We start from the raw sequence: 56,650 nt of genomic DNA, 5'->3' as shown, positions 1-56,650 counted from the left end.
CGCAGACGTGGCAGGGCGCGCCGGGGCGGCGGTAGACGTACACCTCGCCGCCGTGCCGGTCGACGCGGGCCGGGCGGCCCATCGCCTCCGGCAGGTGGGTGTCGCGGACCGTGTCGATCCGTCCGTGGGCGACGGCCCGCGTCATAAGCGCGACCAGGTCGGCCCAGAGTGCGTCCCAGCCGGCCCGGGTCAACGCGCGGCCGGGCAGCGTCGGCGGCAGTCCGGCCCGGAACAGCGCCTCGGTGACGAAGATCAGTCCGGTGCCGGCCACCACCGACTGGTCCAGCAGCAGCGCGGCGAGCGGGGTGCCGCTGCGGCGGATCCGCGCGTACGCCCGCTCCGGGTCGGCGTCGGCGCGCAGCGGGTCCGGGCCGAGCCGATCGCGCAGCGCCGCCACCTCGGGCGGGGTGAGCAGCTCGCAGGCGGACGGGCCGCGCAGGTCCAGCCAGTGCCGGTCGCTGGTCAGCCGCAGCCGCACCTGCCCGACCGGCTCCGGCGGCTCGCCGTCGCCGTCGGTGAACCGGCCGTAGAGGCCGAGGTGCACGTGCAGGGTCGCCTCGTCGGCGTAGTGGTGCAGCAGGTGCTTGCCGTACGCCTCGCAGCCGTCGAGGACGGTGCCGGAGAGCCGGGCGGCGCCGTCGGCGAACCGGCCCTGCGGGCTGGCGGCGATGACCTTGTCGCCGGCGAACAGCTCGGCGTGCCGGGCCGCCAGGCGGTGGATGGTGTGTCCCTCTGGCACCGGTCCACGGTAGCCGCACCGACGGCCGGCCCCACGACGAGTGTGGTCGATCACCGCACCGGGTACATCCCCACCGTTACCGCGTGGCTGCCACCGACCCTTCCGAGGGCTCCACGCATCGACAAGGAGGTGTTGTGGTGAACATTCCCTCGCTCTCGCGTCGGCGCACCGAGCCGACGCAGGACACCGACGGCGACGGGCGGATCGACGGACGCGACGGGCAGCCGGTGGTGACCGGCCGGGAGGCCGACGCGGCGACGTACCGCAGCAGCACGTCGGCCACCGCCGGCGAGCGCGACGCCGACGCGGCGCGCCGGGCCGCGGTCCGTGGCGCACCGGCGACCGCGCGCGCCACGGACGACCCGACCCTGCGGGGACCGTCCGGCCGGGTGGCGCCGGTCGACGACGAGCCCCGGCGTACGCGGCCCGGCCGGCCGGCCGACGACGAGGCCCGACGGACCCCGCTGGCCGACCCCACCGTGGAGCGGACGGTCGACCTGGACCGGGACGGGGTGCCGGACCGGGACGAGACCCGGGTGGTCGCCGGCCCGAAGCCCCGGGCCAGCCTGCTGGCCACCCTCGGCCTGATCGTCTCGGTGGCCGGGGCGCTCTTCGTGCTCACCGGCACCCTCGCCGGGTACGGCATCGCGCTCGGCGCGCTCGGCGCGGTCCTGGCCGTCCTCGGTCTGATGGCCACCCGGCGGCGGCACGTGGCCGGCAAGACCGACGCGCTGATCGGCATGCTGGTCGGCCTCGCCGCCGTGGTGCTCGGTGTCGTCGCGATGACCGGGCAGTTCGACTGGCCGACCACCGACGGCGACTGGGTGGCCCGGTTCCGCGAGTGGCTCGACTCACAGTTTGTGGACCGCCTCTGACGGGCACTTTCCCGATCGCCGGTGGGATGCCGGCGACGCCCGAGGGATCTGGTGGTTCACCAGCGGGCACATCCTCTTCCGGGGGCGGCGTTCGCGCCGCCCCCGAAGCATGTCCGGGCCCCGGCGCCGTCGCCGGCGTCGATCATCCACCGGGCCACGAGGGCTAACGTCACCCGGAACGGAGCCCGCGCAACGATTCGTCGGCCATGACCGATCAGACGCAACGATTCCATGCATTACGCAAGCCTCGACGGTGGATGTCGTCGGCCGGTGCCGCATACCGTTGACCAACGGCGCCAGCCCGTGGGCCACGGTGGCCGGGCGCGCCCGACCCCAGGAGCAGGACATGACGATGGACGCCACCAGCCAGCGCTACCTGATGTGCCGGCCGACGTACTTCGCCGTCGACTACGCGATCAACCCGTGGATGGACCCGAGCGCGCCGGTCGACGCCGACCTCGCCATCCGGCAGTGGGAGCAGCTGCGCCAGACCTACCTCGACCTGGGCCACTCGGTCGAGCTGATCGACCCGGTCGCCGGCCTGCCGGACATGGTCTTCGCCGCCAACGGCGGCACGGTGATCGACGGCAAGGCGATGGCCGTGCAGTTCCGCGACCCGCAGCGCGCCGACGAGGCCCCCGCGTACCGCGCCTGGTTCGAGGCCGCCGGCTTCGAGCTGTACGACCCGAAGCACGTCAACGAGGGCGAGGGCGACGTCCTGCTGGCCGGCGACCACCTGCTCGCCGGCACCGGGTTCCGCACCGCGCACGCCTCGCACGCCCAGTTGCAGGAGGTCTTCGGCTACCCGGTGATCACCATGCAGCTGGTGGACCCGCGCTTCTACCACCTGGACACCGCGCTGACCGTGCTCGACGAGCGGACCGTGGCGTACCTGCCGGAGGCGTTCTCCCCCGGCAGCCGGGCGGTGCTGCGCCGGCTCTTCCCCGACGCCGTGCACGCCACCATGGCCGATGCGCAGGTGCTGGGCCTGAACGCGGTCAGCGACGGCCGGCACGTGGTGCTGCCCGCGCAGGCCACCGACCTGGCCGCGAAGCTGCGCGACCGGGGTTACGAGACCATCGGGATCGACCTGTCCGAGCTGCGCAAGGCCGGCGGCGGACCGAAGTGCTGCACGTTGCGACTCCGTCAGGGAAAGGCGAGCAAGTGATCGAGGACATGCTGCGGACTCCGGCCGCGGTACGGGACGCGGAGCGCCACACCGCGCACAACTACCACCCGCTGCCGGTGGTGATCTCCTCGGCGGAGGGCGCCTGGCTGACCGATGTGGACGGCCGCCGCTACCTGGACTGTCTCGCCGGCTACTCGGCGCTGAACTTCGGCCACCGGCACCCGACGCTGATCCGGGCCGCGCACGAGCAGCTCGACAAGCTGACCCTCACCAGCCGGGCGTTCATCCACGACCAGTTCGCCGACTTCTGCAAGGAACTGGCCGAGCTGTGCGGCAAGGACCTGGTCCTGCCGATGAACACCGGCGCCGAGGCGGTGGAGACCGGCATCAAGGTCGCCCGCAAGTGGGGCTACCAGGTCAAGGGCGTCGCCCCGGGCCAGGCCAACATCGTGGTGGCCGAGGGCAACTTCCACGGCCGTACGACCACCATCGTCAGCTTCTCCACCGACGAGGACGCCCGCGCCGACTTCGGGCCGTACACCCCGGGCTTCACGGTCGTCCCCTACGGCGACCTGGACGCGCTGGCCGCCGCGATCGACGAGAACACCGTGGCCGTGCTGCTGGAACCGATCCAGGGCGAGCAGGGCGTCGTGCTGCCGCCGGAGGGCTACCTGCCGGGCGTACGCCGGGTCTGCACCGAGCGGAACGTCCTCTTCATCGCCGACGAGATCCAGTCCGGCCTGGGCCGCACCGGCCACACGTTCGCCTGTGACCACGAGGGTGTCGTGCCGGACATGTACCTGCTGGGCAAGGCGCTCGGCGGCGGCATCGTGCCGGTCTCGGCGGTCGCCGCGAACACCGACGTGCTCGGGGTGCTGAAGCCGGGCCAGCACGGCTCGACCTTCGGCGGCAACCCGCTGTCCTGCGCGGTCGCCACCGAGGTGGTCCGGCTGCTGGCCACCGGCGAGTTCCAGCGCCGCTCGGCCGAGCTGGGCGCACGCCTGCGGGCCGGCCTGGAAGGGCTGATCGGCAAGGGCGTCGTCGCCGTCCGGGTTCGGGGTCTCTGGGCCGGTGTGGACATCGACCCGGCGCTGATGACCGGTCGTCAGGCCTGCGAGCGGCTCATGGAGCGGGGCGTCCTCGCCAAGGACACCCACGGCTCCACCATCCGGCTCGCCCCGCCGCTGGTGATCACCGCCGACGAGATCGACCACGCCGTGGCCCAGCTCGCCGCCGTGCTGGCCGGCTGAGCCTCCGTGCGCGGAACGGGCGCCGGGACCGAGGGTCCCGGCGCCCGTCGCGTTCTGCGCCACGCCCGCAAGAGGCGGCGACGGCACCGTCCGCCGACGGTCGGCACGGTGCCTGCGGCGGGGTGGGTCAGGGGCGGGGCAGCCGCATCGCCATGGTGGGGGCCTCGGCCATCACCGAGGTGGGGGTGAACGGGGCACCGGTGGGCAGCTCGTCGGCCCGGCCGACCTGGACGCCCGGGTAGAGCTCCACCATGTCGGCCCCGGCGAGCACCCGGGACTGCTTGGGCGCGAGCGCGATGCGCTCCGACTCGGTCATCGACCCGTTGGGTCGGATGCCCGAGCCGTTGGTGCTCACGTCGGTCACGATCACCTCACCGACGCGCAGTTCGAGCCGGATGTGGTTGCGGCTGATCCAGCGGCGCGCCTCGTCGTTGAGCCACTGACCGAGCATGATCGCGCCGCTGCCCTCGGGCGCCCGCCCGACCAGCACCGGCTGCTCCTCGGTCAGCACGAACCGGCGGCGGATCAGCCCGCCGATGCGTACCGCGAGCACCTCGCTGCGCGGGCGCGGGCCGGCGTCGGAGAGCCGGGTGCCGTGCCGGGGGCAGGTCGGCGCACCGTTGCGCAGCGAGGGTGGCGGCTGACCGGCCGGAGCCCGTTCCACCCGGGCCAGGTCGGCGAAGGCGCCGCCGCCTCCACCGCCACCGAACAACGCGCAGCCCGGCTCCGGGCAGCGCCACTGCCGGGCGAGCAGCTTCTCCCCGACCGGCGAACGGTCCCCGGCGACCGGCGTCTGCCCGCCGCCGACGTGGGCGACGAAGACCGGCCCGCCCGCGCCGGGCGCCGGGGCGAGCACCCGGCCCGGCTGCTCCACCAGCCAGGGGAAGCGACCGCGCAGGCCGTCGAAGCGGACCCGGGTGAGCACCGGCAGGCCGAGCAGGTCGGCGACCTCCAGCATCCGGTCGCCCGGATTGTCCAGCACCTCGACCAGCCCGTCGTCGGCCCAGCGCCGGACGACCATGCGCTCGTTGGAGGTGAGGTCGGCGTCGGAGAGCAGGGCCCGGTGCACCACGGCGTAGACCGGGACGCTGTCCTCCTCCAACTGCCGGGACAGGGCGTCGATGACCATGCCCAGCCGCAGCAGGCTGGCCGGCCGGCCGCCGTCGAGGTCCTGGTAGCGGATCACCTCGGCGAGGTCCAGGACGGCCCGGGCCAGGGAGGGATCGGTGCAGACCCGCCCCTCGATGGCGTCCAGGACCTTGCTGATCTCGAATCTCATCGGACGCTCCGGACGATGTCGTCGATGTGGCGCGCCAACTCCACGTCACGGTGGGTGACCCCACCGGCGGAGTGGGTGACGCACCGGAAGGTCAGGGTCCGCCACCGGATGTCGATGTCGGGATGGTGGTCGAGCCGCTCGGCGACCACCGCGACCCGGTCGACCACGGCGATGGCGTCGGGGAAGCTGCCCAGCTGCACGGTACGGCCGATTCCGGTCGGATCGCCCGACCAGTCCGTCAGCCCGCCCAACTCTTCTCGCACCGCCTCCGCGGTGAGCAGGTCTGCCATGCCCCGACCCTACCGGGAGCCCCGTCGGCCGGTCGGACGCGTCGGTCCCCACCACCACCCGCGTACGCAGCGTGAGTATCGAGGCCACGATCGGCGACGCGCGGACGGCGACGGTACGGCCGCTGTCGCGCCCCACCGATACGCTGACCGACGGCCCGGCCGGGGCGGGCGCACCGCGTCCCCCGGCCCACCCTTCACGAGGAGACACTCCACGATGAACACTCGACGGCTGGCGACCACGGGGGTCGCGCTCGTCGCCGCGCTGGGTCTGCTGACCGGCTGCGGCAACCAGACCGGAGCGGACACTCCAGCCGCCGGCGCGAGCGCCACCGGCGTCGCCCCGAGCAGCAGCGCCCCGGCGGACCCGCTCGACGAACTGACCGCCGCCGCGCTCAAGCTCAACCAGGACAGCGTCCGGGCCACCATCACCTCGTCCGTGCTCAAGGGCGGCGGCCTGATGGACCCGCGGACCAAGTCCATGGACATGACGATGGACATGGGTGCCCAGGGCAAGGTCCGGATGATCACCATCGGTGACGACGCCTGGATGAAGATCAGCGGCATGTCGGGCGCGCCGAAGCAGTGGCTGCACATGGACGCCACCCGGCTCGGCGCAGGCGGTCAGATGAACCTGATGCCGGACGGCGACCCGGGCGGCGCCAAGCAGATGATCAAGGGGGTGACCAAGGTGGAGAAGACCGGCGAGCGCAGCTTCGCCGGCACGCTGGACTACTCCAGGGCCAAGCCGGACGACAAGGCGATCAAGGCGCTCGGCGCCAAGGCCAAGGCGGTCCCCTTCACCGCGAAGACCGACGACCAGGGCCGGCTGGTCGAGCTGGTGGTCGACACCACCGTCCTGCACCCGGCGGCGGGCAAGCTGACCACCACCTACACCGACTTCGGCGCCCCGGTGCAGCCGGAGAAGCCGGCCGCGGGCCAGACCATCGAGGCTCCCGAGGAGCTGATCAAGGCGTTCGGCGGCTGACCCCGGCACGACGCACGGACGGGGCGGCACCGGTTGGTGCCGCCCCGTCGCGCATGCCGCTCCTCGCATGCCGCCGTGCCGGTCGTGCTCCGCCGGCGGGTCAGCTCATCCGCCCGACCGCCGCCCGCAGTCGGGCCAGGTCACGGCGACGCCGCTCGTAGGTGGCGGCCAGGGCGATCAGCGCCAGCCCGCCGACGGCCAGGAAGATCCATCGGGGCAGCAGGTCCCACCCGCGGACCAACTCGTGCAGGGCGAGCAGGGTCAGGGTGGATCCGCCGAGCACCACCGGGGCCTGCCAGCGGCGGTTCGCCCCGGCGAGGACCACGCCCAGCGCGGCCGCCCCGAGCAGCAGCCGCCGCCACGGTTGGGGATCCGGTGCGACCAGCACCGACACCAGGCCGGGCAGCAGCCCGGCGACCAGCCCCGGGCCGAGCGCGAGCCAACTGTTCAGCCCCGGCCGGGTACGCAGCGCCACCAGGCCCGCGACGAGCGCCAATCCGGCCGCCGGCAGGGTGTACGCCTCCAGCAGCACCACCCCGCCGGCCGCGAGCAACAGCCAGGCGCCGAGCAGCTCGCTGACCCCGGCGATACCCGCGAACGCCCACCGCCCGGCGGTGGACTCGCCCCGGCGCAGCACCCGCAGCGCCACCGCCACGCCCCACAGCACGCAGAGCGCGGCGGCGTGCCGTAGCGCCGGCACGCTGAACAGCAGCGCCACCAGCGCCACCGCCTGGGCCGCCGCCTCCATCGCCCGACCGGCCAGGGCCACCCGCCGGGCCAGCGGCGGGGTGAGGAACAGCACCACCACCGCCACCGCCAGCACGGCGAACCCGGCGGTACGCAGCGGCAGCCCGGCGGCGAGCGACGCGGTCACCGCGAAACCGGTGGCGGCGGCGACCGCCACGAGACTGCCCAGCACCCGCGCCCCGGCCCGCCGCCCGACGGCACCGACCACCACCGCCGCGACCACGAGCAGGGCCAGCCCGGCGAGGGTGCCGGCCCGGGTGGCGAGCAGCCCGGCCAGCCCGGCGAGGGTCCAGAGCACCCCGACCGGCAGCAGGACCAGACCGCGCAGCGGACCCGCACCCGGCCGGGCCGGGGAGGCCGCCGGACCCGCCGGTGCCGCCGAAGCCGGAGCGTCGGCGGCAGCCGCCGAGGTGACGGAGCCGGCCGGACCTGCTGGGGCTGGCGAGCCGATCACAGCCACCGGTGCCGCCGGGGCCAGCGCGACGACCAGCAGCGCGGCGAGTCCGGTGAGGAACACCGCTGCCGGCACGACCGGCCAGGGCGCACCGAGCGCCACCAGCGCCAGCGGGAGCGTGACCGCCCCGAATGCGGCGCCGGTCAGCAGCCGGGTGCCCCGTCCGACAGCGGCCCGTCCGGCGAGGACCTGGGCGGCGACGGCCAGCACCAGCAAGGCCGCCAGCGCGGTCCACGCGCCGGGCAGCGGTTCGGTCGAGGGTACGCCGGACCAGGGCCGCGCCGGCCCGTCGTACGGGGTGAAGACCGCCTCCGCCGTCGCGGGCAGGACGGCGAGCCCGGCGACCACGGTCAGCGCGGCGGCGACCACCCGACCCGGCATCGACACGTCGGTGCCCCGGTCGACGGCGACCAGCAGCAGCGCCGCCGACGCCGCGTAGAGCGCCAGCGACTCGGCCGGTACGACCAGCGGCGCCAGGGCGAGCACGCCGAGCGTCGCGGTGGTGGCGGTCGAGGCGTACCCGTCGAGGTCCGGCCGGTGACGGCGGACCGCGACGAGCACGAGGAGCGTCAGCGCGGCGGCGGCGAACCCGCCCCGGGCCGACCATTCGGGGGCGGCTCCGGCAGCGACGAGCGCGACGACCGCCTGGGCCGGTACGGCGAGCAGCGCCGCGACCAGCGCGAGACCGCCGACGGCGTGCTGTGCCGGGGTGCCCCGGCGGGACAGGGCCGCCGCGGCGAACCCGGCGAGCAGCACGACACCGAGCGCGGCGAGCGTCCCGGACCGGGCGGCCAGGGCGACGAGCAGCCCGTGCCCGGCCAGGGAGGCGGCGGCCAGCGCGCCGACCAGCACGGTCGGGGTCCGGCGGCCCGGCCGCAGGACGGTGGCCAGGAGCACCACCGCGAGGACCAGGTCCACGGCGACGGTCGCCGGCCATGGCGTGGCGGTGACGGCGGGCAGCGCGAACCCGGTCGCCGTCACACCGAGCAGCACGGTCACCGGGCGGGCCGCCCGGGGCAGCAGCAGCACGAACACGGCGGCGGCGGCCAGCACGGCGAGCGGGAGCTGCCAGCCCCAGTCCGGCGCCGAGCCGGGCCGCGCGCCCCGCCACGGAGGTTGCGAACGGGCCACCGCGCCGCCGGCCACCAGGAGGGTGGCGAGCACGCCCACCTGGGCGAGGCCCCCGGCGACGACCAGCGTGCCGACCCGGGGGCCGGAGCGCGCGCCGGCCGGGAGCACCCGGACCGCGCCGGCCAGCGCGGTCGTCACCAGGGCCGCCGCCACCAGCAGCAGGCCCGGGCGCAGTTCGGCGACCGGACGCAGCAGCGCGGCGGCCAGCACCGGCACCAGCAGTCCCGCCGCGATCCGGCGGAGCGTCCGCTCCCCGGCGGCCCACGCCCCGCCGAGCACGACCAGCGCCACCAGCAGCAGCGGCGCCCCGGCGAGCAGCGGCTGCCCGGCGGCCCGTCCCCAGGCGAGCGGCACGAGGGCGCAGCCGGCGGCGAGCAGGGTGGCGGTCCCGAAGCCGAGCCAGGCGAGCACCCGTCCGGCCAGTACCGGACCCGGCACGCGCGGTGCGGCGACCGGCCCCCCGCCGGCCGCCGACCCCCCGCTCCGCGTCCCCGCAGCGGTGGCCGGCGCGCCCACGCCGGCCACCGCCGTCCCCCCGGACGCCTCGACCGCCGCCGTCGTGGCGACGGGTACGGCCGGGTACCGGCGGCGCAGCGCGACCACCACCACGAGGTCGAGCAGCGCCACCCCGAGCAGGACCAGGGTCCACCCGCCGGCGTCCGGCCGGGCCTCGGCCGCGGCCAGCGGCAGCACCGGCTGCACGACGAGCAGCGCCGCGAACCAGGGCACCGTCAGCCGGCTGACCTGAGCGTACCCGGCGGCGACCGCCGCGCTGGCCCCCCCGACCAGCGCGGCGTACCGGGTGCCCGGCCAGGCGGCCGCGCCGAACAGGTCGACCGCCCAGGCGGCGTACCCGTCGAGGACCACCAGCAGCAGTCCCACCGCGGCGAAGGTCTCCGCGGTGCCGCGCAGCCCCCGCCGGGCCGCGACCAGCGGCACGGCCAGCGCGAGGACGGTGAACGCGGCCAGGATCAGCGCCCGGCCGGCGACCCCCACCGCCGCCCAGGCGACGGCGGTGAAGACCACGGCGGCGGTGCCGAGCAGCACTCCACCGAGGACGAACAGCACCCCCTGCACCGTCCGGGTCGACGTCTCCGGCCGCCCGGGCACCACCGGCACCGGCCGCACCGGGACCGGGACGGCCGGCCCCCCGCCGACCGCCGCCGGCACCGGCCGGAGAGCGGGCGCCTGCCGGGGCACCTCCGCCCGGACCCGGGCCGCCAGCTCCGCCCGCCGGCTGCGCGCCGCGTCGAACCGGCCGGAGACCTCCCGGTACGCCTCGCGCGCCCGCTCCACCTCCCGGGCCAGCACGACGATCTCCCGGTCCAGTCGGATCACCTCCGCCGCGGGCGGGTACGGCGGCCGGCCGCAACCGGAACACCCGCGACCGAGGTCGGCGGGCGCCCCGCAGGCGGGGCAGGGGTAGGCGCTGTTCTCCACCCGGCCATCCTCACGGCCAGATGGGATTCCCGACAGAGTGCGCGTACCTAGACGCGGGTGTTCTCGCGCACCCAGGCCGCGTACGCCGGGTCTCCGCACTCCACCCGGCTCACCAGGATCTCCGGCACGTCGTACGGGTGGTCGGCGCGGATCCGGTCGACCAGCGCGGCCACCCGGTCCGGGGCGGTCTTGAACTGCACCGGCCATTCGGTGGCGGTCTCGACCTCGCCGCGCCACCGGTAGGTGCTGTCGACCGGGCCGCCGACCTGGGCGCAGGCGGCCAGCCGGTCGGCGACCGACGCGGCCGCCAGCCGGTCCGCCACCGGACGCGCGTCCACCACCGTCGTCACCACGCAGATCTGCTCCACCAGCGCACCCTACGCAACGCCGGGACCGTCGACGTCGGCCTCGTCGCGGTTGGTGGCGATCCACGCGTCGATCCGGCCCCACCAGTCGAAGAGCCAGTCGATGCGCTCCTGCCGCCCGGCCGGGATCTCCTCCGGCGGCACCGACCAGAACCGCATCACGATCCGCTTGTCCATCGGCAGCTCACGCCAGACGTCGGCGACGGTGAGCATCTGGTCGAGCCCGGTGTGCGCCACGAAGATCACCCCGGCGTCCGGGGACGCCTCCAGGGCGGCGAGCAGGCCGCCGGGCTGCGGGGCGAGCACGTGCTGCATCCGTTCGGCGCGCAGGGCCATCCGTTCCAGGCCCAGCGTGCGCAGCCGGGCGATGGCCCGCAACCGGCGGTGCGGGGTGAAGTTGCCGCCCTCCGGGAAGATCACGAACGCGTCGTCGTCGTCCAGGTCGGTGGCGAGATGGCCGATCTGCCGTACCGCCGAGTCACGGCCGTCCGCGCCGGGTGCGATGAACCGGTTGGGCAGCCGGTTGAGCAGCACGTCGATCGCCGGGTCCCACTGCAGGCTCTCCTTGAGCACGATCCGCGGCTCGCGCCGGAACCAGTTGACCAGGGCGTGGATCAGGATGAACGAGTCCCCCGGCCCGGCGTGCCGGCAGAGCACCAGCTCGGGGCGGCCGGGCAGGGCGGTGTCCGGGTCGGTGCCGACCACGTCGATACGCAGCCGCAGCGTCCACCGGGCCTGCCAGAAGAGCACCTGGAGGAACCGGCCGGCGAGCAGGTAGTGGGCGCGCTGGAAGGCCGGCGAACGCTTGCGCGCCCCGAAGCCGGAGGCCAGCCAGAGCCCGAAGAGCGCGATCAGCGCCGCCGCGTCCCAGACCAGGTAGACGCAGCCGATCCAGAGCAGACGCAGCGGCCGCAGCCGGCCCGGGACGAACGGCGAGACGGCCAGGCCGAGCAGCGCCCAGACCGGCACCGTGGTGACCATCAGCACGGCGAGCAGCACCACGCCGGGGGCGAGCAGCAGCCGACGGACCCACCGCGGTGGCAGCGGCATCAGCGGTCCAGCGTGGCCAGGTAGTGCCGGGAGGCGGTGTAGGCGCGGCTGATCCGCCGCCCCACCGCCGCCATGTCCCGGTACGCCCACGGGCTGTCGTCCCGGGGCTCCAGCCCGCCGGTCGGCAGCACGTGCACCTCCACCCCGTCCGGCAACACCGCCATCTCCCGGGCGAACCGGTGCCGGCGGGCGATCTCGAACGCGACCTGGGCGATCTCCCAGGGCCGCCGGGGCGGGGTCAGTTCCCGCTCGATCCGGCCCACCTGGAGTACGAAGATCCGCTCCGCGCCGACCGCGACCGCCTCGCCGATCGGGATGGAGTTGACGATCCCCCCGTCGATGTAGTGCTGCCCGTCGATCTGGGCCGGCGGCAGCAGCCCCGGCACCGAGGCGGAGGCGAGCACGGCCGGCACCAACGGTCCCTCGTGGAACCAGTGCTCGGCGGCCCGCTCGATGTTGGCGGCGCAGCAGCGGAACGGCACCTTCAGGTCGGCGAAGGTGGTCTCCGGACCCAGCTCCCCCTCCAGCAGCTTGCGCAGCGGCCGGGGCGAGTGCAGGTGGGTGCGGGCGGCGAAGCGGCGCAGCTGGCGGGCGACCGAGTCGCCGTACACCTCGCTCGCCTCGGGCGAGGCCCAGAGCCGGACCAGCCGGTCGGTCACCGCCTCGGTCGGATCGGCGGCGACCAGCGCGCCGTTGACCGCCCCGATCGAGGTGCCGAGCACGACGTCGGGACGGATCCGGGCGCGGAACAGGGCACGCAGCATGCCCACCTCGACCGCGCCGAGCACTCCCCCGCCACCGAGCACGAACGCCACCGGACCGCCACCCATGTCGCCCATCCTGGCACGTGCGCGCCGCTCACCCCGCCGGAGACGCTGGCCGTCGCACCGGGCACACCGCTCGGCGCGGAGGGTCACCGGAAAAGGGGACGCCCGTTGACACGGCGGACACCTTCCCGCAACCTGATACCGCCCCCACCCCGAGGCAGGTGCGATCACTGATGGCAGCGCTGCAACCCGGCCGGTTGCTGGCCCGCCGGTACCGGCTCATCGACCAGATCGGGGCCGGTGGGATGTCGGTCATCTGGCGTGCCCGCGACGAGGTCCTCGACCGGGTCGTCGCGGTCAAGGTCCTGGCCCCCTCGCTGGCCGCCGACGCCCGCTTCCGCGACATGGTGCGCGAGGAGGCCCGCTCGGCCGCCCAGCTCGTGCACCCGCACGTGACCGCCGTGCACGACTACGGCGAGACGCTGGCCCCGGACGGCGAGATCACCTCCTTCGTGGTGATGGAGCTGCTCAGCGGGGAGGAGCTGGAGAACCGGCTCAGCGAGGGGCCGCTGCCCTGGCCGGAGGCGGTGGAGGTGGGCGCGCAGGTGGCCGAGGCGCTCGCCGCCGCGCACCGGCTCGGCATCGTGCACCGGGACATCACCCCCGCCAACGTGATGATGACCCGGGTCGGCGCCAAGGTGCTGGACTTCGGCATCGCCACCCAGGTCGGCGCCCCCGACGAGGACGAGGACGGCGGCACCTTCGGCACCCCCGCGTACGTCGCTCCGGAGCGGCTGGACGGGGCGCCGGCCCAGCCGGCCACCGACGTCTACTCCCTGGGCGTGCTGCTCTACGAGACGCTGACCGGGCAGGTGCCGTACCCGGCGGACACCTGGGAGGATCTGGGCACGGCGTTGCAGTCCGAGGAGTCGCCCTCGCTGGACGGCGTACCGGGGCTGCCGCCGACGGTGGCGCGTACCTGTCTGCGCTGCCTGGCCCGCGACCCGCGGGACCGGCCCACCGCGCACCAGGTGGCCGCGGCGCTGCGCGACCAGATGCTGCCCGGCGACCCGCAGGCGGCCACGATGCTCTCGCCGACGGTGACCCTGCCCGCGCTCGCCACCGGGCCGCAGGACGCCGCACCGGCTCCGGCCGCCCGGCCGACGGCCCGACGGCCGCTCGTGGTGGTCGGCGGGCTGGCGCTGGTCGTCACGGCGGCGGCGCTGATCGCACCCACCCTGACGCCCCGCTCGCCGGCGCCACCGGCGGGCGCGTTGCCGACCACCGCGCCGACCGCCGGTCCGCCGGTCGTCCCGGAGGACGAGATCACCGTGCCTCCGGCCGCTCCGACCGCCACGGCGACCAGCACGTCCCCGCCGTCCCGGCCGCAGCCCGCGCCCGACGGCGGGCAGGGCGCAGGCGGGCTCACCGAGGCCGCCGAGCGGCTGCGCACCCTGATCGACGACGGGGTACGTAGCGGTGACATCCGGTCCGACGTCGGCGTCGACCTGCGCAACGTGCTGGCCAACCTGACCCGGGAGGCGGCCGACGGGCGCGCCGACCTCGCCGAACCGGTGGCCCGGCTGCGGGAGAAGGTCACCCGGCGGGTGCAGGAGGGCGCCATCACCCCGGCGTTCGCCCGGCACCTCGACACCGCCATCCTGGGTCTCGGCACCGGCCAGGTCTGAGCGGGGTCAGCGGGCGGCGAGCGGCGCCGGCTCCCGGGCCGCCGCCACGCCCAGGGCGAACCGCCGGTAGACGTCCTCGTAGCCGGCGGCCATCCGCTCGGTCGAGAAGTTCTCCACCGCGTGCGCGACGCAGGCCGCCGGGTCGAGCCGGTCCACCTCGCGCAGCGCCGCCGGCAGCTCCTCCGCGCGGTCGCGCACCAGCCCGGTCACCCGCTCCACCACCAGCTCCGGTACGGCCCCGCGACGCAGCGCCACCACCGGGGTGCCGGTCGCCATGGCCTCCACGATGACCATGCCGAACGGCTCCTCCCACTGGATCGGCATGATCAGGCAACGGGCGTCGACGAGCAGCCGCAGGGTCGCCGCCCGGTCGGCGTTCATCACCACGGTGACGTCGGAACCCAGCATCGGCTCGACGACCTCGGCGTAGTAGCGCCGCTCGGCGGGTTCGTTGCACTTGCCGGCCAGGGTCAGCGGCAGTCCGGCCGCCCGGCACGCGCGGATGGCGAGGTCCGGGCCCTTGTCCGGGCTGAACCGGGCGAGCCAGAGCACCGGTCCACGGCCGGGGACACGCTTGCGCGGCAGGTCCGTGGCGTCCATCGCGTTGTGCACCGTCCCCACCCAGGGCAGGCTCGGGTTCGCCCGTCGCTGCGCGTGGGAGATGGCCACCAGCCCGACGCCGTGGTCGGTGTCGCTGAGCACCGTGCCGTACTCCCCCACCGGGTTGCCGTGCACGGTGGCGACCGTGGGCACCGCCCGCCGACCGGCGACCAGCGGGCCGATCGTGGTGTGGTCGTGCACGACGTCGAAGTCCGCCGGAGTCACGAGGTGGTTCACCCGGGCCAGGTGGGCCAGCTCGGGCAGCGACTCGCCGAGCCGGTCGTACTGCAGCTCGGGAACGGTGGAGACGAAGTCGGCCGCGGTGCCGTGCTGCCGTCCCGCGCCGAACAGGGTCACCGCGTGCCCGCGCCCGACCAGGGTGTCCACCAGCCCGTGCACCACCTGCTCCAGCCCCCCGTAGCCGGGGGGCGGCACCGACAGCCACGGCGGCACCACCATCGCGATGCGCAGCGGCCGGGCGGACGGGTGTTCCGACGGACGGTGGGTCACGGCCACAGGTCCTCCCCGTTGGTCCCCGGTGAGCGCGATCGGCGGCGTCTTCCCATTGCCGGCGGGGTCAAACGGCCGGCGGGACGGCTCATCCGGTGACGACGAGCCGGTCGTCCACGGCCCGTACCCCCGGGGCGGACCAGGCGACCCGCTCCGCCTCGTCCCGCTCCCACCAGGAGCGCACCTCGCCGTGCAGCACCACGGTGTCACCGGCGAGCTCCACGGTGACCGCCTCGGTGCCGGTGCGGCGGCGCAGGGCCCGACGCAGGTCGGCGACGGTCTGCTCGGCGCTCGGCGGGGCCGGTGGCACCACCTCGACCAGGTTGGTCACCCCGCGTACGCCGCGCAGGCGGCGCAGCTCCTGCTCGGCGGTACGCCGCTGGTAGCCGAACTCGACCTCACCGCGCAGCATCAGCCAGCCGTCGGCCACCGTCACGTCGAGGCGCTCGGAGGGCACGAAGCTGTCCCACTCCAGTGCCCGGACGGCGGCGAGGGCCAGTTCGGCGTCGTCCTGCCCGTCCAGCCCGGGCAGGCGTACCTCGACGTCGTCGGCGACCGCCCGCACGCCCCGTACCCGGTGCGCGCAGCGCTGAGCCGCCCACTTGCGGGCGTAGCTGTCCACCCGGCCGGTCAGCGTGACCACGCCGTCGGCGACGGCGACCCCGATCTCGTGCGGCTGTGCCTGGGGGTCCCAGGCCAGCTCGTCGAGGACGTCGCGCTGGATGTGCTGGTCGGTGCGGACGGCCGCTGCCGTGCCCATGGCGTCCCCCTCCGTACGGTCGGCTCCCGGTCAGGATGCCGACGCGGCGGGTGAGCCCGGGTCACCCGCACCGGGTGACCCACACGAAGAGGGCGGCGGGCGGTGGAGCCGACCCCCTCGGCTCCGCCGCCCGCCGCCCGTGGAGGAGGCAGGTCTGTTCTCTATGACGTCTCGGCGAGCGTGACGGTTGCCGTCGCCTCGGATCCGTTTCGCTGGTACGTCACCTCGACCCGGTCGCCGACCTTGCCGGCCTGCACCGCGCCCACCAGGTCGTTGGAGTCGTTGACCACCGTGTCGCCGAACTTGGTGATCACGTCGCCGCGCTGGAGGCCGGCCTTCTCGGCGGCGCTGCCGGGCACGACCGCCGAGACCAGCGCGCCGCCGTTCTCGGCCGGGGTGACGCTGACACCAAGGGACGGGTGGCTGACCTTCTCGCCGCGTTGGAGCTTGCCGGCGACGTCCTTGGCCTTGTTGCTCGGGATGGCGAAGCCGACGCCGATGTTGCCGCTGCTGCCCTGCCCGGCGGTGGCGATGGCGGTGTTGATGCCGATCACCTCGCCGCGGGTGTTGACCAGCGCGCCGCCGGAGTTGCCGGGGTTGATCGGGGCGTCGGTCTGGAGCAGCCCGGAGATCGAGCTGGCGCCCTGCTGCGGGTCCTGCTGCTGGCCGTTGCCGCCGGCCCGGATGGTGCGGTCCCGGGCGCTGAGGATGCCGGCGGTGACCGAACCCTGCAGGCCGAGCGGGCTGCCCAGGGCGAGCACCTGGTCGCCGACCTGCATGCCGTCGCTGTCGCCGAACTTCGCGGCCTTCAGGTCGCTGACGCCGCTGGCCTTGATCACCGCGAGGTCGGTCTTCGGGTCGGTGCCGACGATCTTCGCCTGCGCGGTCTTCCCGTTCGCGAAGATCACCCGGACGGCGTCGCCCGAGGCGGAGGCGACCACGTGGTTGTTGGTGAGCACGAAGCCGTCCGCGCTGAGGATCACGCCGGAGCCCTCACCGTTGTCGGTGGCGATCGAGACCACACTGTCCTGGACGGCGGCGGCGATCTTGGGCAGGTCGGCGCTGTTGATCACCGGGGCGGCCGAGTAGGTGCGGTTGACACCGCCCGAGTCGCCGTCCACGGCGAGCGCGAGCGCGCCGCCCGCCACGCCCGAGCCGAGCATCAGGGCGAAGACCGCGACCCCGGCGCCGACGAACTTGGCCACCTTCGAGGGGCGGGGCGGGGCGGCCCACGGCGGCACCGGCTGCCCGGCGTGCTGCGGCGGGACCGGACCGCCCGGGTGCCCGCCCGGCCAGCCGGACGGGGCGTAGCCGGACTGGTGGCCGGCGGCCGGGTACGAACCGGGCCGGTACGACGAGCCGGGCTGGTAGCCGCCCTGCGCCCCCGCCGGGTACGGCGCCGCCGACGGCTGCCCGTACGGCGCGGCGGAGGACTGCCCGTACGGCGCGGCCGACGGCTGCGCGTACGGCGCGGCCGACGACTGCCCGTACGGCGCGGCCGGTGCCTGCCCGTACGGCGCGGCCGAGGTCTGCGCGTCGCCGGGCGACGGGTACGGCGAGGCCGGCGCGGACGGGGTGCCCGCCGGCTCCCCCGCGGCGCCGGCGGGGCGGTCGGCCGGGAGGCTCCCGGTCGAGTCCGACTGCCCGGGCTCGACGCGGGACAGCTCGGCGGTGGGGTGCGACGGCTCGGCGTCGGGGGCGGCCGGCCGCCGCTGCGGGTCGGTCTCGAACTCGTTCATGGGTCCACCTTCTCCCGTCGCACTGTCATCAGCCTGGAATCAGCCTGGATGTTTTCTGAAAGTCACTCCGCTTCGCTGTCCGCGTTCGGCAGCAACGGCAGCCTGACCCGGAAGGTCGCCCCGCCGCCCGGTGTCGTGCCCACCTCGACCGTGCCGTGGTGCGCGGCGACCAGCGCGGCGACGATGGCCAGCCCCAGGCCGGTGCTGGTGATTCCGCTCGCCCGGCGGGTCCGGGCGGCGTCGGCCCGGTAGAAGCGCTCGAAGACCCGCTCGGCCTGCTCGGGGGCGAGACCGGGGCCGGTGTCGGCCACCTCCACCACGGCCAGGTTCCCCGGTTCGCCGCGCAGCCGCAGCGTCACCGCGGCCTCCGGCGGGGTGTGGGTGAGCGCGTTGGTCATCAGGTTGCCGATCACCTGCCGCAGCCGGGCGTCGTCCCCGTGCACCACCAGCGGACCCGAGCCCGGCTCGATGTCCAGTTCGATCCGGCGGTCCGGGGCGACCACCCGGGCGGCCTGCACGGCGTCCGAGGCGAGCACCGGCAGCTCCACCGGGGCCAGCGACAGCGGGCGCTCCCGGTCCAGCCGGGCGAGCAGCAGCAGGTCCTCCACGAGCAGCCCCATCCGGGCCGCCTCGTCCTCGATACGGCGCAGCAGGTCGGCGGTCTGCTCGGGAGCCCGGGCGGCGCCCTGCCGGTACAGCTCGGCGAAACCGCGAATGGTGGTCAGCGGGGTACGCAGCTCGTGCGAGGCGTCCGCGACGAACTGCCGCATCCGTTCCTCCGAGCGTCGGGCCCGCGCCTCGGACGCCTGCGCGGCGTGCGCGGCGTCGCGGGCACCGGCCTCGGCCGCCCGGGCGGCCGCCTCGGACGCCGCTCGGGCGGTGAAGGCGGCCTCGATCTGGGTCAGCATCGCGTTCAAGGCGCGCGACAGCCGCCCCAGCTCGGACGTGGCGCAGGGTTGTCCCTCCTCCGGGTCGGGCACCCGTCGGGTCAGATCACCCCCGGCGATCGCGGCGGCGGTGCGCTCGATCTCCACCAGTGGCTTGAGGCTGGTCCGGACGATGGCCGCGCCGATCGAGGCGAGCAGGACCAGCACCGCGCCGCCGACCAGGAGGTCTATCCAGACCAACCGCTTGACGGCGAGGTCGACGTCGTTGAGGTGCTGCCCCAGCGCCAGGATCCGGCCGTTGCCGAGATCGGTGTAGAGCATCCGCCACCGGGTCCGGCCGTCCTCGGAACGGACGGTGAAGGGATCACCGACCTGGTCGGCGAAGCCCTGCACGTCGGTGGGGAACGGCGGCAGTTCCTCCGGCCGCAGACCGGAGTACCGGGAGGTGGGCTGCACCCCGGCGGTCGGCGACGCCTGCGCGGCGACGTAGTCGGTGGGGATGCCGACCAGGATCTGGCCGCCGCGGGCCTGGTCCAGCGCCCGGGCCACCCCCATGCTGTCTCCGCGCAGCTGGTCGTCCACCTGCGCGATCAGATACTCGCGGAGGAAGTACGTGGTCAGCGAGCTGATCACCAGCAGCGCGGCGGCGACCAGCGCCAGCACCGAGGCGACCAGCTTGACCCGGAGCGGGACGCTGCGGAGCCGGCCCTTCGCGTCGTCGAGGACGCTCACGCCGCCGGCTTGCGCAGCACGTAGCCCACGCCGCGCAGGGTGTGGATCAGCCGGGGCTGGGTGTTGTCCACCTTGCGGCGCAGGTAGGAGATGTAGGACTCGACGATGTTGTCGTCGCCGCGGAAGTCGTAGTTCCAGACGTGGTCGAGGATCTGCGCCTTGGAGAGCACCCGGTTGGCGTTGAGCATCAGGTAGCGCAGCAACTTGAACTCGGTCGGCGAGAGCTGGACCCGCTGGCCGGCGCGGTGCACCTCGTGGGTCTCCTCGTCCAGCTCCAGGTCGGCGAAGGTGAGCCGGGAGGGGGCCTGCTCGCCGGTGGCCGTACGCCGCAGCACCGCCCGGATCCGTGCGGTGAGCTCCTCCAGGCTGAACGGCTTGGTGACGTAGTCGTCGCCGCCCAGCGTGAGGCCGCGGATCTTGTCGTCGGTGGCGTCCCGCGCGGTCAGGAAGACCACCGGGGTACGCGTGCCGCCCTCGCGGAGCATCCGGATGACCTCGAAGCCGTCGAGGTCGGGCAGCATCACGTCGAGGACCACCAGGTCGGGGCGGTGCTCCTTCGCGGTGCTCAGCGCCGCGCTGCCGCTGGTGGCCGTCGCGACGTCGAAACCGGCGAAGCGCAGGCTGGCGGAGAGCAGTTCGAGGATGTTGGGGTCGTCCTCGACGACGAGCAGTCGCGCCTCGGTCTGGGTAGCGGCCATGTCCGCCATCATCCGTGACGTCGCTGCGGCGGCGCTGGACGCTTGCTGAAAAGACCCTGTGAGCTGCGTCGTCAGCGCAGCAGCCGGCGGAGCCCGTCGAGCGCGCCGTCGAGGACCCGGATCGCGGTGCGCAGTTGGTTGTCGGAGAGCCGCCCGGCCCGGACCAGCCCACCCACCTCCACCGTGAAGGCGGCCAGCCGCTGGTCGAACTCGGCCAGCAGGGGCGACCCGGCGGCCGGGGCGGGACCGGGCGGCGGGGGACGCTCCCAGCGGGCCTGGCGGGCGGCCTCGCGCAGCTCGCGCTTGAGGTCGCGCACCGAACCGCGTACCTCGGTCCGGATCTCCCCGGCGAGGGCGGAGAGGTCCTGCACCGAGGCGGTGATGTCGGATTCCAGCGTGGCCAGTTCGTCGGCGCGCCGACGCAGCTCGGCACGGCCGGCCTCGGTGATCTCGTAGACCTTGCGGCCGCCGGCCGCGGTGTGGGTGACCAGCCCCTCCACCTCCAGGCGCTGCAGCCGCGGGTAGATGGTGCCGGCGCTCGGGGCGTACAGGCCGAGGAAACGGTCCTCCAGCAGCCGGATCAGCTCGTAGCCGTGCCGCGGCCCGTCGTCGAGGAGCTTGAGCAGGTAGAGCCGGAGCCGCCCGTGACTGAACACGGCGGTCACGGCAGCTCCTCCAGGTCGTCGCCCACTCCGCGGGCGAGCAGCGCGATGCTGCCCGACGTCGCGGACGCCCAGAGCTTACCCTCGCCCGCGCCGAGCACCCCCTCGCCGTCGTGCACCGCCCCGAACCCGCCGTCCGCCCGTATTTGGGGAAAGCCGCTGGTGATCCGACCGGACACGGTGTGCAGTCGGACGGCGAGGTCGCTGTCCTCCCGGACCCGCACCGTGATTCCGCCGGAGATGGTGCTGAGCCGGATCTCGCTGCGGCGGGGGTTGTCGAAGTCGCAGGTGATCGCGCCGGAGACGGTGTGCGCGCGGACCGACGCGGGCGCGCTGTCGGCGAGGATCACCTCGCCGGAGACGGTCTCCAGGCTCAGGTCACCGGCCACGCCGAGCGCCTCCACGGGACCGGAGGTGATCTTCGCGACGGTACGGCCGCGCAGCCCCATCAGGGTGATCCGGCCCGACGTCACGTCGGCCCGGGTCTCGCCGCGCAGGCCGGAGGCGACCAGCGAGCCGTCGACGAGCCGGAGGGTGGCCAGCACCTCCGCGGGGACCGCCACCGAGACGTCGACCCGGGGCCACCGGGCGAACGGGCCGACCCAGCGCAGCACCTGCGACCAGCGGAACTTCCGCTCCTGCCGGATGCTGAGCGTGCCGTCGTGGTGCGCGACGTGCAGCGGTCGGCGCGCGCCGGCGGCGCGGGCCACGTCGACCCGGGCGGGGCCGTCGGTGGCGACCACGTTGAGCCGGCCGCTGATCAGCCGGACGTCGAGCGCGGTGACCGGCTCGTCCAGGGTGAACCGCTGCGGTTCGTGGATGGTCCGACTGGTCATGGCGGCCTCCCTCGCAGGCGGGCGCGGCCGGGTGGCGCGCCGCTCAGGAGGAGAGCGTAACGCGATACATCGCGATATCAATGGACCGTCGGCTGTCCGGTGGACGTCAGGCCGCCAGGTCGAGCCGCTCCCCCGCGCCGTCCACCGGTCCGACCCCGGCCGAGCGGTACACCATGGACGTCAACGGGTCCGGTTCACAGCCATGGTGTTCCACCGAGCACTCCCCACCCGCCCCGGCCACAGCGACGACGGGCGCGGCGGCGCGGGCCGGGACCAGGTGCACCACCGACTCGGCGGCGCGGGCCAGGGCGCGCCGGTCCGCGTCCCGGGCCGGGTGCAGCGCCGCCCCGATCCGCACGGTCAGCACCAACTCCCGCACGGCGAGCACCCGGCGCACCGAGGCCCAGAGGGTCTCGTCGCCGAGGAAGGCGGCGGCCGTGGTGGCCTCGCCGGTGGCGGCGCAGCGGTAGGTCAGCCGGAGCGGCACGACCGGCGCACCGGCGTCGATCGCCGCCTGGAAGGCCGCCGGCCGGAAGCCCCGCCCCGGCCGGCAGGCACCCGACGGAGCCGTCCCGCACCAGGTCGTGCCCTCCGGGAAGACCGCCACCGGGTCGCCGCCGCGCAGCGCCACGGCGAGCCGGCCGACGGTCGCCGGCAACTCGCGGGGACGGGCCCGGTCGACGAAGATCACGCCGGCCGCGCGGGCCAGCGCCCCGACCAGCGGCCACTCCCGGACCTCGTACTTCGCCAGCAGCCGGGCCGGCGCCACCGCCAGCACCGCCAGCACGTCCAGCCAGGAGACGTGGTTGGCGACCAGCAGCGCGGGCCGCCGAGGTGGCCGGCCACGCACCTCCAGCCGTAACCCGAGGACGCGGGCCGTCGCCCGCGCCCACCGGCGTACCGCCGTCGCCCGCCCCGCCGCCGGCAGCACCGGCAGCAGGCCGACCAGGCCCGCCCCGGCCAGCAGCATCCCGAGTACGCCCAGCAGCCGGACCACCCGCCACGGCACCGGTACGGCCGGCACCTCCCCGACCCCGGGCAGGCACGCCGGACCGCAGCCGGAGACCGGCCGCCACAGCGCGGCGCTCACCGCTGCTCCCCGCCCAGGAAATGGCGCAGGTACCGCGGGTTCATCCGGTCCAGGGAGAACAGGACGTAGAAGTCGGCGACCCCGAAATCCGGGTCGTACGCCGGCTCCCCGGCGATCCACGCCCCGAGCCGGAGGTACCCGCGCAGCAGCGGCGGGATCGACGCCTGCCCGGCCGGACCACCGGCCGCGGTGTCCGGGTGCGCCGCCGCCGGCTCGGCGAACCACGGACGGCGGGGCCGGACCCGCAGCAGCGGCGGCGCGAGGTGCTTCGCCCGGGCCAGCGCCCACGCCTCGGCGGCGGCCCGGCCCCCGTCGGCCACCGGCACCGAGGCACAGCCACCGAGCCAGCGGGAACCGCGCAGGTGCAGGTACCGGGTGATGCCCGCCCACATCAGGTTGATCACCGCGCCGGACCGGTGGTCGGGGTGGACGCAGGAGCGCCCGGCCTCGACCAGCACGTCGCGCAGCGGGTCGAGGGCGGTCAGTTCGAACTCGCCCTCGGCGTACCGGCGGTCGACGCGGCCCGGCGGCAGCAGCCGGTACGTCCCGACCACCGCGCCGGTGCGCTCCTCGCGGACGATCAGGTGGTCGCAGTGGGCGTCCAGGTCGTCGACGTCGAGCCCGCCCCCGGCCGGGTGCAGGGTCGCGCCGAGTTCGGTGGCGAAGACCTCGTGACGCAGGCGTTGCGCGGCCGCGACCTGGGTCGGGTCGTCGGCGATCAGCAGGGTGTATCCGCTGGTCGTCAGGGGTGCGCCAGCGGCGTGCAGAACGGCCATGGGTCCTGTGTAGGGGTCCGGGGTTGCCGCCTGCCCGGTGATCGGTGTCGATCCGGTGAACGCCATCGGGCCGTCCCCTGCCGGCCGCCGCCCGCCGACGTGCGAGGCTGCCCGGGACCCGGCGACGAGGCCGGACGCAGGGAGGTACCCGATGATCATCGAGTCCCGGTTCAACGGACCGCCCGGTTCGGGCAACGGCGGGTGGAGCGCCGGGGTGTTCGCGACCGCGTACGGCGGCAACCGGCCGGTCGAGGTGACGCTGCGCCGCCCGCCGCCGCTGGACACCCCGCTGGCCCTGGCCGACGGCGACGTCCTGGACCCGGACGGACGGCTCGTCGCCCGGGTCGACCCGACCGACGACCTGCCCCCGGCGGTGCCGGGCGTGGACGCGGCGACGGCGCGGGCCGCCTCGGCCCGGTACCCCGGTCTGGTCGACCATCCCTTCCCCGGCTGCTACGTCTGCGGCCCGGACCGGGCGGACGGACTGCGGATCTTCCCCGGCCGGCTGCCCGACGGCCGGACCGCCGCGCCGTTCCGGGCCCCGGAGCGGGTCGTCCCGGCGACGGTCTGGGCCGCGCTGGACTGCCCCGGCGGCTGGGCGGTCATCGCCCCGGGCCGGCCGTACGTCCTGGGCCGGATCGCCGCGGTCCTCGACGCGCTGCCCGAGCCGGGCGACGAGTGCGTGGTGACCGGCGCGGCGGTCGGCGGCGAGGGGCGCAAGGCGTACGTGCGCACCAGCCTGTACGGGCCGACCGGCGCGCTGCTCGGGCGGGCCCGGGCCACCTGGATCGCGCTGCCGCCGGAGCCCGCGTCTCGTCCCTGAGGATGACCCCCTCCTGCCCGGGAGGGAGACCGGAATGGCGAGCGGGTCCGATGGCGAAGGTTGACCACTCTTGACAGGCTGGGCCCGGCGCCTCCGCAACGGCGCCGTACGCCGCGGCGCACCACGCGCCGCCGCACGGGAGGAGAACGATGTCCGACGGGCAGTGGAGCCCCAGCACCGGCCAGATCGTCGTGTCCGGACTGACCAAGGAATACAAGAACGTCCGGGCGGTCGACAACCTGTCCTTCACGGTGGAACCGGGGCGGGTGACCGGCTTCCTCGGCCCGAACGGCGCCGGCAAGACCACCACTCTGCGCATGCTGCTGAACCTGGTGACCCCGACCAGCGGCACCGCGACCATCGGCGGCCGCCGGTACGCCGACCTGACCGACCCGCTGCGGAACGTCGGCGCGGTGCTGGAGGCGTCCAGCGCGCACAAGGGCCGCACCGGGATCAACCACCTGCGGGTGATCTGCGCGGCGGCCGGGCTGCCGAAGCAGCGGGCCGACGAGGCGCTGGCCCTGGTCGGGCTGACCCCGGCCGCCAAGCGCAAGTTCAAGGGGTACTCCCTGGGCATGAAGCAGCGCCTCGGCATCGCCGCCGCGATGCTGGGTGACCCCCGGGTGCTGATCCTCGACGAGCCGGCCAACGGCCTGGACCCGGAGGGCATCCGGTGGATGCGCGGCTTCCTCAAGGGCCTCGCCCACGAGGGCCGCACGATCCTGGTCTCCAGCCACCTGCTCTCCGAGATGCAGCTGCTCGCCGACGACGTGGTGATCATCGCCGCCGGCCAGCTCGTCCGGCAGGGTCCGGTGGAGCAGGTGATCGGCTCGATGGCCCAGGGCCAGCGGGTCCGGGTCCGCACCCCGAACGCCGAGGAGCTGACCACCGCCCTGAAGGCGCAGTCGGCCACCGTCGCCGCCGACGAGCACGGCGTCCTGCTGGTCGACGGGGTGGACGCCCCGACGATCGGCCGGACCGCGCTGGCCGCCGGCGTGGAACTGCACGAACTCACCACCGAACGACCCGACCTGGAACGGGTCTTCCTGGAGCTGACGGCCGGGAAGGCGGGCATCCGATGAACCTGGTTCGATCCGAACTGCTGAAGATCCGTACCACCAACACCTGGTGGATCTTCGCGCTGATCATGCTGCCGCTCTGGGCGCTCACCCTCGGGATCAACTGGCTGCAGACCGACGCGCTGGCCAGTGGGGCCCTGGAGGACGTGCCGCCGGAGCAGGTCGACCAGGTCCGGGCGTTGATGGACCAGGACGCCCTGGCGGCCAACCTCTACACCAACGGGCAGCTCTTCGGCCTGCTCATCGTGATGCTGCTCGGCGTCGTCGTGGTCACCAGCGAGTTCTTCCACCAGACGGTGACCACCACCTTCCTCACCGCGCCGCACCGCACCGCGGTGATGGCGGCGAAGCTGGTCGCCGCCGCCGCCCTGGGGCTGCTCTTCTGGCTGCTCTTCACGCTGCTCAACATCCCCACCGGGGCGGCGATCCTGGGCAGCGTGGACGTCGGGTCGCAACTGGGCAGCGGCGCGGTGTGGCGGGCGATCGCGCTCAACGGCCTGGCCTACCTGCTCTGGGCGATCCTCGGCGTCGGCCTCGGCGTGCTGATCCGCAGCCAGATCGGCGCCACGGTCACCGGCATCCTGCTCTACCTGGGTGGGACCATCGGCGCCATCACGGTGCTGAGCCTGCTGGCCAACCGGTTCGGCGAGTGGATCAACAAGCTCCAGCTCCTGGTGCCCTCGCTGGCGTCGAGCCTGATGGTCAGCGGGGTGGAGATCCCCGGCAACCCGCCCCGGTGGGCGGGCGCCGCCGTGCTGATCGGGTACGCCGCGGTGGCGGGCGCGATCGGCGTGCTGACCATCCGGCGGCGCGACATCTCCTGACGACCGCCCTCGACGCGACGGCCCCGGACGGTGATCTGCACGTCACCGTCCGGGGCCGTCGCGGTCTAGCAGGAATCAACGGGACACGCAGCGTTTGCCGAACTTCTGGCATCTTCTGTGAAACGGACCACCCGTCGGAGGCGGAAATGCCTGCGGCATTCGTACGGCGTAGCCTGGGACCCGTCTTCCGTGTGCCCGCAGCCGGGCGCGGAGGCCAACGCGAGCCATTCGAACCGGGTGAAAGAGGCGATCAGCGGCCGTGTCGACCCAGCAGACTTCGCAGGAGAACCCACTGGCGGGTTTCGGCCCGAACGAGTGGATCGTCGAGGAGATGTACCAGCGCTACCTCGCCGACCCCTCGAGCGTCGACTCGGCCTGGCACGATTTCTTCGCCGACTATCGGCCGGCGCCGGGAGCCGCCACACCGCGTCCGGCCGAGGAGAAGGCCCCGGCGAAGCCGGCCGCCGCCGAGCCGGCCGCGCAGCAGGAGCCCGCCGCGACCGTGGCCCAGCCGGCGACGAAGCCCGCGCCCGCCGCGCCGAAGCCGGCCGCCAAGCCCGCCGCCGCGCCCGCCAAGCCCGCGCCGGCCGCGAAGGCCGCCCCGGCCAAGCCGGCCGCGAAGGCCCCGGCCGTGAGCGCCGCCGGCACCACCCCGCTGCGCGGCATCGCCGCCAAGATCGTGCAGAACATGGACGCCTCGCTGGCCGTCCCGACCGCGACCAGCGTCCGCTCGGTCCCGGCCAAGCTGCTGGTCGACAACCGCATCGTGATCAACAACCACCTCGCCCGGGGGCGCGGTGGCAAGGTCAGCTTCACCCACCTGATCGGGTACGCGATGGTCCGGGCGCTGGTCGAGCACCCAGAGATGAACAACTCCTTCGCCGAGGTCGACGGCAAGCCGGCGCTGGTCCGTCCGGAGCACGTCAACCTGGGCATCGCGATCGACCTGACCAAGCCGGACGGCTCCCGCAACCTGGTGGTCCCCTCCATCAAGGCGTGCGAGCAGATGGACTTCCGCCAGTTCTGGCAGGCGTACGAGGACGTGGTCCGGCGCGCCCGCCGCAACGAACTGACCATGGAGGACTACTCCGGCACCACCATCTCGCTGACCAACCCGGGCGGCATCGGCACGGTGCACTCGATCCCGCGCCTGATGCAGGGCCAGAGCGCCATCATCGGCGTCGGCGCGATGGAGTACCCGGCGCCGTACCAGGGCATGAGCGAGGCCACCCTCGCCGAACTGGCGGTCAGCAAGATCATCACGCTGACCAGCACGTACGACCACCGGATCATCCAGGGCGCGCAGTCCGGCGAGTTCCTGAAGGTCATGCACGAGCTGCTGCTCGGCGAGCGCGGCTTCTACGACCAGATCTTCACCTCCCTGCGCATCCCGTACGAGCCGGTGCGCTGGATGCGGGACGTGGCCGTCGACTCCGAGGGTCAGATCAACAAGACCGCCCGGGTGCACGAGCTGATCCACGCGTACCGGGTGCGCGGCCACCTGATGGCCGACACCGACCCGCTGGAGTTCAAGATCCGCAAGCACCCGGACCTGGACGTCCTCCAGCACGGGCTGACCCTGTGGGACCTGGACCGGCAGTTCCCGGTCAACGGCTTCGCCGGCCGGCAGCGGATGAAGCTGCGCGAGATCCTCGGCGTGCTGCGCGACTCGTACTGCCGCCGGGTGGGCATCGAGTACATGCACATCCAGGACCCGGAGGAGCGCCGCTGGATCCAGGAGCGGATCGAGCGCCGGTACGAGAAGCCGGCCGCCGACGAGCAGAAGCACGTGCTCAACCGGCTCAACGCCGCGGAGGCGTTCGAGACCTTCCTGCAGACCAAGTACGTCGGGCAGAAGCGGTTCTCGCTGGAGGGCGGCGAGTCGCTGATCCCGCTGCTCGGCGAGGTGCTGGAGGCCGCCGCCGAGGGCGGGCTGGACGAGGTCGTCATCGGCATGGCCCACCGCGGCCGGCTCAACGTGCTGGCGAACATCGTCGGCAAGCCGTACGAGAAGATCTTCTCCGAGTTCGAGGGCCACCTGGACCCGCGCTCGACGCAGGGCTCCGGCGACGTGAAGTACCACCTCGGCCAGAACGGCAAGTTCACCACCCCGGACGGCGACCACGCGGTCAAGGTGTCGGTGGTGGCGAACCCGTCGCACCTGGAGGCCGTGGACCCGGTGCTGGAGGGCATCGTCCGGGCCAAGCAGGACCGGATCGACCTCAAGCTGGAGGGCTACACCGTGCTGCCGCTGGCGGTGCACGGTGACGCCGCCTTCGCCGGCCAGGGCGTGGTCGCCGAGACGCTCAACCTCTCCCAGCTGCGCGGCTACCGCACCGGCGGCACCGTGCACGTGGTGGTCAACAACCAGGTCGGCTTCACCACCGCCCCGGAGTACAGCCGGTCCAGCCTCTACAGCACCGACGTCGCCCGGATGATCCAGGCGCCGATCTTCCACGTCAACGGTGACGACCCCGAGGCCGTGGTCCGGGTCGCCCGGCTGGCCTTCGAGTACCGGCAGGCGTTCAACAAGGACGTCGTCATCGACATGGTCTGCTACCGCCGGCGCGGGCACAACGAGGGCGACGACCCGTCGATGTCCAACCCGGAGATGTACAAGATCATCGACTCGAAGCGCTCGGTGCGCAAGCTCTACACCGAGGAGCTGATCGGGCGGGGTGACATCACCGTGGAGGACGCGGAGGAGCTGCTGCGCGACTACCAGGGGCAGCTGGAGCGGGTCTTCAAGGCCACCCGCGACGCCGCGACCACGCCGCGCCAGCTCTCCCGCCCGAAGCGCGAGGACGAGCCGGAGCCGCAGGTGGAGACCGCCACCGACGCCGCCGTCGTCCGGGCCATCGGCGAGGCGCACGTCAACCTGCCGGAGGGCTTCACCCCGCACAAGCGGATCCAGCAGCTGCTCGACCGCCGCGCCAAGATGTCCGTCGAGGGCAACATCGACTGGGGCTTCGGCGAGATCATCGCGTTCGGCTCGTTGCTGCACGACGGAGTCACCGTCCGCCTGGCCGGCCAGGACTCCCGCCGGGGCACCTTCGTCCAGCGGCACGCCTCGATCGTCGACGCGAAGACCGGCGACGACTACCTGCCGTTGAAGTCGCTCACCGGCGACGGCGAGCGGTCCCGCTTCTTCGTCCACGACTCGCTGCTGTCGGAGTACGCGGCGATGGGCTTCGAGTACGGCTACTCGGTCGAGAACATCGACGCGCTGGTCTGCTGGGAGGCCCAGTTCGGCGACTTCGTCAACGGCGCCCAGTCGGTGATCGACGAGTTCATCTCCTCCGGCGAGGTGAAGTGGGGCCAGCGCTCCGCCGTCACCCTGCTGCTGCCGCACGGGCACGAGGGCCAGGGCCCGGACCACACCTCCGGCCGCCCGGAGCGCTTCCTGCAGCTCTGCGCCGAGGACAACATGCGGGTGGCCGTGCCGACCACCCCGGCGAACTACTTCCACCTGCTGCGTCGCCAGGCGCTGTCGCCGAAGCGCAAGCCGCTGGTGGTGTTCACGCCGAAGTCGCTGCTGCGGCACAAGCTCTGCGTCTCCCCGGTCGAGGACTTCACCACCGGCACCTTCTCCCCGGTGCTGACCGACCCGGCCGGGCCGGCGCCGGAGCAGGTGAAGCGGGTGCTGCTCTGCTCGGGCAAGGTCTACTACGACCTGTTCCAGGCCCGGCAGGAGCGCGGCACCACCGACACCGCGATCATCCGGATCGAGCAGCTCTACCCGATGCCGGTGGAGGAGATCCGGGCCGCGCTGGCGGCGTACCCGAACGCCGAGGACTTCGCCTGGGTGCAGGAGGAGCCGGCCAACCAGGGCGCCTGGTCGTTCGTCGCGCTCAACCTGCTGGAGCACCTGGCCGACGTCCGGCTGCGGCGGATCTCCCGCCCGGCCGCGGCGGCCCCGGCGGTCGGCTCGGCCAAGATGCACGAGGTCGAGCAGACCGCGCTGATCGAGGCGGCTCTCCCCCGTCCGTGACCTGACCGCACCGCGTACCGGGGCAGCGCCGTCCACGCGACGGCCCTGCCCCGGTCCGCGTCGCGGCCCTTCGCGAGAGGAACACCGTGTACTTCACCGACCGTGGCATCGAGGAACTGGTCGAGCGCCGGGGCGAGGAGCAGTTCGGCGTCGAGTGGCTGGCCGAGCGGCTGCGCGACTTCGTCGACCTCAACCCGGAGTTCGAGACGCCGATCGAGCGCTTCGCCACCTGGCTCGCCCGCCTCGACGACGAGGACGAGGACTGAGCCGGCCCACCGCCGACCCGGGCCGGGGCCGTCCGACGCCGCTGCGCCGGGCCGTGTCCCGATCGACCGTGGCGGCGGCCGCCGCGCTGGCGCTGCTGGCCGGTTGCGGTGGCGAGCCGGTACGACGATCCGCGCCGGACGGCGGTGGCGAGGCCGCTCCGTCCGCGCCGCCGGTCTTCTACGTCGACCCGGACGCTCCGGCCGCCGCCCAGGCAGCCCGCTGGGCGGCGGAGGGGCGTACCGCCGACGGTGAGCTGCTGCGCCGGCTGGGCGACCGGCCGAGCGCGAAGTGGCTGACCGGCGGGGCGGCCCGCGACGAGGTGGACGCCTTCCTGACGCGGGCGTCCGTCGCCGGCCAGACCCCGCTGCTGGTGCTGCACCACCTGCCGCAGCGGGACTGCGGCCGGCAGGGCGCCGGCGGCGCGGCGGACGCGACGGCGTACCAGGACTGGGTGCGGGACCTGGCGGCGGGAGTGCGCGGCCGGCCGGTCACCGTGGTGCTCGAACCCGGCGCCGTCGCGGACGCCGTCGCCGGCTGCGTGGACGACGTGGCCGGCCGGCTCGCGCTGCTGCGGGACGCGGTCGCCGTACTGAAGAGCACCGGCGCCGCCCGGGTCTACCTCGACGCGGGGCACCCGGACTGGATCTCCGACGTCGGCTCGCTGGCGGCGGTCCTCGACCGGGCCGGGATCCGCGATGCGGACGGCTTCGCGCTGAACGTCGCCAACTTCGTCGGCACGGCGGCGAACGTCCGCTACGGCCACCGGGTCTCCGACGCCCTCGGCGGGGACGCCCGGTTCGTCGTCGACACCAGCCGCAACGGCAACGGGCCGTACCCGGGCGCCACGGTGGCCGGCGCGCCGAGCTGGTGCAATCCCCCCGGCCGGACGCTCGGCGAGGAGCCCACCGCCGACCCGGGGCTGCCCCGGGTGGACGCCCTGCTCTGGGTCAAGTACCCGGGTGAGTCCGACGGGGCCTGCCGCCCCGGTGAGCCGGCGAGCGGCGTCTGGTGGCCGGAGTACGCCCTCGGCCTGGCGCGACGGGCCGGCTGACCGGCCTCCCCGGCGCACTGCGGCGGCTGCTGCGCCCGCCGGACGGTCAACCGCGGCGCAGCGCCGGTTCCAGCCCGGTACGCCGCAGCTTCTGCCAGCCCAACCGGCCCCCGGTCAGCGCGGTGACCACCGCCTGGATCATGACCAGGTACATCAACTGCCGGTAGACGAACTGCTGCAACGGCAGCACCCACAGCACTCCCAGCTTCTCCCGGTCCAACCGGAACGCCACCACCGCGGTGAGCATCTGCACGCCGAGCATGACCAGCCAGGCCACCGCCGTGGTGGTGCGGTCGAGGAAGAACACCCCGTACAGGGCCAGCAGGTCGATCACCGGCGCCAGCAGCGGCAGCAGCACCCCGAAGAGGCTGAGGAAGAACAGGCAGCGGCGGGTGAACCGGCCCGACGCCCCCCGGTCCAGCAGGGAGCGGCGGTGCTTCCACATCGCCTGCATGGTGCCGTAGCTCCACCGGTAGCGCTGCTTCCAGAGCTGGCCGATGGTGGCCGGCGCCTCCGTCCAGGCCCGGGCCGTCTCCTCGTACACCACCTTCCAGCCGGCCCGACCCAGCGCCATGGTGATGTCGGTGTCCTCGGCGAGGGTGTCGTCGGTCATCCCCCCGGCGTAGGCCAGCGCCTGCCGCCGGAAGCCGCCGATCGCCCCGGGCACCGTCGGCATGCAGCGCAGCGTCTCGTAGAGCCGCCGGTCCAGGTTGAAGCCGATGACGTACTCGATGTGCTGCCACTTGGCGATGAGGCCGCGCCGGTTGCCGACCTTGACGTTGCCGGCGACCGCGCCGACCTGCGGGTCGGCGAAGGGCTGGACCAGCCGGCGTACGGCGTCGGGCTCGAGGACGGTGTCCCCGTCGACCATCACGATCAGGTCGTGCCGGGCCAGCGCCACGCCGGTGTTCAACGCGCTCGGTTTGCCGCCGTTGGGTTTGCGCACCACCCGCACGTCGGGCAGGCCCAGCGCCTCGACGATGTCGGCGGTGCCGTCGGTCGAGCCGTCGTCCACCACGACGACCTCGATGCCGCCGGGATGGTCTCCCCCGGCCAGCGAGCGGACGGCGGCGGCGATCCCCTCCTTCTCGTTGTACGCCGGGACGACCACCGACACCGGGTCGGTGACCGGCGGACCCCACGCCCAGTCGCGGGCCCGCCGCCGCCGGGCGTGCCGGCCGGCGAGCAGGAACAGCAGCACGGTACGCCCGACGGTGAGCACGCCGACCGTGACGAAGAGCAGCCCCAGCACACTCAACGTCCCGTCGGACCCCCGCACCGCCCAGGCCAGCACCCGTCCCCGCCACCGGTCGGCGGTGGAGGCGGGCGGGTTGCCCACCACCTCCTGGTCGGTCCCGGCGCCGGCCAGCGTCAGGTTCAGGCCGCCGGTGACGGTGGTGAAGCGGTACCCACGGGACTTCATCAGCGGGATGAAGCGGTCCAGCGCGGCGATGGTCTGGGCCCGTTCGCCGCCGGCGTCGTGCCAGAGCGTCACCGCGCCCCCGTAGCCGTCCGGGGTGACGTTCTCGACGATCCGGTCCGCGCCGGGGCGGGCCCAGTCCTTGCTGTCGGTGTCGTTGAGCACGGTCAGGTAGCCCTGCGTACCGGCCTCGGTGACCAGCGGCCAGTCCCGGTCGTCCAGCGCGTACGGGTGCGAGGAGTACGGGGGCCGCACCAGGGTGCTGCGCACCCCCGCCGCGCCGGCCACGGCGAGCTGCGTCTGCGCGTACTCCATCCGTCGCCGCCAGCCGGGCAGGTCGCTCAGGTCGGGGTGGGTGAAGGTGTGCAGGCCGATCTCGTGACCGCCGGCCGCCATCCGGCGGACCACCCCGGGGTGCCGGGCGACCTGTGACCCGACCACGAAGAAGGTGGCTGGGACCTGGTGGGACTCCAGAACCCGGAGCACCTCCCCGGACCAGGTCGGGTCGGGGCCGTCGTCGAAGGTGAGCGCGACGGTCCGGGACGGCAGCCGCCAGGACCGCGCCCGGTGGGCGTCCGCGGAGATGATCGGACCGCCCTGCACCACCGCGTCCGGGATCGTCTCCTGACCGTCGTCGCCCGGGCGGCGCTCGGGGGCGAAGGCGGCGTCCGCGTACGCCCCGACGAAGAGCACGCCGGCCAGCAGGACGAGCAGCATGCCGAGCACGGTCCAGCTCGGCGGCGGGACGACCCGGCGGGTCCGGACCGGGCGGGCCGACACCGGTGGGGCCGGCGGGTCAGCCATCGGCGGCGGGTTCCGGCGAGGGCCGGATCAGCGGCGGCAGGTCGATAACCGGGGGCGGCGCGGTGGTGGTGGACGGGGACCCGCTCGGCGAGGCGGACCGGGAGATGGGTGGGGGTGCCACCGGCGGGGAGGCGTCCCGGGTGGCGGGCGGGCTGCCCGGCGTACGCGTGACGGCGGGCGACGGGTTCCGGGGCGGGGTGGGCCGGGCGGTGGTGGATTCCGGCCGGCCGGGCGGGCGGGCGACGGGTGGCGCGGTGGACGGTCGCCCGGTCGTCGGCGTGCCGGCCGGTGGTGGGGGCGGCGTCCACGGCCGCTCGGTGGACTCCACGAAGGGCAGCACGCTCTCCGGGGCGACCGGTCCCCCGGCGAAGCTCGTCCCCACCAGGACGGTGTAGGCGAGCCCCACCAGACCGAGGGCGTACGCGGTCCCGCGCAGCCGGCGGCGCCGCCGCCCGCTCGGGTCGACGAACACCGGCGGGACCGGGGGCGCCACGACGTGCACCTCGGTCGGTGTGTCGACGGCTGCCGCCGACCGGACCGTGGGCGCGTCCGTCCCGCGCCGGACCACGGTCGGCGCCTCGGCGACGGCCGACCGTCGCACCGGCGGAGCACCGACCGGCCGCACCGCCGTGGCGGCGTCCACCGCACGCTGCGTCACGACCGTCGCGGCCTCAACCGGGCCCTGCACGACCGTCGCCGCATCCGTCGGACGCTGCACGACCGTCACCGCGTCCACCGGACCCTGCACTGCGGTCGGTGCGTCGCTCACCGGCTGCACGACCGTGACCGCGTCCACCGGGCGCCGCACGACCGTCGGCGCGTCGGTCGCCGGCTGCCCGACCGTCGGGGCGTCCGTCGGGGACGTGACGGCAGCGCCGTCGGTCGTCGGGGCGACCACGGTCGGGGCGTCGGCACCGCCCTGAGCTGCGGCGGGAGTGTGGGGCACGGGTCGGAAGTCTAGGAACGCGAGCCACCCGGCCCGTCGCCCGGCGGACGGAGTGAGACGAGGATCCTGTCCCCCGACAGGTTTGGGCGCCGTCGGACCGCTCGACAGGGAACGCCCTGGTCACCCCCGGTCCCGGGCCGAAGGACCCGGGCGGGCACCACCACGATCTTGTAGCGTGAGCCTCGTGGCCCGCAGCGTCTACCTGACCAGCGTGGGGTCCGGCGGGGGTAAGTCGACCATCGCCCTCGGCCTCGCGGAACTCCTCTCCCGACAGGTCGAGCGGATCGGCGTGTTCCGGCCGCTCGTCGCCGGCACCGAACCCGACCCGATCCTCGCCCTGCTCACCGACCGTTACCGGATCGACCTGCCGCAGGACGCCCTGACCGGCGCCACGTACGCCGAGGCGAGCGCGCTGGTCGCCGACGGGCGTCGGGAGGAGCTGATCTCCCGGATCGTCGAGCGGTACCGGGACCTGGAACGGCGCTGCCCGGCGGTGGTCGTGGTGGGCAGCGACTTCGCCGACGGCGGGGAGGGCGCGGGCCCCCGGGAACTGGCCTTCAACGCCCGGCTCGCCACCGAGTTCGGCAGCGTGGTGGTGCCGGTGCTCGACGGCTTCGGGCAGTCGCCGGAGACGGTCGCGGCGGCGGCGCGCGGGGCGTACCACGACCTGGACGACCTGGGCGCGACGGTGCTGGCGGTGATCGCCAACCGGGTTCACGAGCCGATGAGGCTGCCCGAGCTGCCCGTCCCCGCGTACGCCATCCCGGAGGTGCCGGCCGTGTCGGCGCCGACGGTGGCCGAGGTGGCGACGGCGCTCGGCGCCACCCTGCTGGCCGGGGACGACGCCGCGCTCGGCCGGGACGTGCTCGACTACGTGGTCGGCGCGGCGCACGTGCCCACCCTGCTCGGCCACCTGACCGAGGGCGCGTTGGTGATCACCCCCGGCGACCGGGCGGACCTGCTGGTCGCGGCGAGCGCCGCGCACGTCGCCGGGCAGGTCTCCGTGGCCGGGGTGGTGCTCACCCTCGGGGAGCAGCCCGACCCGCGGGCGATGCGGCTGGTCGACGGGCTCAACACCGGTCTCGCCGTGCTCTCGGTGACCAGTGACAGCTACGACACGGTGGCCGCGTCCAGCCGGATCGAGGGCCGGCCCAGCCCGGCCAACCCGCGCAAGGTCGAGGCGGCGCTCGGCGCGTTCGAGCGGAACGTGGACACCGTCGACCTGGCCCGCCGGTTGCGGGTCACCCGATCGGCCCGGGTCACCCCGCTGATGTTCGAGTACGACCTGATCGACCGGGCCCGGGCCACCCGCCGACGGCTGGTGCTGCCGGAGGGGACCGAGGAGCGCATCCTGCGCGCGGCGGAGATCCTGCTCCGTCGGGGCGTGGCCGACCTGACCCTGCTCGGTCGTCCCGACGACGTCGCCCGCCGGATCCGGGAACTCGGCATCGACATCACCGGCGCGGACGTGGTGGATCCGATCGCCAGCGGATGGCGCGACGAGTTCGCCGAGGAGTACGCGAAGCTGCGCGCCCACCGGGGTCTCACCGTGGAGCTGGCGCACGACATCGTGGCCCAGCCCAACTACTTCGGCACGATGATGGTGGCGACCGGGCACGCCGACGGCATGGTCTCCGGGGCCACCCACACCACCGCGGCGACCATCCGCCCCGCCTTCGAGATCATCCGGACCGTCCCGGGGGTCTCGGTGGCCTCCAGCGTCTTCTTCATGCTGCTGGCCGACCGGGTGCTGGTCTACGGCGACTGCGCGGTCAACCCCGACCCGGACGCCGCCCAGCTCGCCGACATCGCCATCTCCTCGGCGGACACCGCGGCCCGCTTCGGCATCGAGCCACGGGTGGCGATGCTGTCGTACTCGACCGGCGACTCGGGCTTCGGCGCGGACGTGGAGAAGGTCGCGGCGGCCACCGAGCTGGTCCGCGAGCGCCGGCCGGATCTGCTGGTCGAGGGCCCCATCCAGTACGACGCGGCGATCGACCCGCAGGTCGCGGCGACGAAGCTGCCCGACAGCGCGGTGGCGGGGCGGGCGACGGTGTTCATCTTCCCGGACCTGAACACCGGCAACAACACGTACAAGGCGGTGCAGCGCTCGGCGGGGGCGGTGGCGGTCGGCCCGGTGATGCAGGGCCTGCGCCGGCCGGTGAACGACCTGTCCCGGGGCGCGACCGTCGCCGACATCGTCAACACCGTGGCGATCACGGCCATCCAGGCGGCCGGATCGCCGGAGGAGGACTCGTGACCGACCGCGTGCTGGTGCTCAACTGCGGCTCGTCGTCGGTGAAGTACCGGCTCTACGACGGCGAGACCGTGCGCGACAAGGGCACCGTGGAGCGGGTCGGCGAGCCCGGTGGCGGGCCGGCCGACCACGCCACCGCGGTCCGGGAGATCATCGACCGGGTCGACCTCGCCGGGCTGGGTGCGGTGGGGCACCGGGTGGTGCACGGCGGACGCCGGTTCAGCCGGCCGGTGCTCATCGACGACGCGGTCTTCGCCGCCATCGAGGAACTCGTCCCGCTCGCGCCGCTGCACAACCCGGCGAACCTGGCCGGGATCGAGGTCGCCCGAGCGGCCCTGCCGGACGTGCCGCAGGTCGCCGTCTTCGACACCGCCTTCCACCACACCCTGCCCGAGGCCGCCGCCACGTACGCGATCGACCGGGACACCGCCGAGCGGTACGGCATCCGCCGGTACGGCTTCCACGGCACCTCGCACGCGTACGTCTCGAAGCGCACCGCCGAGCTGCTGGAGCGGCCGTACGAGCAGCTGCGCACCATCACCCTGCATCTGGGGAACGGGGCGAGCGCCTGTGCGGTCGACGGCGGCCGCAGCGTGGCCACCTCGATGGGGATGTCACCGCTGGAGGGCCTGGTGATGGGCACCCGCAGCGGTGACCTGGACCCGACCGTCATCTTCCACCTGCGCCGCGAGGGCGGGATGGGGGTGGACGAGATCGACGACCTGCTCAACCACCGCAGCGGGCTGCTCGGGCTGACCGGTGTCAACGACATGCGCGAGGTGCAGGCCCGGCAGGAGGCCGGGGACCCGGCCGCCACGCTGGCACTGGAGGTCTACTGCCGCCGGATCACCGGCTACGTCGGCGCGTACTACGCGCTGCTGGGCCGGGTGGACGCGGTCACCTTCACCGCCGGGGTGGGCGAGCACTCCCCCGAGGTCCGGGCCGCCGCGCTGGCCGGGCTGGAGCGCCTCGGCATCGCCGTCGACCCGGCGCGCAACGCCGGCAGCGGGGACCGGGTCATCTCGCCGGACGACGCCGAGGTCGCCGTCTGCGTCATCGGCACCGACGAGGAGCGGGAGATCGCCCGGGAGACCCGGGCGGTGGTCGACGCCGGCCGCTGAGCGCCGCCGGAGGTCAGCTCAGGGCCAGCCAGGTGGCCACGGCGACCAGCAGCACGGCGACCACGCCAACGCCCACCGCCAGCGGCAGCCGGGACGGCCCCTGCCCGACGGCGGCGGAGTCCGGGGAGTGTGCGAAGGCACGGAACTGCTCGGTGTTGCCGCTCGGGTCCACGTACTCGTCAGACATGCCGGAGACCCTAGCGAAACCGCGCACCCCGCACCGCCCCCGAGGTACCGAGCGTGACGCCTGCGATCCGTAGCGGTGGCGCAGACCGGCCGAGTGGCGGACGCCACCGGTCCGGACGGCCGGCACCGGCCGCACCGGGCGTACGGCAGGGGTCACGGTGCGTCCGACGATCCCCGGGCGGCCCGTCGGGGCGGGCACAATCGGTGCCATGTCCCGTCGCCGTGCCCCGGTCCCGCTCGTCGCCGTCCTGCTCACCGTCGGCCTGCTCACCGCCGGCCCGGTCGGCTGCTCGGCCGCGCCCGCCCCGACAGCCCGCCCGGCCGCCCCGGCGCAGTCCCCGACGGCCACCGTCCCGGCGCCGCGCGTCCCCACCGGCAGCGCGCCGACGGAGGCGTTCGCGGTCGGCGTACGCCAGTTGAAGCTGAACCGGGGCGGCGACCGGCCCCTGCCGGTGACCCTCTGGTACCCGGCCCGGGGCGACGCCGGCGGCACGCCGCAGCGCGGGGCGACGGTGGCGGCCGGCCGGTTCCCGGTGGTGATGTTCAGCCACGGTCTGGGCGGCCGGCCGGAGGACTACGCGGCGCTGCTGACCCGGTGGGCGGCGGCCGGGTTCATGATCGCCGCGCCCACCTTCCCGCACACCAGCCGGGGCACCGACAGCAACGTGCTCGACGTGCTGAACCAGCCCGCCGACGTCTCGTACGCCCTGGACGCGGTGCTGGCGCTGGACGGAAAGGCCGGTGACCCGCTGCGTGGCCGGCTGGCCACCGACCGGGTGGCGGCGGCCGGGCACTCGGCCGGCGGGGTGACCACGATCGGGCTCTTCACCGCCGGCCGCGACGAGCGCCTGGACGCCGGGGTGGTCTTCGCCGGCACCGGTCTGGGGGTCGGCACGGCCTTCGCCGGGGCCGCCGCGCCGCAGCTCTTCGTGCACGGCCAGGCCGACGAGGTGGTCGAGTACGCGGCCGGCAAGGCGGTCTACGACGCGGTGCCGTGGCCGAAGGCGATGCTCAGCCTGCCGAAGGGCGACCACGGCCGGGCGCTGCTCGGCGACGGCGCCGCCCTGCGGGTGGTCTCCGACACCACGGTGGAGTTCCTCCGCTGGACCCTGTACGGCGACGCGAAGGCCAAGGCCCGCATCGCCGCCGACGCCACCCGCGACGACATCGCCACCCTCGACAACCGCCTCTGACCCCTCCCCACCCCACCGCGGGACGCACTTTCGGAGAAAGAGTGGCTGTTCCGCGCCGGATAGCCACTCTTTCTCCGAAAGTGCGCGGGTGGGGCGAGGTCAGGCGGTGTGGTCGATGACGACCTTGCCGAAGACGTCGCCGGAGTGCAGGCGGGTGAAGGCGTCCTCGACCTTCGAGAACGGCACGACGCTGTCCACCACGGGGTGGATCTCGTGTTCGGCGCAGAAGCCCAGCAGCTCGGTCAGCTCGTCCGGGGTGCCCATCGAGGTGCCCAGGATCTCCAGCTGCATGGCGAAGACCCGGCGCAGGTTGACCGTTGGCTCGTGCCCGGCGGTCGCGCCGGAGACCACGATCCGGGCCATCGGGGCGGCGGACTTCAACGAGTGGTCGAAGGTGGCCGCGCCGACCGTCTCGATCACCACGTCGACCCGCTCGGGCAGCCGTGCGCCGGGCTCCAGCGCGGTCGCCCCCAGCTCGGTGATCCGCTCCCGCTTGCCGGCGTCCCGGCTGGTCGCGTAGACCCGCTTGCCGAGCGCGACGCCGAGGGCGACGGCGGCGGTGGCGACGCCACCGCCGGCCCCCTGGACCAGCACCGACTCGCCCTCGTCCACCCGGCCCTTGGTGGTGAGCATCCGCCACGCGGTGAGCCAGGCGGTGGGCAGGCAGGCCGCGTCGGTCGCCGAGAGGCCCGCCGGCAGCGGCAGCAGGTTCATCCGGGGTACGGCCACCCGCTCGGCCAGGGTCCCGGGGAAGTGCTCGGAGAGGATGGAGACGCCCCGCGGATCGCCCGGGGTGGGCACCACCGGGTAGATGACCACCTGGCGGCCCTCGGGGTCGGTGCCGACGGCGTCGCAGCCCAGGATCATCGGGAGCTGGTCGGCGGAGAGGCCCACCCCGCGCAGCGACCAGATGTCGTGGTGGTTGAGCGAGCTGGCCCGCACCTGCACGGTGACCCAGTCGGAGTCCGGGTGGGCCGGCTCGGGACGGTCGCCGACGCCGAGCGCGGCGAGCGGGTTGTCGGCGTCGAAGCGGGAGGCATAGGCGGCACGCATGATCGGCACCGTAACAAGGGAAACGATCGTTAAGAAGGCCCCGGGCCGTGACGACCCGGGGCCTTTCTCACACGGTCAGGCGCGGGCGACGCCGTCGCGCCGGGCCGCCTCGGCCACCGCCTCCGCCACCGCCGGGGCGACCCGGGGGTCGAGCGGGGAGGGCACGATCGCGTCGGCGGTGAGCGACTCGGCCACCACCGAGGCGATCGCGTCGGCGGCGGCCACCTTCATCCCGTCGGTGATCCGGGTGGCCCGGGCGTCCAGCGCGCCCCGGAACACGCCGGGGAAGGCCAGCACGTTGTTGATCTGGTTGGGGTAGTCGCTGCGGCCGGTGGCCACCACCGCGACGTGCCGGGCCGCCACCTCGGGGTGCACCTCGGGGTTGGGGTTGGCCAGCGCGAAGACGATGCCGCCCGGGGCCATCCCGGCCACCGCCTCCTCGGGGATCTGCCCGCCGGAGACGCCGATCAGCACGTCCGCGCCGCGCAGCGCCTCGGTGACGTCACCCTGACGGCCCTCGGCGTTGGTCGTCTCGGCGAGGTGCGCCTTGGTCTCGGTCAGGTCGGGACGGTGCCGGCCGATGATGCCCTTCGAGTCGCAGACCACCACCTGCTCCGGGTTCACGCCCCCGGCGACCAGCATCGCGGTGACCGCGACCCCGGCCGCGCCGGCTCCGCTGACCACCACCCGCAGGTCGCCGAGCTTGCGGTTGAGCAGGGTCGCCGCGTTGCGCAGCGCGGCCAGCACGACGATCGCGGTGCCGTGCTGGTCGTCGTGGAAGACCGGGATCGGCAGCGCCTCGTCCAGCCGGCGCTCGACCTCGAAGCAGCGCGGGGCGCTGATGTCCTCCAGGTTGATGCCCCCGAAGGAGGGGGCGAGCGCCTTCACCGTCGCCACGATCTCGTCCACGTCCTGGGTGTCCAGGCAGATCGGTACCGCGTCCACGCCGGCGAACTGCTTGAACAGCACCGCCTTGCCCTCCATCACCGGCAGCGCGGCACGGGGGCCGATGTTGCCCAGCCCGAGTACGGCGGAGCCGTCGGTGACGACCGCGACGGTGTGCGACACCCAGGTGTAGTCGTCGGCGAGGGCGGGGTCGGCGGCGATGGCCTCGCAGACCCGGGCCACGCCCGGGGTGTACGCGAGGGAGAGGTCCTCCCGGCTGGTCAGCGGAACCGTCGAGGTGACGGCCATCTTGCCGCCGACGTGCAACCGGAAGACAGGATCAGCGGGATCCACGGTGGACGCAGACATGGTGACTCCAGGATCTGTCGAGCAGACGGAGCGGCCGGCGCGGGCGCGAGGTGAGGCGTCGGACGGCGGCACGCGGTGCGGGGGGTCACCCGGGCACTTTCCGAGCATAGTCACGTGACGGGCGCTCGGATGTGAGCAGGGTCATAACGGCCGGCGGGACACCCGGCCGGGGCGGGGCCAGTAGCGCAGCACCACCCGGCCCAGCACGTCGGCCACGCCGTACGCCCGGGAGTCGTCGGTCACCAGGTCGTTGTCCCCGCGTACCCACCAACCGCCGTCCTGCGGGCGGACGGCGCGCTTGACCACCAGCAGCTCCGGGCGGGTGCGGAAGACCGCGACCACGACGTCGCCGGGGCGGGCCGGGCGGCCACCGACCCGGACCAGGACGGCGTCGCCGTGGCGCAGCGTGGGCGACATGGACGGGCCGGTCACCCCGACGGCGGTCAGCGGCCGGCGCAACCGCGCCCCGGGACCGTCTCGGTCGACCGCCATCAGGTTTCCCCTCCGCCCCTGTCGGGGACGTCTTCAGGAGTAATGTCGGCTTGGATCATCGCAAACATCCCGTGGAGGACTCTGATGCGACTTCCCCGCATCCTTTCGCCCCGTCTGACCGCCAGCGCGCACTGCGACCTGCCGTGCGGCGTCTACGACCCGGCGCAGGCCCGGATCGAGGCCGAGTCGGTGAAGGCGATCTGCGAGAAGTACCAGGCCAACACCGACCCGGAGTTCCGCACCCGCGCCATCCTGATCAAGGAGCAGCGCGCCGACCTGGTCAAGCACCACCTGTGGGTGCTGTGGACCGACTACTTCAAGCCGGCCCACTTCGAGAAGTACCCGCACCTGCACCAGCTCTTCAACGAGGCCACCAAGCTGGCCGGCGCGGCCGGCGCCAAGGGCGGCACCGACCCGTCCAAGGCCGACGAGCTGCTCCAGAAGATCGACGAGATCTCGAAGATCTTCTGGGAGACCAAGAAGGCGTGACCCTGGCTCCCCAGCCGCCGTCGATCCGGCCGGCACGTCCCGAGGACGTGCCGGCCGTCGTCGCGATGGTGCACGAACTCGCCGAGTACGAGCGCGCCCCCGAGCAGTGCCATCTCACCGAGGGGCAACTGCACGCCGCGCTCTTCGGGCCGTCACCCGCGCTCTTCGGGCACGTCGCGGTGGACGCCGACGACCGGCCGCTCGGCTTCGCCCTGTGGTTCCTCAACTTCTCCACCTGGGAGGGCGTGCACGGCGTCTACCTGGAGGACCTGTACGTGCGTCCCGAGGCGCGGGGCACCGGGGCCGGCCGGGCGCTGCTCGCCACCCTGGCCGCGCTCTGCGTCGAGCGTGGCTACCGGCGGCTCGACTGGTGGATGATCCACTGGAATCCGGCCGCCCGCTTCTACGCCTCCATCGGCGCGGAGCAGATGCGGGAGTGGTTGCCGTACCGGCTGACCGGGCCGGCTCTGCACGCCCTCGCCGGGCAGGCGCGGACGGCACCCGCCCGGCCGGACGTCTGAGGGGGTAGAGTCCCCGACCGGGGGGATGAGGCGTGACTCAACTGACCGGCCAGCCGACGACCGACGACGACGTCGTGCACCTCACCGTGCCCGCCGACGGCGGATACCTCGGCGTGCTCCGTACCGCGACGGCGGGGCTCGCGGCCCGTCTCCAGTTCGCCCTCGACGAGATCGAGGACCTGCGCATCGCGGTGGACGAGGCGTGCGCGATGCTGCTCGCCATCGCCACCCGCGACGCCGAGCTGGAGTGCCGCTTCGCGGTCACCGAGGACGCGCTCACCGTCGAGGTGACGGTGCCGACCGTTCGCGGCGCGACGTTGCCCTCGGAGTCCTCGTTCGCCTGGAAGGTGCTCACCGCGCTGACCACCGCGGCCTCGGCGCACGCCGCCGACGGGCGGGCCACCATCTCGCTGCTGACCCGCCGCTCCGGCTACTGACCGGCTCCCGGCCTCCCGGCCGGCAGGGTCACCCGGAGCCCGGCGTCACTCGAAGCCCAGGGCCCGCGTCGTGGGCGGGCTGAGCAGCAGCGCGCAGACCCCGACGCCGAGCGCCATCAGCGGTACGCCCAGCCAGCCCATGCCGGCCTGGAGCATGAACCAGCCGACGGGCAGCAGCATCAGTTCGAGGACCATCGCGGGCGCCCGCGCGCCGGCGCGACGACGGGCCAGCGCCCCGCCGAGGGCCCAGAGCGCGGCGGCGCCGGCGATCGCGAACCCGGTCACGAAGAGTGCCGACACCAGGTCGGTCTTGGTGGCGGTCAGGTCGGCCCAGATCAGCCAGCCGGCGAGCAGCGCAAGGGCGACCGCCTCGGCCCGCAGCAGCCGTACCGCCCAGCGGAGGGTGTCCGGCGCGGCGTCGGAGTCGATGGTCACGCGGGCCACGATACCGGTGGGCGGTCGCGGTACAGTGCCGCCCATGCGGGCCGTCCTGGTGGTCAATCCGAAGGCCACCACCACCAGCGAACGCAGCCGGGACGTCCTGGTCCGGGCGCTGCGCAGCGAAGTAGACCTGTCGGTGCGGTACACCCGCCGGCGGGGTCACGCCACCGACCTGGCGCGGGAGGCGGCCGAGGAGGGGGTCGACGTCGTCGTCACCCTCGGTGGTGACGGCACGGTCAACGAGGTGGTGAACGGCCTGATGGCGGCCGAGCCACCGACCTTCCGCACCGACGGTACGCCCGCCGAGCGGCTGCCCGCGCTGGCGACCGTGCCGGGTGGCTCGACGAACGTCTTCGCCCGCGCCCTGGGCCTGCCCCGGGACTGGCCGGAGGGCACCAGCATGATCCTCGAGGGGCTGCGGCTGGGCCGCTCCCGGACGATCGGGCTGGGCCGGGCCGACGACCGCTACTTCACCTTCTGCGCCGGCTTCGGCGTGGACGCGGCGGTGATCCACCGGGTGGAGCAGGCCCGTAAGCGGGGTCGGGTCTCCACGCCGGCGCTCTACTTCCGCGCCACGCTGAGCCAGTACTTCCTCGACTCGGACCGCCGGCACCCGGCGATCTCGCTGGAGCGTCCGGGCGAGCCGGCCGAGGGCGAGTTGGCGACGGTCATCATCCAGAACTGCGCCCCGTGGACGTACCTGGGCGAGCGGGAGATCAACCCGAATCCGGAGGCGTCCTTCGACCTCGGCCTCGATGTCATGGCGCTGCGTCAGCTCCGCGTGGCCAGTACGACACGGACAGTGACGCAATTCCTCTCCCGGGATCCGGATCCGCACGGCAAGCAGGTGCTGCGGCTGCACGACGTGGCTGAGTTCACGCTGGTCAGCGCCCGCCCGCAGGCGTTCCAACTCGACGGCGACTACCTTGGCGTGCGGGAGAAAGTCAGATTCACATCCGTTCCCGCTGCACTGAGAGTAATCTGCTAGGTCTCGGGTAACGCCCTAGGTCGGCGGTCGTTACACCGCACGACGGCGGTGGCCGCCAGGATGAGGGGTGGTGCCGGAAATGTCAGCAATGTCACGCGGACTGTACTATATTGATCCTCGACTGTGGTACGCCGGGTAACCAGGGACGCCTCAAACCCGGACAAAAGGGTCGTGAGCTTGCTCACCGTGCGGAGTTTTTCCTCGCGTCACCCTTGACATCGACAGAGTTCGTGAAAGTATTCACAAGCGAACTTGAGTTACCGGGACATTGCCTGGATATGCTCGGCAGGTTGAGCCTTTCCAGCAGGTCGCGGGACTGAACGAGCCTGCTCACGCACTGCTGAATAGTCGGACGCGAACCGTCACGACCGGCACTGCGGATGCATATAAGGAAAAGCAACAGCGTTATCTGCCGCCCATCTCAGAATGAGGAGTGTTGCCGCCATGGACTGGCGCCACGATGCCGTCTGCCGCGACGAGGACCCGGAGCTGTTCTTCCCGATCGGGACGTCCGGTCCGGCCCTCCTGCAGGTGGAGCAGGCGAAGGCCGTCTGCCGGCGCTGCCCGGTGACCGACCACTGCCTCCAGTGGGCGCTGGAGTCCGGTCAGGACGCCGGCGTCTGGGGCGGGATGAGCGAGGAGGAGCGTCGCGCGGTGAAGCGCCGCGGCGGGCTCCGGGTGCTGCGCGCTCACTCCGCCTGACCGACCACACACACAGCCGTACGCCCCGGCCGGGTCCGCCCCGCCGGGGCGTTCTGCTGTCCGCACACCGTCCCCCTACCCCGCCACCCCGGTTTCGATCATGGTGGCGGCCCCCGTCACACCGGCGTCGCCGCGTCCACCCGGCGCAACACCAGGTCGGCCAACTCCGGGGCGTCGGTCAACGGCCCGCTGACCGCCACCGCCCCGGCCGCCCGCGCCGCCGACACCACCCCGTCGTGGAAGAGCCCCGGCGCCAGGAAGTACGCCGCCACGGCCACCCGCCGGGCCCCCGCCGCCCGTAACCGGGCCACCGCCACGGCCGCCGTCGGCGGGGCCGCCGAGGCGTACGACACGGTGCAGGACAGCCCGAACTCGGCGGCCAGCGCCACGGCGACCCGCCCCACCGAGCCCCGCGCCCGGGCGTCCCGGGTCCCCGCCGCCGCCAGCACCAGCGCGTCGACGCCGCCCGGCTCCGCCTCCGCCAACCGCCGGCGCAGCCCGGCCAGCAGCCCGGCGTCGACCGTCCCGTCCGCCGGCCCGAGCACGTCGGTCACCCGTACCGCCAGCTCCGGGGCCGTCTCGCGGGCCGCCGCCACCGCTGCCGGGACGTCCACCCGCCGGTGGTACGCGGCGGTGAGCAGCAGCGGCACGACCACCGCCTCGGCGTGCCCGTCCGCCGCGAGCGCGCGCAGCACCTCCGTCGGCCCCGGGTCGGTGTGGTCCAGCCAACTCGGCAGCACCCGGGTGCCGGGGCGGGCGGCCTCGACGGCCCGGGCCAGCGCCCGGGTGGCCGCCGCCGCCCGGGGGTCCCGGCTGCCGTGCGCCACCAGCACCACCGGCGTACCGCCGGGCGAGCCGGACCCCGACGGCGGCGCGGGTCGCCCGGAGCCGGACCGGCCGACGAGCGGCTGCCCGGCCCCGGGCCGGCTCGGCGTGGGCGGGCCCGGCGTGGGCGGGCCCGGCGTGGGCGTGGCGCGGCCGGCAGCGGACGTGGCCGGCGCGGACCGGCCGGCAGCGGACGTGCTTCCGGTGGCCGGCGCGGGATCACCCGCGCCGGCCACCGGAGAGGTGTCCGGCCCGGTCAGACGTGCAGGCCGCACTCGGTCTTCTCGAACATCGCCCAGCGGCCGGCCCGCGGGTCCTCCCCCGCCTTGGTGCGCCGGGTGCAGGGCCAGCAGCCGATCGAGCCGTAGCCGCGGCTGAACAGCTCGTTGACCGGGATGTCGTACCGGGAGATGTAGCCGTCGACGTCGGCCTGGGTCCAGGCCGCGATCGGGTTGACCTTCACCTTGCCGCGCCGCGCGTCGAAGGTCACCACCGGCGTGTTCGCCCGGGTCGGCGACTCGTCCCGGCGCAGCCCGGCGGCCCAGGCGTCGTACCCGGCCAGGGCCCGCTCCAGCGGCTCCACCTTGCGCAGCTGGCAGCAGTCGTCGGGCGAGCGGTTGAACAGCCGGGGACCGTACTCGCCGTCCTGCTGCCCGACGGTCAGCCGGGGCCGGATCGAACGCACGTTCACCGGCAGCCGGCGGGCCACCTCGTCGCGGACCCGCAACGTCTCCGGGAAGTGCAGGCCGGTGTCGAGGAAGACCACGTCCACCCCCGGGGCGACCCGGGAGACCAGGTGCGCCAGCACGGCGTCCGCCATCGAACTGGTCACGCAGAACCGGTCGCCGAAGGTCTCGGCCGCCCAGCGGGCGATCTCCAACGCTGGGGCGCCCTCCAGCTCACGGCCGGCCGTCTCGGCCAGCACGCGCAGCTCCTCCGGGTCGCGCCGGTCCGGCTCGGCCGACGTCGGGGCGCCGGGCCCCACCAGTCGCAGGTTCGCTGCGGAGACGAGGTTCATCCGGGCCGGCCTCTCGTTCGTGACTGCGGGGCTCGCCAGTTCACTTCGCGCGCTCACCGGAGCACCACCGCGCCGAGCAGGCCGGTGAACTTCACCGTGAAGACGCGGGCGCAGGCGTGGCACTCCCAGGCGCCGTGCCCGGCCTCGCTCGGCCGCAGGTCCTCCTCCCCGCAGTACGGGCAGTAGAGAGGTGCGGAACGGGCATCACTCATCGGAGCTCCTCCTCGTCGACCCTGATCACCCAGTTGGCGAACGTCTCACCGTCGGTCCGGCTCGCCAGGTAGCGGCGGGCCAGTCGTTCCACGTACTCCGGCAGCTCGTCGGCGGTGGTCTTCAGGCCGCGCAGCTTGCGCCCGAAGCCGGCGGTCTGCCCCTCCGCCATGCCGAGGCCGCCGCCGAGGTGCACCTGGAAGCCCTCCACCTGGCGGCCGTCCGGACCGACCACCAGCTGCCCCTTCAGGCCGATGTCGGCGACCTGGGTACGGGCGCAGGCGTTCGGGCAGCCGTTGAGGTGGATGGAGATGTCGGCGTCGAAGTCGCGCAGCCGCTCCTCCAGCCGGGCCACCAGCTCCTCGCCGCGCCGCTTGGTCTCGACGATGGCGAGCTTGCAGAACTCGATGCCAGTGCAGGCCATGGTGCCGCGTCGCCAGGCCGACGGCCGGGCCTCCAGGCCGATCCCGCGCAGCGCGTCGACCAGGGACTCCGTCCGCTCCGGCGGCACGTCGAGGACCAGCAGCTTCTGGTACGGGGTGAGCCGCACCCGACCGCTGCCGTGCGCCTCGGCCAGGTCGGCGAGCCGGGCGAGCTGCGCGCCCGAGACCCGCCCGACGACCGGGGCGGCGCCGACGTAGTGGCGGCCGTCGCGCTGCCGGTGCACGCCGATGTGGTCGACCGGCTTGCTCGGCAGCTCCGGGGCGGGCCCGTCGAGCAGGGTCCGGCCCAGGTACTCCTTCTCCAGCACCTCGCGGAACTTCTCCACGCCCCAGTCGGCGACCAGGAACTTCAGCCGGGCCCGGTTGCGCAGCCGGCGGTAGCCGAAGTCGCGGAAGATGCCGACCACGCCGGCCCAGACGTCCGGCACCTCGGCCAACGGCACCCAGACACCGAGCCGCTTGGCCAGCATCGGGTTGGTGGCGAGGCCGCCGCCGACCCAGACGTCGAAGCCGGGGCCGTGCTCCGGGTGGTCCACCCCGAGGAAGGCGATGTCGTTCGCCTCGTACGGGGTGTCGACCAGCCAGGAGATCGAGGTCTTGAACTTGCGGGGCAGGTTGGAGAACTGCTTGTCGCCGACGTACCGGCTGACGATCTCGTCGACGGCCGGCGTCGGGTCGACCAGTTCGGCCTCGGCCACCCCGGCGACCGGGCTGCCCAGCACGACGCGCGGGCAGTCGCCGCACGCCTCGGTGGTCTGCAGGCCGACCGACTCCAGCCGGCGCCAGATCTCCGGCACGTCCTCGACCCGGATCCAGTGGTACTGGATGTTCTGCCGGTCGGTGATGTCGGCGGTGTCCCGGGCGAACTCGCGGGAGATGTCGGCGACCACCCGCAGCTGGGCCAGGGTCAGCTCACCGCCGTCGACCCGGACCCGGAGCATGAAGTACTCGTCCTCCAGCTCGTGCGGTTCCAGCACGGCCGTACGGCCGCCGTCGATGCCCGCCTTGCGCTGGGTGTAGAGGCCCCACCAGCGGAACCGGCCGCGCAGGTCCTGCGGGTCGATGGAGGAGAAGCCGCGGTGGGCGTAGATGGTCTCGATCCGGGCCCGCACGTTCAGCGGGTCGTCGTCCTTCTTGATCCGCTCGTTGGCGTTGAGCGGCTCGCGGTGGCCCAGCGCCCACTGCCCCTCGCCACGGGGGCGGCGAGGCGCCCGCGCGGGCGGGGTGTCGGGGCGGGCCGAGGTGCTGGTGACCGCCATCGCGGCGTCCTCCGTTGTCTGCTGTGCCTCGGTGAGTGCGCGGGCGCGGCGGCCGACCCGTGGGGACGGGCCGAGGACAACGGTGTCAGAACGGCCGGCGCGGACTACGCGCCCGAGACAGGTGGGTCGGGCGTCGTCAGTGGGCCGGACAGATCGCGCTGCGCACGCGGCCGTAGTCGACGTGGCGACGGGCCACGAAGCGGCGGACGACAGCGGCGGTCATGCGCTCATGCTGCCACACGCCGACAGGCCCGGCCAACGACCGCGTGCGGCATCCCACATCACGGGCGACGCCCCCCGACCCATCGAAGATCGACTCCGCGCTCCGCGCTCCGCGCCCCGCGCCCCGCGCCCCGCGCCCCGCGCCCCGCGCCCCGCGCCCCGCGCCCCGCGCCCCGCGCCCCGCGCCCCGCGCCCCGCGCCCCGCGCCAAGATCGTGCTGAATCACGGATGATGTAGTGGCATCCCCGCGCGGCCGAGGCCACTACATCCAGGATCAAGCGCGATCTTGCGAGCTGGCCCGCTACGACCACGGGCCACGAGCGGGTGTGGAAGGCTCGATCCGTGGGCGACATGTCCGTAAGGCGAGATCCGGCGGTCTCGGGTCGGGGGACGGAGTCGCTGGTGTGGCTCGTGCCGACCCTGGCCACCCTCGCCGTCGGGCTGGCCGGAATCGGTCGTGCGCAGCCGTGGCGGGACGAGCTGGCCACCTGGAGCGCCGCCATCCGGCCGCTGCCGGACCTGTTCCGGCTCACCGGCACGGTGGACGCCGCCACCGGGCCGTACTACCTGCTGCTGCACGGCTGGGTACGACTCGTCGGCGACTCGCCGACCGCGCTGCGGCTGCCCTCGGCGCTGGCCGTGGCGGCGGCGGCCGGGCTCACCGCCGTCCTCGGGCGACGGCTGTTCGGGGCACGCGCCGGCCTGCTCGCCGGACTGCTCCTCGCGGTGCTCCCCGGCACCTCCCGGTACGCCCAGGAGGCCCGCCCGTACGCCCTGGCCACCCTCTTCGCGGTGCTGGCCACCGTGCTGCTGGTGCGGGCGCTGGACCGCTCCGGTCGGGCCCGCTGGGCGGGTTACGCCGCCGCCGTGGTCGCGCTCGGCCTGACCCACCTGCTCGCCCTCACCGTGCTCGCCGCGCACGCCGTGGCGGTCCTGGCCGCCACACGGGCGGGGCCGGGTGCCGCGGCGGTGGCGGCGGCTGTGTCGCCGGAGGCAGGGGCCTCGGACGCCGTGGCGGACGGGCGGGACGGCCGGGTGGGCGACGCCCGGGACCGCCGGCCGGCGCTGCACTGGGTGCTCGCCCTGCTGCCGGCGCTGGTCGTGCTCACCCCGCTGCTGGTGCGCGCGCGGGGGCAGCGCTCCCGGCAGCTCGACTGGGTCGAGCCGGCCCGGCTCGCGGACCTGGCGGCGTTGCCGGGCGGTGTGGCGCAGAGCAGCGTGGTGGGGGGCCTGGTGGTCGGCCTCGCCGCGCTCGGCGCGGCCCGGGCGGGGCGGCGGGCGCTGCTGCCCGGCCTCTGCGTGCTGCTGCCGGTGCTGCTGGTCTTCGCCGCCGGGTTGGTGGTGCCGCTCTGGGTGCCGCGCTACCTGCTCTTCACCGTGCCGTTCGCCTGCGTGCTCGCCGGGGCGGCGCTGGCCGTCGCGCCGGCCACCCCGGACGCCGCCACCGGGTCGAAGCGGCAACTCGAGGCCATCCCCGCCACGCCGGACGCGGCCACCGGGTCGAAGCGGCAACTCGCGCCACCCGAGGCCACGCCGGTCACGTCGGGCACCGCCGCCCTGCTGTGGCAGCGACTCGCGCCCCCGGTCGCCGTGGTGGCGTTGGCGGGGCTGCTCGGCCTGCCCGAGCAGGCGTCGCTGCGGCAGACCCACGGCTGGCCGCGCAGCGCCACGGTCGACTACCGGGGCGCGGCGGAGATCGTCGGCGCGGGCCAGGAGGCCGGCGACGCCATCGTCTACTGGCCCCGGGACGGCTGGCTCTTCCTCGACCTCGGACTGGCGTACCACCTGGAGCAGCGGCCCCGGGACGTGCTGGTGGTCCGCGACCAGCGGCAACGCGCGGACTTCTGGGTCACCGAGTGCCCGCGCCCGACGGACTGCCTGGCCGGGGCCCGGCGGGTGTGGCTGGTACTGGCCGGCCGCCGACCGGACCCGCTGAAGGTGGTCCCCACCACGACCGGCGACGCTCTCCGCAACGACTACACGGTGACCCGGCTGTGGCACCGCCCCAACGTCACCGTCGCCCTGCTCACCCGCGCCTGAGCCGCCGGAGGATCTTGGTAGGAATCGACCCCTGGAGGGGCCTTTCCGTACCAAGATCCACGAGAAGCCGACCGGGGTCAGGTGGGCTGGCGGTCGCCGCCGCGGGCCAGGGGGACGACGAGGACGGCCTCGGTGCCGCCCTCGGCGCCGTTGCGCAGCTCGATGCTGCCGCGCAGCTCCCCGGTGGCCAGCGCCCGGACGATCTGCAACCCCAGCCGCCCACCGCGTTCGGCGTCGAACTCGGCCGGCAGGCCACGCCCGTTGTCGGCCACCGACACGTGCAACTGCTTGCGGAACCGGTGCGCGGTGACCACCACCTCCGGCTTCGCCGCACCCTCCGGGCCGGGGGACGCGCCGTCCTCACCGGCCGGCGGGAAGCCGTGCTCGACGGCGTTGAGCAGCAGTTCGTTGAGGACCATCACCAGCGAGGTGGCGATCTCGGCGGGGAGCACCCCGAAGCTTCCCCTGCGCCGCATGCCGACGCTCACCTCGGTCGCCGCGACCTCGGTGGCCGCACTGGCCACCCGGTCGACGATCCCGTCGAACTCGACCGCCTCGTCGCTGGACATGGAGAGGGTCTCGTGCACCAGGGCGATCGAGGCGACCCGGCGTACCGACTCCTCCAGGGCGACCCGGGCCTCGGGCATGGCGACCCGCCGGGCCTGCAGGCGCAGCAGCGCGGCGACGGTCTGGAGGTTGTTCTTCACCCGGTGGTGGATCTCCCGGATGGTGGCGTCCTTGGTGATCAGGGCGCGGTCGCGACGGCGTACCTCGGTGATGTCGCGGACCAGCACCAGCGCGCCGATCGGCACCCCGGCCGGCATCAGCGGCAGCGACCGGGTCAGCATGGTCGCGCCCCGGGCGTCGATCTCGCGCCGGGGCGGGGCCTCGCCGCGCAGCGCGGCGAGCACGCCGTTGGCCGCGTCGGTCCCTTCCAGGGGGTCGCTGGCCAGCCGACGGTGCAGCTTCGCCAGGTCCTCGCCGACCAGGTGCGAGGCGTAGCCCAGCCGCCGGTACGCCGACTGCGCGTTCGGGCTGGCGTAGGTGACCTTGCCGCCCGCGTCCAGGCGGACCAGACCGTCGCCCACCCGGGGGGCCGAGGTGGTCTCCCCCGGGTGGCGGGGCGGCGGGAAGGTGCCGTCGGCGATCATCTGGGCCAGGTCGTCGGCGGTGGTGAGGTAGTTCAGCTCCAGCTGGCTGGGCGTCCGGGCGGTGGAGAGGTTGGTGTCCCGGCCGACCACGGCGACCACCTCGCCGGCCTCGCCGTCGGCGGTGCGCAGCCGGACCGGGATCGCCTCGTGCCGGGCGGGCACGTCGCCGTACCAGACCGGGTCGCCCTCCCGCCAGATCCGCCCCTGCCGGTACGCCACCTCCAGGTGCGCCACCTCGGGCCCGCCGACGATCCGCCCCACCTGGTCGTCGAGGTACGCGGTGGGGGCGGTCGTCGGGCGTACCTGGGCGACGCAGAGGAACGTCCCGTCGCCGTCGACCGGCACCCAGAGCAGCAGGTCGGCGAAGGACAGGTCGGACAGCAGCTGCCAGTCGCCGGCGATCCGGTGCAGGTGGTCGATGTCGGCCGGGCGGAGCTGGGTGTGCTCCTCGGCGAGGTCGCGCAGCGTGGACACGCCTCACAGCGTGCCACGTTCCGGCTCACATCGTCGCGGTGACCTTCTTGAGCCCGCGCGGTGCGTCCGGGTCCTCGCCCCGGGCCAGCGCCAGGGCGAGCGCCAGCCGCTGCAACGGCAGGATGTCCAGCAGCGGGGCGTACCGCTCGTCGACCTCCGGGACGGCCATCCGGGTGGCGCCCTCGACCTCGGCGGAGCCGACCACCACCACGTCGGCGCGGCGCTCGCCGAGTCGGGGCAGCACCTCGCCCATGGACCGCCCGCCGGGGCCGGAGCCGACCACGGCCAGCACCGGCACGTCCGGGTCGGTCATGGCGAGCGGGCCGTGCAGCAGGTCCGCGCCGGAGAAGGCGAGCGCGGGCAGGTAGGAGGTCTCCATCAGCTTCAGCGCCGCCTCCCGGGCGGTCGGGTACGCGTACCCCCGGCCGGTGGTGACGAGCTGGCCGGCGAAGCGGTAGCGGGGTGCGAGCTGCGCCGGGGTGGGGTCGGCCAGGGTGCGCTCGGCCAGCTCGGGCAGGGCGTCCAGTGCGGCCCGCTCCTCGGCCGGCAGCGTCCCCTCGCCCGCGCGGATCCCCTCCACGAGCATCAACAGGGCGAGCAGTTCGGCGGTGTACGTCTTGGTGGCGGCGACCGCCCGCTCGTGCCCGGCGGCGATGTCGACGCTCAGCTCGGCGGCCTCGACCAGCGGCGAGTCGGGATTGTTGGTGACGGCGAGGGTGAGCGCGCCGGAGGCGCGGGCGGTGCGCAGCACCTCGGTCAGATCGGGGGAGCCGCCGCTCTGACTGACGCCGACGACCAGGGCGTCGGAGAGGTCGGGGCGGGCCCCGTAGATGGTGACCACGCTCGGCGAGGCGAGCCCGGCGGGCAGGCCGAGCCGGATCTCGGTGAGGTACGCGCCGTAGAGGGCGGCGTGGTCGGAGGTGCCCCGGGCGGTGAAGACGACGTGCCGGGGTCGGTGCCGGGCGACGGCCGCCGCGACGCGGGCGATCGGCTCGGCGTGCGCGGCGGAGAGCAACCGTGCGTAGCCGGCCGGCTGCTCGTCGATGTCTGCGGCCATGCCGGCCCCTGGGCGTGTCACGAAGGCTCCTCCCCTGCGCGGTTCCCGCGCGTTTGGTGATCAGTCTTGCACCATTAGGCGCATACGAGCAATCGAACGAGCAGCAATGAGCAGTCGATCACCAATATGCGGTCTCATCCCCTAGGCTTGCCCAGCCCCGGCAACCCACACCTGCGAGCGGAAGGCGAACGTGTCCGAGGACGATCCCGCGCTCTCCGCGGCGGAGGAACTCGCCCTCGCCCGGCTGGCCCTCGACGCCGGCGACCTGCCGCACGCCGCCGGCCATCTGGCCGCCGCGCTGGCTCAGACCCCGACGCTGCCCGAGGTGCACGAGACGCTGGCCCGGATCGCGGCGGCCTCCGGCGGCGACCTGGACCTCTTCCCGCTGGGCCAGCGGGCCTTCGTCGGGGCGGTGGTGGCCCGCGCCCACCTGCTCGCCGCCTCCGGCCGCCCGGCCGAGGGGCTCGACCTGCTGGTCGCCGCCACCGCGCACGCGCCCGGCACGGACTGGGCCGGGGTGCCCTGGGTGACCGCCCCCGAACTGGCCGGACGGCTCGACCCCGAGCGCATCGCCCGGATCCTCATGCAGGTCTGCGCGGCGGTGCCCGACCCGGTGCCCCGGGCCGGCCGTCCGCCGCTGTCGCCGTACCTCACGCTGGCCCGGCACGCCGTCGACGCGAACCCGCGGCACCCGCTGCTGCTCGGCGCGGCGTCCGCGCTGGCCCGGCGGCTCGGCGAGGTCGCCCTCGCCGTCACCTGGGCCAGCCGGGGGGTACGCGAGGAGCCGTCCAAACTCGGCGAGGTGTGGCTCGGGTACGCGTACCGCAGCGCCGGCCGGACCCGCGAGGCCCTCGCGGCCCTGGAGCGGGCGGTCGCCCACGACCCCGACGATCTCGCGGTGTACGCGGACATCGCCGGCACCCTGGCCGACACCGGCCGCCTCGACGAGGCCCTGGACTGGACCGACCGGGCGCTGGAGCGCGACCCGACCTTCGACTGCGCGGTGCACACCGCCCACCGGCTGCGCTTCCTGCGCGACGGCGACGTGGCGCACCTGATCGCGCTGGCCGACTTCGTCCGCGACCACCCGGACGACAGCCACGAGCACGGCGACCTCGCCGAGTGCTGCCGCAGCCGGCCCTGGCTGGGGCAGGTCACCCCGGCCGCCGGCGCGATGGTGGACGCGCTGCGCCGCTCGTCGGGCACCGACGGCGCACCCGGTACGGCGGTCCGCCTCACCGCCCCGGAGCCGCCCAGCGCGATGCGGGCCGGCGCGGCGGCGGGCCTCGACGTCGAGGTGACCGGGGTGGCCGAGCCGGATCCGCGCGAGCCCCGCCGGGCCACCACCTGCCAGCTCTGGCGCTACGAGGGCGGCACGGCCGCCCCGACCCTGCCGGCCCCGTCCGCCGACGCGGCGCAGCGGGTACGCCAGCTCGCCCACCCCGCCTGGCCCCACCCGCCGGCCGCGTACGACGCCGCGGTCGGGCTGGCCACCCTGGAGCTCGCGGACCTGCTGGGACTGTTGGTGCATCCGCCGGAGCCGCCCGACACCGCGCTGGGTCGGGTGCTCGGCGGGCAGGACCCCGCGCTCTGGGTGCGCTGCGTGCAGGTCTGGGCCTGTCTCGGGCTGCTGCACCACCGCACCGACGAGCCGTGGGCGTCCTCGACCCGACGCCGGGTGCTGGTCGAACTGGTCTGGGGCGTCGAGGACTGGATCACCGAGGCCGCGCTCTTCGCCCTGGTCACCGCCGCCTGGGTCGACCCCTCGGTACGCCCCGACGTGGCCGCGGTGGTGGCCGAACGCCTCGTCGACGTGGCCGAGGTGACCCGGGAACGGCCGGTGCCGATCGCGGTGTCGCTGGCGTACCTGGCGCTGGCCACTCCGGCGTTGGACCCGGCGACCACCGCCCTGGCCCACGCCCTGCTCGACGGCGCGACGGCGGTCTCCGGGCCCGGCCCACTGCGCCGCCTCTGGCAGCGCCTCACCGCCCTCTTCCACCGCCCCTGACCCCGCCACCCCTCCGCTGCCCGCACTTTCAGAGAAAGAGTGGCCATCCCACCCGGAATGGCCACTCTTTCTCTGAAAGTGTGCGGATCTTGGGGCGGGCGGGGCGGGCGGGGCGGGGCGGGGCG

Annotated in this window: 50 protein-coding genes (1 of these 50 cut by a window edge); 21 read left to right on the top strand and 29 right to left on the bottom strand. The window is 74.5% G+C overall.

The genetic code is table 11. From position 1 onward, the window contains the following. On the bottom strand, positions 1 to 739 hold the 5' portion of the coding sequence (locus tag ACPFP2_RS15150) for an Fpg/Nei family DNA glycosylase (RefSeq protein WP_424089802.1). 71 nt of this gene lie to the left of the window's left edge; the window shows 739 of its 810 coding nt (coding positions 1–739); it begins with the start codon at positions 737 to 739; its stop codon lies off the left edge, out of view. A gap of 137 nt (positions 740 to 876) precedes the next feature. Between ACPFP2_RS15150 and ACPFP2_RS15145 the strand changes: the two genes are divergently transcribed. The 3 genes from ACPFP2_RS15145 (at position 877) to rocD (ending at position 3,993) form a co-directional block, all read left to right on the top strand. Next, positions 877 to 1,614, top strand: a complete 738-nt coding sequence (locus ACPFP2_RS15145) for a thrombospondin (protein WP_424089801.1) — start codon at positions 877 to 879, stop codon at positions 1,612 to 1,614. A 109-nt stretch (positions 1,615 to 1,723) separates the two neighbouring features. After that, positions 1,724 to 2,782, top strand: a complete 1,059-nt coding sequence (gene ddaH, locus ACPFP2_RS15140; protein WP_424089800.1) for a dimethylargininase — start codon at positions 1,724 to 1,726, stop codon at positions 2,780 to 2,782. Continuing rightward, positions 2,779 to 3,993, top strand: coding sequence for an ornithine--oxo-acid transaminase (rocD, locus tag ACPFP2_RS15135; RefSeq protein ID WP_424089799.1), 1,215 nt, complete (start codon positions 2,779 to 2,781; stop codon positions 3,991 to 3,993). Before ddaH ends, rocD begins: the two co-directional genes overlap by 4 nt. A gap of 127 nt (positions 3,994 to 4,120) precedes the next feature. Here rocD and ACPFP2_RS15130 read toward each other — a convergent pair whose 3' ends face one another. Next, complete coding sequence (locus tag ACPFP2_RS15130; RefSeq protein ID WP_424089798.1) at positions 4,121 to 5,272, bottom strand: FHA domain-containing protein; 1,152 nt, start codon at positions 5,270 to 5,272, stop codon at positions 4,121 to 4,123. Continuing rightward, a complete protein-coding gene (locus ACPFP2_RS15125; RefSeq protein ID WP_197701437.1) occupies positions 5,269 to 5,562 on the bottom strand; it encodes a 4a-hydroxytetrahydrobiopterin dehydratase in 294 nt (97 codons plus the stop codon). Before ACPFP2_RS15125 ends, ACPFP2_RS15130 begins: the two co-directional genes overlap by 4 nt. A gap of 214 nt (positions 5,563 to 5,776) precedes the next feature. On the opposite strand from ACPFP2_RS15125, the gene ACPFP2_RS15120 reads away from it, so the two are divergent. Continuing rightward, positions 5,777 to 6,547, top strand: coding sequence for a hypothetical protein (locus tag ACPFP2_RS15120; protein ID WP_424089797.1), 771 nt, complete (start codon positions 5,777 to 5,779; stop codon positions 6,545 to 6,547). A 100-nt stretch (positions 6,548 to 6,647) separates the two neighbouring features. Here the strand turns inward: ACPFP2_RS15120 and ACPFP2_RS15115 are convergent, their stop codons facing one another. From ACPFP2_RS15115 to ACPFP2_RS15100, 4 genes are read right to left on the bottom strand one after another with little or no spacing between them, the layout of a single operon-like run. Next, the gene (locus tag ACPFP2_RS15115; protein WP_424089796.1) at positions 6,648 to 10,319 is read right to left on the bottom strand and encodes an SCO7613 C-terminal domain-containing membrane protein; all 3,672 of its coding nucleotides are present in this window, start codon (positions 10,317 to 10,319) and stop codon (positions 6,648 to 6,650) included. A 47-nt stretch (positions 10,320 to 10,366) separates the two neighbouring features. After that, positions 10,367 to 10,687: a divalent-cation tolerance protein CutA gene (cutA, locus tag ACPFP2_RS15110; protein WP_424089795.1), complete on the bottom strand. Its 321-nt coding sequence runs from the start codon at positions 10,685 to 10,687 to the stop codon at positions 10,367 to 10,369. Between the two features lie 9 nt (positions 10,688 to 10,696). Next, a complete protein-coding gene (locus ACPFP2_RS15105) occupies positions 10,697 to 11,734 on the bottom strand; it encodes a 1-acyl-sn-glycerol-3-phosphate acyltransferase (protein WP_424089794.1) in 1,038 nt (345 codons plus the stop codon). Further along, positions 11,734 to 12,564 carry a patatin-like phospholipase family protein gene (locus ACPFP2_RS15100; protein ID WP_424089793.1) on the bottom strand — a complete coding sequence of 277 codons (831 nt, stop codon included), beginning with the start codon at positions 12,562 to 12,564 and terminating at the stop codon, positions 11,734 to 11,736. Before ACPFP2_RS15100 ends, ACPFP2_RS15105 begins: the two co-directional genes overlap by 1 nt. Positions 12,565 to 12,734: 170 nt before the next feature. Between ACPFP2_RS15100 and ACPFP2_RS15095 the strand changes: the two genes are divergently transcribed. Beyond that, on the top strand, positions 12,735 to 14,189 hold the full coding sequence (locus ACPFP2_RS15095; protein ID WP_424089792.1) for a serine/threonine-protein kinase: 1,455 nt from the start codon (positions 12,735 to 12,737) through the stop codon (positions 14,187 to 14,189). Between the two features lie 6 nt (positions 14,190 to 14,195). Here ACPFP2_RS15095 and ACPFP2_RS15090 read toward each other — a convergent pair whose 3' ends face one another. From ACPFP2_RS15090 to ACPFP2_RS15050, 9 genes are all read right to left on the bottom strand, one after another. Beyond that, the gene (locus tag ACPFP2_RS15090; RefSeq protein WP_424089891.1) at positions 14,196 to 15,248 is read right to left on the bottom strand and encodes a glycosyltransferase family 4 protein; all 1,053 of its coding nucleotides are present in this window, start codon (positions 15,246 to 15,248) and stop codon (positions 14,196 to 14,198) included. Positions 15,249 to 15,387: 139 nt separating this feature from the next. After that, positions 15,388 to 16,059: a BON domain-containing protein gene (locus ACPFP2_RS15085; RefSeq protein WP_424089791.1), complete on the bottom strand. Its 672-nt coding sequence runs from the start codon at positions 16,057 to 16,059 to the stop codon at positions 15,388 to 15,390. Positions 16,060 to 16,220: 161 nt separating this feature from the next. After that, a complete protein-coding gene (locus ACPFP2_RS15080) occupies positions 16,221 to 17,798 on the bottom strand; it encodes a trypsin-like peptidase domain-containing protein (protein WP_424089790.1) in 1,578 nt (525 codons plus the stop codon). Between the two features lie 62 nt (positions 17,799 to 17,860). Then, complete coding sequence (locus ACPFP2_RS15075) at positions 17,861 to 19,417, bottom strand: sensor histidine kinase (protein WP_424089789.1); 1,557 nt, start codon at positions 19,415 to 19,417, stop codon at positions 17,861 to 17,863. Continuing rightward, positions 19,414 to 20,115, bottom strand: coding sequence for a response regulator transcription factor (locus ACPFP2_RS15070; protein WP_088979374.1), 702 nt, complete (start codon positions 20,113 to 20,115; stop codon positions 19,414 to 19,416). Before ACPFP2_RS15070 ends, ACPFP2_RS15075 begins: the two co-directional genes overlap by 4 nt. A gap of 71 nt (positions 20,116 to 20,186) precedes the next feature. Further along, entirely contained in the window at positions 20,187 to 20,780 is a 594-nt protein-coding gene (locus ACPFP2_RS15065; RefSeq protein ID WP_424089788.1) for a PadR family transcriptional regulator, read from the bottom strand. Then, positions 20,777 to 21,613, bottom strand: coding sequence for a DUF4097 family beta strand repeat-containing protein (locus ACPFP2_RS15060; RefSeq protein ID WP_424089787.1), 837 nt, complete (start codon positions 21,611 to 21,613; stop codon positions 20,777 to 20,779). The genes ACPFP2_RS15065 and ACPFP2_RS15060 overlap by 4 nt, the downstream gene beginning before the upstream one ends. A gap of 106 nt (positions 21,614 to 21,719) precedes the next feature. Continuing rightward, complete coding sequence (locus tag ACPFP2_RS15055) at positions 21,720 to 22,703, bottom strand: lysophospholipid acyltransferase family protein (RefSeq protein WP_424089786.1); 984 nt, start codon at positions 22,701 to 22,703, stop codon at positions 21,720 to 21,722. After that, complete coding sequence (locus ACPFP2_RS15050) at positions 22,700 to 23,479, bottom strand: GNAT family N-acetyltransferase (RefSeq protein WP_424089785.1); 780 nt, start codon at positions 23,477 to 23,479, stop codon at positions 22,700 to 22,702. Before ACPFP2_RS15050 ends, ACPFP2_RS15055 begins: the two co-directional genes overlap by 4 nt. Positions 23,480 to 23,630: 151 nt before the next feature. Here ACPFP2_RS15050 and ACPFP2_RS15045 point away from each other — a divergent pair, with 151 nt between their 5' ends. The 6 genes from ACPFP2_RS15045 (at position 23,631) to ACPFP2_RS15020 (ending at position 31,514) form a co-directional block, all read left to right on the top strand. After that, complete coding sequence (locus tag ACPFP2_RS15045; protein WP_424089784.1) at positions 23,631 to 24,302, top strand: hypothetical protein; 672 nt, start codon at positions 23,631 to 23,633, stop codon at positions 24,300 to 24,302. 149 nt (positions 24,303 to 24,451) lie between these two features. Then, positions 24,452 to 25,384, top strand: a complete 933-nt coding sequence (locus ACPFP2_RS15040) for an ATP-binding cassette domain-containing protein (RefSeq protein WP_424089783.1) — start codon at positions 24,452 to 24,454, stop codon at positions 25,382 to 25,384. Then, on the top strand, positions 25,381 to 26,205 hold the full coding sequence (locus ACPFP2_RS15035; RefSeq protein WP_424089782.1) for an ABC transporter permease: 825 nt from the start codon (positions 25,381 to 25,383) through the stop codon (positions 26,203 to 26,205). Before ACPFP2_RS15040 ends, ACPFP2_RS15035 begins: the two co-directional genes overlap by 4 nt. Positions 26,206 to 26,464: 259 nt before the next feature. Then, entirely contained in the window at positions 26,465 to 30,196 is a 3,732-nt protein-coding gene (locus ACPFP2_RS15030; protein WP_424089781.1) for a multifunctional oxoglutarate decarboxylase/oxoglutarate dehydrogenase thiamine pyrophosphate-binding subunit/dihydrolipoyllysine-residue succinyltransferase subunit, read from the top strand. Between the two features lie 86 nt (positions 30,197 to 30,282). Beyond that, positions 30,283 to 30,462 carry a DUF6104 family protein gene (locus ACPFP2_RS15025; protein ID WP_424089780.1) on the top strand — a complete coding sequence of 60 codons (180 nt, stop codon included), beginning with the start codon at positions 30,283 to 30,285 and terminating at the stop codon, positions 30,460 to 30,462. A 53-nt stretch (positions 30,463 to 30,515) separates the two neighbouring features. Continuing rightward, positions 30,516 to 31,514 carry a glycoside hydrolase family 6 protein gene (locus ACPFP2_RS15020; protein WP_424089779.1) on the top strand — a complete coding sequence of 333 codons (999 nt, stop codon included), beginning with the start codon at positions 30,516 to 30,518 and terminating at the stop codon, positions 31,512 to 31,514. A 46-nt stretch (positions 31,515 to 31,560) separates the two neighbouring features. Here the strand turns inward: ACPFP2_RS15020 and ACPFP2_RS15015 are convergent, their stop codons facing one another. After that, on the bottom strand, positions 31,561 to 33,738 hold the full coding sequence (locus ACPFP2_RS15015; RefSeq protein WP_424089778.1) for a bifunctional polysaccharide deacetylase/glycosyltransferase family 2 protein: 2,178 nt from the start codon (positions 33,736 to 33,738) through the stop codon (positions 31,561 to 31,563). Further along, the gene (locus ACPFP2_RS15010) at positions 33,731 to 34,684 is read right to left on the bottom strand and encodes a hypothetical protein (RefSeq protein ID WP_424089777.1); all 954 of its coding nucleotides are present in this window, start codon (positions 34,682 to 34,684) and stop codon (positions 33,731 to 33,733) included. The genes ACPFP2_RS15015 and ACPFP2_RS15010 overlap by 8 nt, the downstream gene beginning before the upstream one ends. 175 nt (positions 34,685 to 34,859) lie before the next feature. Between ACPFP2_RS15010 and pta the strand changes: the two genes are divergently transcribed. Further along, a complete protein-coding gene (gene pta / locus ACPFP2_RS15005; protein WP_424089776.1) occupies positions 34,860 to 36,944 on the top strand; it encodes a phosphate acetyltransferase in 2,085 nt (694 codons plus the stop codon). Continuing rightward, entirely contained in the window at positions 36,941 to 38,062 is a 1,122-nt protein-coding gene (locus ACPFP2_RS15000; protein ID WP_424089775.1) for an acetate/propionate family kinase, read from the top strand. The genes pta and ACPFP2_RS15000 overlap by 4 nt, the downstream gene beginning before the upstream one ends. 13 nt (positions 38,063 to 38,075) lie before the next feature. Here ACPFP2_RS15000 and ACPFP2_RS14995 read toward each other — a convergent pair whose 3' ends face one another. After that, complete coding sequence (locus ACPFP2_RS14995) at positions 38,076 to 38,249, bottom strand: hypothetical protein (RefSeq protein ID WP_424089774.1); 174 nt, start codon at positions 38,247 to 38,249, stop codon at positions 38,076 to 38,078. A gap of 208 nt (positions 38,250 to 38,457) precedes the next feature. Between ACPFP2_RS14995 and ACPFP2_RS14990 the strand changes: the two genes are divergently transcribed. Next, complete coding sequence (locus ACPFP2_RS14990; protein ID WP_424089773.1) at positions 38,458 to 39,441, top strand: alpha/beta hydrolase family protein; 984 nt, start codon at positions 38,458 to 38,460, stop codon at positions 39,439 to 39,441. A 99-nt stretch (positions 39,442 to 39,540) separates the two neighbouring features. Here ACPFP2_RS14990 and ACPFP2_RS14985 read toward each other — a convergent pair whose 3' ends face one another. From ACPFP2_RS14985 to ACPFP2_RS14975, 3 genes are all read right to left on the bottom strand, one after another. Continuing rightward, a complete protein-coding gene (locus tag ACPFP2_RS14985; RefSeq protein ID WP_424089772.1) occupies positions 39,541 to 40,503 on the bottom strand; it encodes a zinc-binding dehydrogenase in 963 nt (320 codons plus the stop codon). Positions 40,504 to 40,569: 66 nt separating this feature from the next. Next, complete coding sequence (locus tag ACPFP2_RS14980) at positions 40,570 to 41,748, bottom strand: NAD(P)-dependent malic enzyme (RefSeq protein WP_424089771.1); 1,179 nt, start codon at positions 41,746 to 41,748, stop codon at positions 40,570 to 40,572. Between the two features lie 141 nt (positions 41,749 to 41,889). Next, a complete protein-coding gene (locus ACPFP2_RS14975) occupies positions 41,890 to 42,240 on the bottom strand; it encodes a S24/S26 family peptidase (RefSeq protein WP_424089770.1) in 351 nt (116 codons plus the stop codon). Between the two features lie 84 nt (positions 42,241 to 42,324). On the opposite strand from ACPFP2_RS14975, the gene sodN reads away from it, so the two are divergent. The 3 genes from sodN to ACPFP2_RS14960 all read left to right on the top strand — a co-directional run bounded on the left by sodN (position 42,325) and on the right by ACPFP2_RS14960 (position 43,687). After that, positions 42,325 to 42,729, top strand: coding sequence for a superoxide dismutase, Ni (gene sodN, locus ACPFP2_RS14970; protein WP_088975876.1), 405 nt, complete (start codon positions 42,325 to 42,327; stop codon positions 42,727 to 42,729). A gap of 65 nt (positions 42,730 to 42,794) precedes the next feature. Then, positions 42,795 to 43,250 carry an N-acetyltransferase family protein gene (locus ACPFP2_RS14965; protein WP_424089890.1) on the top strand — a complete coding sequence of 152 codons (456 nt, stop codon included), beginning with the start codon at positions 42,795 to 42,797 and terminating at the stop codon, positions 43,248 to 43,250. Positions 43,251 to 43,282: 32 nt separating this feature from the next. After that, the gene (locus ACPFP2_RS14960) at positions 43,283 to 43,687 is read left to right on the top strand and encodes an ATP-binding protein (RefSeq protein WP_424089769.1); all 405 of its coding nucleotides are present in this window, start codon (positions 43,283 to 43,285) and stop codon (positions 43,685 to 43,687) included. A 45-nt stretch (positions 43,688 to 43,732) separates the two neighbouring features. Here ACPFP2_RS14960 and ACPFP2_RS14955 read toward each other — a convergent pair whose 3' ends face one another. Next, a complete protein-coding gene (locus ACPFP2_RS14955; RefSeq protein ID WP_424089768.1) occupies positions 43,733 to 44,122 on the bottom strand; it encodes a hypothetical protein in 390 nt (129 codons plus the stop codon). A gap of 43 nt (positions 44,123 to 44,165) precedes the next feature. Between ACPFP2_RS14955 and ACPFP2_RS14950 the strand changes: the two genes are divergently transcribed. After that, positions 44,166 to 45,116, top strand: coding sequence for a diacylglycerol/lipid kinase family protein (locus tag ACPFP2_RS14950; protein ID WP_424089767.1), 951 nt, complete (start codon positions 44,166 to 44,168; stop codon positions 45,114 to 45,116). Between the two features lie 444 nt (positions 45,117 to 45,560). Next, positions 45,561 to 45,818, top strand: coding sequence for a WhiB family transcriptional regulator (locus ACPFP2_RS14945; protein ID WP_088975879.1), 258 nt, complete (start codon positions 45,561 to 45,563; stop codon positions 45,816 to 45,818). Between the two features lie 116 nt (positions 45,819 to 45,934). Here the strand turns inward: ACPFP2_RS14945 and ACPFP2_RS14940 are convergent, their stop codons facing one another. From ACPFP2_RS14940 to ACPFP2_RS14925, 4 genes are all read right to left on the bottom strand, one after another. After that, on the bottom strand, positions 45,935 to 46,654 hold the full coding sequence (locus tag ACPFP2_RS14940) for a sirohydrochlorin chelatase (RefSeq protein WP_424089766.1): 720 nt from the start codon (positions 46,652 to 46,654) through the stop codon (positions 45,935 to 45,937). Positions 46,655 to 46,899: 245 nt separating this feature from the next. After that, positions 46,900 to 47,661, bottom strand: coding sequence for a phosphoadenylyl-sulfate reductase (locus ACPFP2_RS14935; protein ID WP_424089889.1), 762 nt, complete (start codon positions 47,659 to 47,661; stop codon positions 46,900 to 46,902). Positions 47,662 to 47,714: 53 nt separating this feature from the next. Next, positions 47,715 to 47,873, bottom strand: coding sequence for a hypothetical protein (locus ACPFP2_RS14930; protein ID WP_424089765.1), 159 nt, complete (start codon positions 47,871 to 47,873; stop codon positions 47,715 to 47,717). After that, entirely contained in the window at positions 47,870 to 49,573 is a 1,704-nt protein-coding gene (locus tag ACPFP2_RS14925; RefSeq protein ID WP_424089764.1) for a nitrite/sulfite reductase, read from the bottom strand. Before ACPFP2_RS14925 ends, ACPFP2_RS14930 begins: the two co-directional genes overlap by 4 nt. A gap of 573 nt (positions 49,574 to 50,146) precedes the next feature. Here ACPFP2_RS14925 and ACPFP2_RS14920 point away from each other — a divergent pair. Next, a complete protein-coding gene (locus ACPFP2_RS14920; RefSeq protein WP_424089888.1) occupies positions 50,147 to 51,835 on the top strand; it encodes a glycosyltransferase family 39 protein in 1,689 nt (562 codons plus the stop codon). Positions 51,836 to 51,912: 77 nt separating this feature from the next. Here the strand turns inward: ACPFP2_RS14920 and ACPFP2_RS14915 are convergent, their stop codons facing one another. Together ACPFP2_RS14915 and ACPFP2_RS14910 are read right to left on the bottom strand one after the other, a co-directional pair. Next, positions 51,913 to 53,460 (bottom strand): histidine kinase N-terminal domain-containing protein, encoded by a 1,548-nt coding sequence (locus tag ACPFP2_RS14915; RefSeq protein ID WP_424089763.1) that lies wholly within the window; start codon positions 53,458 to 53,460, stop codon positions 51,913 to 51,915. Positions 53,461 to 53,485: 25 nt separating this feature from the next. Next, positions 53,486 to 54,517, bottom strand: coding sequence for an SIS domain-containing protein (locus ACPFP2_RS14910; RefSeq protein ID WP_424089887.1), 1,032 nt, complete (start codon positions 54,515 to 54,517; stop codon positions 53,486 to 53,488). A gap of 190 nt (positions 54,518 to 54,707) precedes the next feature. On the opposite strand from ACPFP2_RS14910, the gene ACPFP2_RS14905 reads away from it, so the two are divergent. Then, positions 54,708 to 56,525 carry a tetratricopeptide repeat protein gene (locus ACPFP2_RS14905; RefSeq protein WP_424089762.1) on the top strand — a complete coding sequence of 606 codons (1,818 nt, stop codon included), beginning with the start codon at positions 54,708 to 54,710 and terminating at the stop codon, positions 56,523 to 56,525. The last annotated feature ends 125 nt before the right edge of the window (positions 56,526 to 56,650 follow it).

The sequence above is a fragment of the Micromonospora citrea genome (assembly GCF_049629545.1).
Classification (GTDB): domain Bacteria; phylum Actinomycetota; class Actinomycetes; order Mycobacteriales; family Micromonosporaceae; genus Micromonospora; species Micromonospora citrea_A.
Note: the sequence above shows the minus strand (reverse complement) of the source record. Positions and strands in the feature narration are given on the sequence as shown.

Coding starts and splice junctions, on each gene's coding strand:
- ACPFP2_RS14935 (WP_424089889.1), bottom strand. CDS start 47,661: ATGAACCTCGTCTCCGCAGCGAACCTGCGACTGGTGGGGCCCGGCGCC.
- ACPFP2_RS14930 (WP_424089765.1), bottom strand. CDS start 47,873: ATGAGTGATGCCCGTTCCGCACCTCTCTACTGCCCGTACTGCGGGGAG.
- ACPFP2_RS15090 (WP_424089891.1), bottom strand. CDS start 15,248: ATGGTGGTGCCGCCGTGGCTGTCGGTGCCGCCCCCCGGCTACGGGGGG.
- ACPFP2_RS15045 (WP_424089784.1), top strand. CDS start 23,631: ATGATCATCGAGTCCCGGTTCAACGGACCGCCCGGTTCGGGCAACGGC.
- ACPFP2_RS14965 (WP_424089890.1), top strand. CDS start 42,795: ATGGTGCACGAACTCGCCGAGTACGAGCGCGCCCCCGAGCAGTGCCAT.
- ACPFP2_RS15060 (WP_424089787.1), bottom strand. CDS start 21,613: ATGACCAGTCGGACCATCCACGAACCGCAGCGGTTCACCCTGGACGAG.
- ACPFP2_RS15050 (WP_424089785.1), bottom strand. CDS start 23,479: ATGGCCGTTCTGCACGCCGCTGGCGCACCCCTGACGACCAGCGGATAC.
- ACPFP2_RS15105 (WP_424089794.1), bottom strand. CDS start 11,734: ATGCCGCTGCCACCGCGGTGGGTCCGTCGGCTGCTGCTCGCCCCCGGC.
- ACPFP2_RS15040 (WP_424089783.1), top strand. CDS start 24,452: ATGTCCGACGGGCAGTGGAGCCCCAGCACCGGCCAGATCGTCGTGTCC.
- ACPFP2_RS15095 (WP_424089792.1), top strand. CDS start 12,735: ATGGCAGCGCTGCAACCCGGCCGGTTGCTGGCCCGCCGGTACCGGCTC.
- ACPFP2_RS15070 (WP_088979374.1), bottom strand. CDS start 20,115: ATGGCCGCTACCCAGACCGAGGCGCGACTGCTCGTCGTCGAGGACGAC.
- ACPFP2_RS14925 (WP_424089764.1), bottom strand. CDS start 49,573: ATGGCGGTCACCAGCACCTCGGCCCGCCCCGACACCCCGCCCGCGCGG.
- ACPFP2_RS14975 (WP_424089770.1), bottom strand. CDS start 42,240: ATGGCGGTCGACCGAGACGGTCCCGGGGCGCGGTTGCGCCGGCCGCTG.
- ACPFP2_RS15125 (WP_197701437.1), bottom strand. CDS start 5,562: ATGGCAGACCTGCTCACCGCGGAGGCGGTGCGAGAAGAGTTGGGCGGG.
- sodN (WP_088975876.1), top strand. CDS start 42,325: ATGCGACTTCCCCGCATCCTTTCGCCCCGTCTGACCGCCAGCGCGCAC.
- ACPFP2_RS15080 (WP_424089790.1), bottom strand. CDS start 17,798: ATGAACGAGTTCGAGACCGACCCGCAGCGGCGGCCGGCCGCCCCCGAC.
- ACPFP2_RS14950 (WP_424089767.1), top strand. CDS start 44,166: ATGCGGGCCGTCCTGGTGGTCAATCCGAAGGCCACCACCACCAGCGAA.
- ACPFP2_RS15130 (WP_424089798.1), bottom strand. CDS start 5,272: ATGAGATTCGAGATCAGCAAGGTCCTGGACGCCATCGAGGGGCGGGTC.
- ACPFP2_RS14945 (WP_088975879.1), top strand. CDS start 45,561: ATGGACTGGCGCCACGATGCCGTCTGCCGCGACGAGGACCCGGAGCTG.
- ACPFP2_RS14980 (WP_424089771.1), bottom strand. CDS start 41,748: ATGTCTGCGTCCACCGTGGATCCCGCTGATCCTGTCTTCCGGTTGCAC.
- ACPFP2_RS15035 (WP_424089782.1), top strand. CDS start 25,381: ATGAACCTGGTTCGATCCGAACTGCTGAAGATCCGTACCACCAACACC.
- ACPFP2_RS14920 (WP_424089888.1), top strand. CDS start 50,147: ATGTCCGTAAGGCGAGATCCGGCGGTCTCGGGTCGGGGGACGGAGTCG.
- ACPFP2_RS14910 (WP_424089887.1), bottom strand. CDS start 54,517: ATGGCCGCAGACATCGACGAGCAGCCGGCCGGCTACGCACGGTTGCTC.
- ACPFP2_RS15120 (WP_424089797.1), top strand. CDS start 5,777: ATGAACACTCGACGGCTGGCGACCACGGGGGTCGCGCTCGTCGCCGCG.
- ACPFP2_RS14995 (WP_424089774.1), bottom strand. CDS start 38,249: ATGTCTGACGAGTACGTGGACCCGAGCGGCAACACCGAGCAGTTCCGT.
- ACPFP2_RS15085 (WP_424089791.1), bottom strand. CDS start 16,059: ATGGGCACGGCAGCGGCCGTCCGCACCGACCAGCACATCCAGCGCGAC.
- ACPFP2_RS14990 (WP_424089773.1), top strand. CDS start 38,458: ATGTCCCGTCGCCGTGCCCCGGTCCCGCTCGTCGCCGTCCTGCTCACC.
- ACPFP2_RS15015 (WP_424089778.1), bottom strand. CDS start 33,738: ATGGCTGACCCGCCGGCCCCACCGGTGTCGGCCCGCCCGGTCCGGACC.
- ACPFP2_RS15100 (WP_424089793.1), bottom strand. CDS start 12,564: ATGGGTGGCGGTCCGGTGGCGTTCGTGCTCGGTGGCGGGGGAGTGCTC.
- ddaH (WP_424089800.1), top strand. CDS start 1,724: ATGTCCGGGCCCCGGCGCCGTCGCCGGCGTCGATCATCCACCGGGCCA.